The organism is Ruegeria sp. BHSB058 (assembly GCF_059613285.1).
On the sequence record NZ_JBXWSF010000012.1, the window covers coordinates 1 to 54,945 of the forward strand.

Here is a 54,945-nt window from a genome sequence, read left to right on the forward strand (position 1 = left end):
CCGAAGGCCTGCCGACCCTCAAATTCGACCCCAAGCACGATCTGGTCTTTGACTATGACCACAACCTGCCGGGCCACGCCAACGCCATGATCTTGATGGCGACCGATGCTCAAGGGGACGTGATCCTGAAGCAGATCTACTATTCGGTCGGCGGCGGCTTTGTCCTGACTGAGGAAGAGCTGGCTCAAGGCAAAGACACCAATGACGGCCCACCGGTGCCATTTCCGTTCAAATCCGCAGCTGAAATGTTGGAAATGGCTGCCTCGTCGGGCAAAACCATTGCCCAGATGAAGCGCGACAACGAAATTGCGCGCGGTTGTGCGATTTCCTTCGCCAAGGGTACAGCCCGACTTTGGGAAGTGATGAACAACTGTATAGAGCGCGGGTTGGCCACCGAAGGCATCCTGCCGGGCGGCCTGAACGTGCGGCGGCGCGCCAAGGGTATCCATGACGCCCTGATTGCCGAACGCGGTATGAACCTGAACGCGCCGCACACGATCAACGACTGGATGAGCGTCTATGCCATGGCGGTGAACGAGGAAAACGCCGCTGGCGGTCAGGTCGTCACCGCCCCCACCAATGGGGCGGCCGGCACCATGCCCGCCGTTCTGCGCTATTACCTCGATCACGTTCCCGGCGCCTCTGAATCCCATATCGAGGATTTCCTGCTGACGGCCGCCGCCATCGGCGGGCTGATCAAGTACAACGCCTCGATCTCAGGTGCCGAAGCCGGGTGCCAGGCCGAGGTCGGCAGCGCCTCTGCAATGGCCGCTGCAGGCCTGTGCGCCGTGATGGGCGGTACGCCTGAGCAGGTTGAAAATGCTGCCGAGATCGCCCTCGAACATCACCTTGGCATGACCTGCGATCCGGTCAAGGGATTGGTGCAGGTGCCTTGTATCGAGCGCAACGGGTTAGCTGCGATCAAGGCAGTTTCCGCCGCCTCGCTGGCGCTTCGCGGGGATGGCAAGCACTTTGTGCCGCTTGATTCAGCGATCGAAACCATGCGCCAGACCGGCCACGACATGCACGAGAAATACAAGGAGACCTCGCTGGGTGGTCTGGCGGTCAACGTGCCGAACTGCTGAACTGCCGCCGGGGCCAAAACCGATTGGGCGGCTTTTGGCCCTTTTGAAATCCCGAAACCTGACCTAGCGTGCACGGCATGACTCAGGATCGCCCCGTTCTTGGCATTCTCCTGATGCTTGGTTTCTGCGTTCTTGCGCCGATGGGCGACGCAATTGCCAAACTGCTGGGAGAGACGATGCCCATAGGCCAACTTTTGCTGGTCCGCTTTGCGATTCAGGCGGCGGTTTTAATACCACTAATCGTAGCCACCCGGCGCCCGTGGCGCATGCGAGCGCGCGTCTTTCGCCTGATCGTGATGCGCACGGGCCTGCACATCATCGGAATTGCCGCCATGTTCACGGCACTGCAATTCATGCCTCTGGCAGAGACTGTGGCGATTGCCTTTGTAATGCCGTTCATCATGTTGATCTTGGGAAAATTGGTTCTGAACGAGGAGGTTGGCCTGCGCCGGATCGCGGCCTGCTTCGTCGGCTTTGTCGGCACACTTCTCGTCATTCAACCCAGCTTTGCCGCAGTTGGCCTGCCCGCCCTTCTGCCGCTTGTCGTTGCTGTGGTATTTGCGCTCTTCATGCTTGTTACCCGGCAAATCGCAAAGGAAACCGACCCGGTTTCACTACAAGCAGTATCCGGCGTGCTGGCGACAGTTGCGGTCGCTCCGGTATTGATCGCGGGCACGATTGCTGAACTGCCACAATTGTCCTTTACCCTTCCTCCGACAGTTGCAACCGCATGGCTTCTTATCGCCATCGGGCTTTTGGGAACTTTGGCGCATCTGCTGATGACGTGGTCATTGCGCTATGCCCCATCCGCAACTCTTGCTCCGATGCAGTATCTGGAAATTCCTGTTGCGACGGTGATCGGATGGCTCATCTTCCACGATCTGCCAAACGGGCTGGCAGCGGTCGGAATCTGCATCACCATCGGCGCAGGTCTTTATGTCATTCTGCGCGAGCGGGCCAGCGCCCGGTCAGCTCCGACTGAAACGCCTGCATGACCTGATCCAGCGAATCACGCGGCACCATGATCAGCATGCCCGGGCCGTCGAACTCCAACACCAAATCGGACAACGCTCTGTTGGAGGTTCCGATCTTACCATCCGGTTCGAAAACCAGCCCTCCGATAGGCCATTCCAAACCCCGGCTGCGCCCCATTACCTGTCGTAAAGGAAACAATGACACGATACTGCCCGGTTCGATTTTTAGTCGGATCGATGGTGGCGCGTGAAAGATGACCTCATGTTTGCCGATCAGAATGCAACGCTTTTCTGCATTTCGAATCAACGTATTGAAAACCGCAAGCTGGTGATCGACCCTACCGCCGAGGAAGCCGATTCCTAAAACCAGAGGTGCATCGATGTTGCGTAGCGCCTTGTCAAAATCCGTGCTCTCCTGCTCCCGAACCGGAAACAATCTATCGGCAGGAAAGCGGCCAAGTTCGGACTGTGTCAGCGAATCAAAATCGCCTATGACCGCGTCAGGCATCCGGTCATTCGCAATTACCGCTTGTGCGCCACCGTCCGCAGCCGCCACCAGCACCACGTTTTGAGCCATCAGAGCAAAATCCTTTGCCCCGATTTCGCCCCCTCCTACAAGACCAACCGGCGCGCAACTTTGGATAAATGCGGCATTTTTGTGACCACTGGATTTATTTTTGATTTTTCGACACATTCCGGCCACAAAATGATACCTTGAGTTACACAGTTTTGCGCCGAAAATGGCTCTGGGCGCAACATAAGCTAGACAACTGGTATGTAGAGGACGAGCGTCGCATGGTACAGAGCAACAAAGTGTTAACCGTATCTTACGGGACATTCTCATGCACCCTTGAAGGATTTGAAGATTCCTTTGAGACCATGAAAGCAATCGCAGAGTACTTTCGGGATCTTGCGGCGGATGACCGCTATTTCGGGTCCGAACCTCCGCAACCCGACCCAGAGATGCTGACACAAATCGCGCGACGCGATAAGGCCCGTCATATTGAGGCCCATCAGGATTCCGGCGGCATCCTGCTCCGCGCGTCGGGCGTGGCCGCACCTGCGCCGTCTGCAGAGACATCCTCGCGCGAAGACGAGGCACCCTTCGGCAACGACCGGATCGTCGACCGGCAGGATGTAGCGTCCGACGAAAACACAATTGACGAGGTGCAAAGCGAAGAATTGGCACCTGTCGGAGAAGCAACCGACAATTCCGATTTCGAAGACGTGCATAGCGCCGCGCCGCTGGAAGATGTTCCCGAGCATGTTGATGTCGAGGGACCCGACGAGCAACCGCAGGACATGCCGGTTTGGGGTCAATTCCAAGGGACCCCGCTGGAGGCGTCTCCGGAAGAGGTGACCGAAGAGAAAACTGCCCTTTCCGACGAAGTTGAGGAGACGGCGGATGCGCAAGACGCCATCGAACCCTGGTCGGATGAAGTCGATGAGAGTGTATCCTTCGAGGACGAGGTCGATGAGCATATGACCGACCTTCAGGATGCAACTGTTGCTTTTGAAGAGGAAACCGAAACCGCTTCAAGTGACGTTTCCGTGTCGCAGTTTGACCAAGTTAGTGAAGTCATCCCGTCAGAAGAGGCAGACGCTCTGAACGAGTTGACGGTTGAACCGGAAGAATTCGATGACGAGACCGCCAAAACAGAGGCACCGGTATCGTTCGATCATACCGAAGAAGTGGCGGATGACGCAGATTTGCCCGCACCCGAACTGCGGGCGACGCATTCCGGGCCTGATGCCGTATCCACGGCCGATGAGCCAGAGAGCATCCCCGTTGCCGACAGCATCGTAGCCAAGCTCCAGCGCATCCGCGCCGTGGTCTCACGCCACGATGCCGAAACTGGGCATCTCGCCGAGGACGAAAACACCGAATTCAAGCCACTCGAGGCTTTGAATACGGTCGATGCGATATCCGCAGCCTTCGCCAGGGCAAAGATCGAAGAAGACGCCCACAAAGAGGCACAGGAAAACAGTGCCGGGTACAAAATTCTGGGTGTGAAAGAGACGAACGATCCGATCGACGGCTTTCTGTTCTCCAAACCACAGGTCGGACTCGATTTGGGTTTTGACGATGTGGCGCCGACGATCGATGAAGAAACCACAAATACGCCCAGTGAAGCTCCGGTCGCGCAATCGGTGGAGGACGATTTCGATGGAATCATCGAGTTATCCGAAGAAAGCGCCGAACTCGCGGTAGAATACGTCGACGACAAGGATGAAGAGCTGTCACGGCTGCTGGCTACCGCCGAGCAAAAAATGAGCCTCTCCGGCGGGCAGGAGTCCGCCAATTTGGAGTCCGCTGAGGCAGGCGTGCTGCGACTGGTCGCGGAACAGCGGATTGACCTTGCCCCAGAAGACGTCGCATCGAGCATAGCCTCCCAAGCTTTCGAGAGGGAAGAAAGTGAAGGATTCAAGGCCTTTGCAGAAGCGCAAGGCGCCCAATCCATGCCCGAACTGCTTGAAGCGGCTGCGGCCTATCTGTCATTTGTTGAGGGGCAAGAGCAGTTCTCGCGCCCGCAATTGATGAACAAGGTCCGCGCCCTTGACCTGCCGACCTTTGATCGCGAAGACAGCCTGCGTTCGTTTGGTCAGCTGTTACGAGACGGCAAGATCGAAAAGGCGGGCGGAGGACGGTTCTCTGCCTCCAGCCAGATTGGTTTCCGCCCCGGCGATGAGCGTGCTGCAGGCTGACTATTGAAACAACAGGAATGCAAAAAGGCCGATCATCTGATCGGCCTTTTTTTGTTTGTTCGGCAAAGGCCGATTGTCAGCGCTTGTCCTTGTCCGGGTCGGCTTGGCCAACGCCACGAAAGACATATTTGAAGGGCAGCGCCCACAAAACGCCCAGACCGACATAAACCAACAGTTCCAGCCAGATTGGCGGACGATCCAACAAATTCAGCACTGTCACCACAGCCACAATATAAAGCGGCAAGCCCAACAGCAGGATGATCAAAGACCAGCGGCGACGGGCCTTGTAGCTGAGGCCCGGCTTCTTGGCCCCACCCATCAGTCGGCAAACGGGTCGGTGACCAGAATGGTATCCTCCCGCTCCGGGCTGGTTGAAAGCAGCGCCACAGGGCATTCGATCAGCTCTTCCACCCGTTTGACGTATTTGATGGCATTGGCAGGCAGGTCGTTCCAGCTGCGTGCGCCCTCGGTGGATTCGCTCCAGCCCGGCATTTCCTCGTAGATCGGCGTACAGCGCGCCTGTTGATCCGCCGCCGTCGGCAGATAATCCAGCCGCGCACCATCCAGTTCGTAACCCACGCAGATCTTCAGCGTCTCAAACCCGTCCAGCACGTCCAGCTTCGTTAGCGAAATACCGTTGACGCCGCTGGTGGCGCAGGTCTGGCGCACCAGCACCGCGTCGAACCAGCCACAGCGACGCTTTCGCCCGGTGACGGTGCCAAACTCATGCCCCCGGGTGCCCAGACGGTTGCCGTCCTCGTCATCCAGCTCGGTCGGGAATGGCCCCTCGCCCACGCGGGTGGTATAAGCCTTTACAATACCCAGAACAAAATCGATCGATCCCGGCCCGATGCCCACACCCGTGGCGGCCTGCCCGGCGATCACGTTCGACGAAGTCACGAAGGGATAGGTGCCGAAATCGATGTCAAGCAGCGCACCTTGCGCACCTTCGAACAGGATGCGCTTTCCAGCCTTGCGTTGTTCGTTCATGATCTTCCACACCGGACCGGCGTATTGCAGTATTTGTGGCGCGATCTCTTTGAGCTGCGCGACCAGCGCGTCTCTGTCCACCGGTTCTATTCCCAACCCCTTGCGCAGTGGGTCGTGATGTTGCAATGCCCGGTCGACCCGCGCTTCAAGCGTGGCATCATCAGCCAGATCAGCGACCCGAACGGAACGGCGCCCCACCTTGTCTTCATAGGCAGGCCCGATGCCTCGCCCGGTGGTGCCAATCTTGGTCCCTTTGGAGGCCGCTTCTTCCCGCGCCCGGTCCAGTTCGCCATGAATTGGCAGGATAAGCGGCGTGTTTTCGGCGATCATCAGAGTCTCGGGGCTGATGTCGACGCCCTGCGCCCGGATCGACTCGATTTCCTTGACCAGATGCCAAGGGTCCAGCACCACGCCATTGCCGATCACGCTCAGTTTGCCACCGCGCACGACGCCCGAGGGCAAAGCGTTCAGTTTATAGACCTTGCCGTCAATGACCAGGGTATGACCAGCATTGTGCCCGCCCTGAAAACGCGCAATCAAGTCCGCCCGCTCGCTGAGCCAGTCAACGATTTTGCCTTTACCCTCGTCACCCCATTGGGCGCCGACAACCACCACGTTGGCCATATCCGGTCCTTTTGCGCTGAACTACCAAACCCGGCTCATATACCGGGGCGCGTGGATCAGGGAAACCGCAAATTCGACGCACCGGACAGGCCACCTCTTCACCTTTTCAAAAATACTCCGGGGGAGTCGCGGCTTGCTGCGACGGGGGGCAACGCCCCTCTTGTCACTCTACAGGCAAATGCACAGGTTCGCCGTGGGGCGTCGTCAGGTACGCCTGCTCCCAGGCGGTGTGCATCCGGGCGACCTCGCTGAACTGCGCGACGCCGCTGTCGGCCAGAAACATCTCAAGCGTTTCAAGCCAGGCGCGAAAATAGTCTTCACCGCCGTCAAGCTCCTGCGTCAACCCTCGCCTTTTCAGGGTAGCCGCAAAGCGCTCTACCCACTCGGCCCAGGCGAATCGTCCGGCCTCGTTCATGACGACAGTCAACGCAAAGACCTGCGCGTGCCAGGGTGCCTCAAAAACCGGCTCGGGCGCGGTATGCGAGGGGCAGTCGTTCATCCTGGCACCAGATAGCTTTGCCACAGGTCCAGAACCACTTCATCGTCGGGGTGTTCCGGATGCGCCCACAACTCGCGGGAAAAAAAGCGCACGGCATAAAGCGGCTCGGGCGCCTCGCCCAACCCGTGCGCGTTGCTGTCGGGTAGAACGTGATTGCCGTGAACGTTTCGGATATAACCATGCGCCCCGGCCACGTATTTGGGCAACCGGGTGTGCCCGCTGGCAACCAGCGCATTATCGGTCGGCATGCGCACCCGTACCGCCTGACCTGCCGAGAACCTTGGCAAAGGCCCGGTCGGGCGGTCGGCGGGGCCGCCCTTGGCCAGAACACCAGCCACAGCTTGCGCTTTCAATGCCTTGGCTGCCAGCGGGTGGGGCGCGTCTCTTTCTTCGCCGCGCAGATCGCCCTCGGTCAGCACCCCGGATTCGACCAGCAGATCGGCCAGCGCAGAGATCCATTTCTCATAGTAGGAAAATCGCGTGTAATCCTTGGGCGACAACCTCTCGCGCGCGTGGCGTGAAACGTCTATGTTCCACTGACCCAGCGCCCCGGCAGCCAAGGTCACAGCCAAGGCGCGAGCGTGCCAATCCTCGGCGAAAACAGGGGCGTCCTCGGCCTCCGGTCTTACTGGGCCGTCGCCGAACCTCCCGCCCATGTCATGTACGCGGGTCATGACGGCACCTTGGCCAGGCCGGTGCCGATCATACTGTCACGAGTGACCAGCGCGGCGAGTTCCTCTTCGCCCATCCCGTCAGTCCCCTTGGGCCGCATCGGCAGCACGAGATAGCGTACCTCCGCTGTCGAATCCCAAACCCTGACGGTGGTTTCCGGCGGCAGGGTTACACCGAAATCTGCCAGCACCTTGCGCGGCTCACGCACCGCACGAGCCCGATAGGCATCGGATTTGTACCATCCCGGTGGGATGCCAAGCAGCGGCCAAGGATAGCAACTGCACAGGGTGCAAACGACCATGTTGTGCCGGGCGGGCGTATTTTCGACCACCACCATGTGCTCGCCCTGTCGACCGAAATAGCCCAGGTCGGCAACGACCGGTGTTGCATCCTTAAGCAGCGCAGCCTTGAATACGGGATCGCTCCAGGCCTTTGCCACCACATGCGCGCCGTTCTTCGGCCCGATGCGATTCTGATAGGTATCTATGATCTCATCGAGTGCTGCCGGGTCGATCAGCCCCTTGCGGGTCAGAATCGTTTCCAATGCCTTGACTCGCAGTGCGGGCTCAGGCGGCAAAAGAGCATGTGGGTGGTCGTGGTCGTCATGCGGCATAATCCGAGCCTGCGCGAGGCAAGGGCCTCTGTCCAGTCCTTTTGGTGTGATATCCGACATCACGGGACGTGATGGAAACTCCTCCCTTGCCCCTCCGGGCAAACTTGCATAGATACCACGCGATACACGCCACGCCGCACAGGAAGACCATGGAAAACGTTGTCCTCATCATTCACCTTCTTTTGGCTTTGGGCCTGATCGCCGTCGTTCTGATGCAGCGGTCCGAAGGTGGCGGGCTTGGCATGGGCGGCGGCGGTGGCGGAGTCATGTCGGGCCGCGCGGCGGCAACTGCCTTGGGCAAGCTGACATGGATTCTGGCGATCTGCTTTATCGTCACGTCGATCACGCTGACGATCATCGCGGCCAAGAAATCTTCGGGCAGTTCTGTCATCGACCGGCTGGGTGTTCCTACGCAGGAAGAATCGCAGCCCAGCACACCGGAGCTTCCGGCAGGCGAAGACCTGTTGCCGCCGGCACAGGGCGACAACGCGCCGCTGATCCCGCAAGCCGACTGATCCACAAAACCTAGAAATCCGATAGAGAACGGCACAGCATCTTGCGGTTCTCTTGCGCTTTGCGCGCGAATCTCTTATATGTGAAGTCCCGTGGTGCTGCGGTTTTTTTGACCGCCGGGCAGTTGATAATACGTCACACGGGAGCAGCCGAAAAACATGGCACGATTTATTTTCATTACTGGCGGTGTTGTGTCTTCGCTCGGCAAGGGCCTGGCGTCGGCGGCACTTGGCGCTTTGCTTCAGGCACGGGGATACTCGGTGCGTTTGCGCAAGCTGGATCCTTACCTGAACGTCGATCCCGGAACCATGTCGCCATTTGAACATGGCGAGGTTTTCGTCACCGATGACGGGGCCGAGACCGATCTGGATCTTGGCCACTATGAACGTTTCACTGGTGTGGCGGCACGCAAGACGGATTCAGTGAGCTCTGGCCGCATCTATTCCAACGTGCTGGAGAAGGAACGCCGCGGAGACTATCTGGGCAAGACCATTCAAGTGATCCCGCACGTCACCAACGAGATCAAGGATTTCATCGCCATCGGCGAAGATGAGGTCGATTTCATGCTCTGCGAGATCGGCGGCACCGTAGGCGACATCGAAGGGTTGCCATTTTTCGAAGCTATCCGCCAGTTCAGCCAGGACAAACCGCGCGGTCAATGCATCTTTATGCACCTCACACTGCTACCCTATATTAAAGCGTCGGGTGAGTTGAAAACAAAGCCGACCCAGCACTCGGTCAAGGAACTGCGGTCAATCGGTCTGGCTCCCGACATTCTGGTCTGCCGCTCGGAAGGGCCGATTCCACAGAAAGAACGTGAGAAACTGGCCCTGTTCTGCAACGTCCGCCCGGACAGCGTTATTGCGGCGCAGGACCTGTCCACCATCTATGACGCACCGCTGGCCTATCACAAGGAAGGTCTGGATCAGGCGGTTCTGGATGCTTTCCAGATCAGCCCGGCCCCGAAACCCGATCTGGCCAAATGGGAAGACGTCAGCGACCGCATCCACAACGCCGAAGGCGAAGTGAAAGTCGCCATCGTCGGCAAATACACTCAACTCGAAGACGCCTATAAGTCGATTGCCGAGGCGCTAACCCATGGCGGCATGGCCAACCGGGTGAAGGTGAAGATCGAATGGGTCGATGCCGAGATTTTCGACACCGAAGACCCAGCACCCCATCTCGAAGGTTTCCACGCGATCCTCGTCCCTGGTGGCTTTGGCGAACGCGGGACCGAGGGCAAGATCAAAGCCGCACAATATGCACGCGAGCACAAAGTACCTTATCTGGGTATCTGCCTGGGCATGCAAATGGCGGTGATCGAAGCCGCTCGAAACGTCGCCGGCATTGCCGAGGCCGGGTCCGAGGAGTTCGACCACGAAGCCGGGAAAAAGCGTTTCGAACCCGTCGTCTATCACCTCAAGGAGTGGGTTCAGGGCAATCACCGGGTCGAGCGCAAGGTCGGCGACGACAAGGGCGGTACAATGCGACTGGGCGCTTATGACGCGGTTCTGGCAGAAGGCTCCAAGGTGGCCGAAGTCTATGGCGCGCGCAATATCGAGGAACGCCATCGCCACCGCTATGAGGTGGACATCAAGTATCGGGAAAAGTTGGAAAAATCGGGCCTGAATTTCTCGGGAATGAGCCCCGACGGGCGCCTGCCGGAGATCGTCGAATGGTCGGATCATCCGTGGTTCATCGGTGTTCAGTATCATCCCGAACTGAAATCCAAACCTTTCGACCCGCATCCCCTGTTCAAGGATTTTGTCCGCGCCGCCAAGGAAACATCACGGCTGGTATAAATCACCGCAAAGTGTGGGGCGGGTCGGACTTTCCTGTTCGACATACCCCGTCTCAAGGTTCACTGTCTGTGGACACGAGACAGGAGATCGGTCATGAACTCTCAGATTACCCGCGCAGAACAGTTTGCGGCCTTGCATCGCAAGGGCGACCCGGTGATTCTCTTCAACATCTGGGACGCGGGCAGCGCTGCTGCAGTACGCGACGCCGGTGCCAAGGCAATTGCAACGGGCAGTGCTCCGGTTGCCATGGCGCAAGGTTTTTCCGACGGTCAGAACGTGCCGATGGATGACGCGCTGGATAATGCCCGCCGCATTGTCAACGCCGTCGATCTGCCGGTCACGCTGGATTTCGAAGGCGGATATGCGGAAGATCCGGCAACGATCACGACCAATGTTCGTGCAGCGTTGCAATCCGGCGTGATCGGCTTCAATTTCGAAGATCAGATCATCGGAACAAAAAACCTGTACGACATTGAAACGCAAGTGGGTCGGGTTGCCGCAATGCGCCAAGGCTGTGAGGCGTCCGGCATTCCTGCCTTCATTAATGCGCGCACGGATATCTTTCTGAAGGCTCATCCGGACAACCATGATAATGCAATGCTGGATGATGCCGTTGCACGCGCCAAAGCCTATGCTGATGCCGGGGCCAGCGGGTTCTTTGCCCCCGGCCTGAAGGATGAAGCACTGATTGCCCGACTTTGTGATACCATCGACCTGCCCGTCAACATCATCGCCCTGCCCGGCACGCCAGATACGCCGACACTGGCGAAACTAGGTGTTGCACGTGTCAGCTATGGTCCGGTGCCCTATCGACAGATGATTGCCTGGCTGCAAGAGAATGCGAGCGCGGCACTGCGGCCATAGGGTTGATCCGCGTTAGGGTATTGCAAATCTGCGGTTTCCTTCGCACTTTGCCTCGTGAACCGCAGGAGGAAATCCCATGACCAAGGGATACTGGGTCGCCCATGTGGATGTGGACGACATGGAGACATACAAGACCTATATCGCCGCAAACGCCGCACCGTTTGCCGAATATGGCGCCCGTTTTCTGGTGCGCGGCGGTGAGCGGCAAGTGCGCGAAGGTCAGGCGCGCGCCAGGACCGTGGTTATCGAATTTCCGACCTACGAAGATGCTTTGGCCTGCTATGACAGCGTCGGCTACCAGGATGCCAAGGCTTTGCGTGACCCGGTGTCGACCGGCGATCTGGTGATCATCAAGGGATATGATGTCTAGTTCCTGCTTGGCGACCTTCTCAAACCGGAATAGTCTGCCCCCATGCTGAAGAAGTTGTTTCAGGCGTTTCGCCCCCCCCAACACTCGGCGCTGCCCGATCCCGACGCCGAACTGGCGCTGGGGGCTTTGCTGGTGCGCGTGGCACAAGCGGACCGCGACTATCAGGTCGAAGAAATCCGGCTGATTGATAAAATTCTTGCGCGCCTTTACCAGCACAACGCGATCGAGGCCGCCAAGGTGCGCGCGACCTGCGAGAAGCTGCATGCCGCCGCGCCGGATACAGACACATTCGGCAAGCTGATCCGTGAAACCACCGATCTGCAAGAGCGTATGGCCGCCCTGGACGCGCTTTGGGAAGTCGTGCTCGCAGATGGCGAGACTCAGGAAGGTGAGATCAAGATCGTCGAAGAAGCCCGCGCAGCAATGGGGCTCAGCTTCAATGACAGCAAGGCGGCCCGCGCGCGCGTTCAAAGCCGCTTGGACCCGCAGTAAACCCACCCTATAACCGATTCATGTTTGGCAACTTTCTTTCTCGACTGACACAACCACAACCCGACCCGCTGGGTGCCGAAGACGCCCGTCTGGCACTGACCGCCCTGCTGGTGCGCATCGCACGGTCCGACCACGACTATGCAGATACCGAAATGGCCCGGATCGACCGCATCACCGCGCGTCGCTATGGCCTGTCCCCGTTCGAGGCCGCTGCCCTGCGCGCCCAGGGAGAGGATCTGGAGGCACAAGCCCCCGACACCGTGCGCTTTACCCGCGCCATCAAGGAAGCCGTGCCCTATGACGACCGCAAGGCGGTGGTCGAAGCGATGTGGTCGGTGGTTCTGGCTGACGGAACGCGCACCGGCGAAGAAGACTCGCTGTTACGGCTGGTAACCAGCCTGCTTGGCGTTAGTGATGTTGATTCGGCATTGGCGCGGCAAAAGGCACAACGTTCATGACCGCAATGCTGGGCATGTACGACTTGCCCTCGCTGCAACCCGCAAATGACAGGTTTTGGTCGCTCATTCGCCAACACCTTGGCCGAGGCCCCGATACGCTGACACGCGACCGGGATTTCTGGGATATCTGGCTCGACCCCGAGATGGTATTTTCGCAGACTTGCGGCATGCCCTATCGAACCCGGTTGCATGGAAGGGTGCAGATCGTTGGCACACCCGATTATGGTCTGCCCGGTTGCCCCCCTGGTCACTACTGTTCGGTGTTCGTCGCCCGCAAGGATGACCCACGTAGCCTGGAACAGCTGACCACCGGAACCTTTGCCTATAACGAAGCACTGTCGCAATCCGGCTGGGCTGCAGCGGTCACCCACTTGGCGGAACTCGGTCTGGCCCCCAGAATGCTCTTGGAAAGCGGAGGTCACGCCCGCTCGGCTCAAGCTGTCGCCGAAGGAAAAGCAGATTTCGCATCACTCGATGCCTTGACCTGGGAACTGCTGAAACAGCACACCGACCTCAGGTACAGGCTCCGCGAGGTCGATCGCACGGAGCCAACCCCAACGCTGCCCTACATTACATCCGATCAAGAAGACGCTTCAGCCATTGCTCGCGCCGTGCGCTCAGCGATCTCCGATCTGCCCGACACAGACCGCCAACTGCTGCATTTGCGGCAGATGGTGAACATTCCGGCCCAGGCATATCTGGCGATTCCAACACCTCCGGGTCCAGAAGTTTTCGCCAGGTCACCCTGACCGTTTCGAGCATTATCTATGATCAAAACGGGCAATCACCCCCCCATTTGCTACATTTGCGCATTGCAATGCTCAGGAATTTCGGCCCTAGTACCGGACCAACACCACTCACAAAAACCGGACAGACAGTGACCAGTACAGCCCCCGTCATCGAAATCAGGAACCTTCACAAAAGCTTTGGACAACTCGAAGTGCTGAAAGGGGTCGACATCACCGCGCATCGCGGCGACGTCGTTTCACTGATCGGATCGTCGGGATCGGGAAAATCCACGCTTCTGCGTTGTTGCAACCTGCTCGAAGACAGCCAAGAGGGCGAGATCATCTTCAACGGCGAACCGGTGCGCTGGACCGGCAATGGCAACACTCGCCGCCCTGCCGACCCCAAACAGGTGCTGCGTATTCGCACCAATCTTTCCATGGTGTTCCAGCAATTCAATCTTTGGGCACATATGACCATCCTGCAAAACGTGATGGAGGCCCCGCTGACCGTGCTGGGGCGCGACCGGCACGAGGTCGAGGACAGTGCCCGGAAATATCTTGACAAAGTGGGCATCGGCGACAAGTGCGACAATTACCCGGCACAGCTGTCAGGGGGCCAGCAGCAGCGCGCCGCCATAGCACGTGGGTTGTGCATGGAGCCGCAGGCGCTTTTGTTCGATGAACCCACTTCGGCACTGGACCCCGAGCTGGAACAGGAAGTCATTAAGGTCATCAAGGATCTGGCCGCCGAGGGCCGCACCATGATCATCGTAACCCACGACATGAAGATGGCCGCAGACATCTCCAGCCATGTCGTCTTTCTTCATCAGGGCCTTATCGAGGAAGAGGGCTCACCCGAAGATATCTTTACTGCCCCTGAATCGGAGCGACTTCAGGGCTTCCTTTCCGCCACTCAGGCGGCATAAATTCAAATCAGTAACAAACTGGGGAGTAACCAATGAAGAACCTGATTCTGACCACCGCAGCCCTAGCTCTGGGTGCAGGCATGGCAATGGCCGACACAGTGCGAATGGGCACCGAGGGTGCCTATCCTCCGTACAACTTCATCAATGACGCCGGTGAGGTTGACGGATTTGAGCGCGAGTTGGGCGACGAGCTCTGCAAACGCGCCGAGTTGGACTGTGAATGGGTCAAGAACGACTGGGATTCGATCATCCCGAACCTTGTTTCGGGCAACTACGATACCATTATCGCCGGCATGTCGATCACCGACGAACGTGACGAAGTTATCGACTTTACCCAAAACTACATCCCACCGGCGGCATCGGCCTTTGCCGCTGCCTCCGAAGGTGCTGATCTGACGGGCGTGATCGCGGCGCAGACCGCGACGATCCAAGCCGGTTATGTCGCTGAAAGCGGCGCCACCCTGGTCGAGTTCGCAACCCCCGAAGAAACCATCGCCGCCGTCCGCAACGGCGAGGCCGATGCCGTCTTTGCCGACAAGGACTATCTGGTGCCACTGGTCGAGGAATCAGGCGGTGAGCTGATGTTCGTCGGCGACGATGTTCCGCTGGGCGGAGGCGTCGGCATGGGCCTTCGTGAATCCGACGGCGAGTTGCGCGGCAAATTTGACGCGGCGATTACTTCGATGAAGGAAGACGGCACGCTGAACACCATGATCAAGAAGTGGTTCGGCGAAGACGCCGCTGTCTACGGCACTGACGGCACGACCGTCACCAACTAATACGTCCGGCAAACGGTTCGGCGCGCCTGGCGCGCCGAACCGGCACCGGTTTCTGGCCGGGCTTGACGATCGAAAGACGCCTCATGTTTTCCTATTGCGCTGATCCCGAAACGCTCAGCACGTTCCGCTGGTTTTCCTGCTACCTCACAAACGGCGTGCACCTGTCGTTCTATATGTCGTTCGTGAAGGTTCTGGCTCTCTTGGCCGTCACCGCGCCCGTGGCGCTGAGTTTCGGCTTTGTCGGCGCTATGTCCGCGCGGTCGCATCTACTGCCGCTTAGCTGGCTGGGTAAAGGATACATAGCTGTCGTACGTGGCGTACCCGACATCGCCTTCTTCCTGTTTTTCGTAATCGCGCTGGATCAAGCGTTCGAATGGACACGCCATCAGATACTTTGCCCCGAATGGACCGATGCGATCCGACAGGGCAACGATTTTCTGGTCTGCCCCGCCGCCAAATTGCCGCTTGGAACCGCTCCGGAATGGGTTCATCAAACCTACGGATTTTTTCTGGCCGTTATCACCTTCGCCATTGTGTTCGGAGCCTTCGCGGCCAATGTCCTGTTCGGCGGTATGCGCGCCGTGCCCCACGCCCAGTTGGAAACCGCCGCGGCCTATGGGATGAGCCGCAGCCAGACCTTCTGGCGCATTCTGGTGCCACAGATGTGGGTCTATGCCCTTCCTGGCCTCAGCAACCTGTGGATGGTGTTGATCAAAGCCACGCCGCTGTTATTTCTGCTGGGGATTGAAGATATCGTCTATTGGGCGCGAGAGATCGGCGGCACAAAGACCTCAAAATTCACCCAGTACCCCCACGGCGACTGGCGAATGTGGTACTTCCTGTTCCTGCTGGTCTTCTATCTCGGTATGACCCGGGTCTCTGAGATCGGCCTCGAAAAGCTGATGCGCAAACTGTCCCACGGGCAGGCGACATCCGGCGGTGAGCTGCTGCGCAAGGAGACCACCGCATGAGTTGCCTGCAAACCATCCACGACTATGGCCTGCGGTCGATCGGTATCGGTGAACGGCTTTTGCCCAAAAGTGATTTTACGCTGTGTGAGCATTTCACTTTGATCGGCTCGGGCATGATCTGGAACATCTATTTCGGCCTTATGGCGTTGACCACCGGCTTTTTCCTCGCGACCGCTCTGGCAGTCGGAAAAAGCTCGGTCAACCGCTGGGTGCGCAAACCGTCGGAATGGTTCATATTCGTGTTCCGCGGCTCGCCGCTCTTTATCCAATTCTTCTTTGCCTATTTCTTCTTCCTGTCGCTGAAGAAAAGCTATCCGATGTTTGACGACTTCACTTCGGCTTGGTTGGGGGCGCTGATCGTTCTGTTTCTGAACACCGCAGCTTATTCGGGTGAAATCTTCTACGGCGCTTTGCGCTCGATACCAAAAGGCGATCTGGAAGCCGCCGATGCCTATGGCATGTCCGGTTGGCCGCGCTTCCGCCGCATCGTGTGGCCGACTATGCTGCGGCTGGCTTGGCCCGCCTACACCAACGAGGCGATCTTTTTGTTCCACGCCACCACACTTGTTTTTTTCTCGGCCTTCCCAGCCTGGCAGCAGCGCGGCGACGCGCTTTACTACGCCAGCTATTTTGCCGACAAAACTTTCAACCCCTTCGTGGCCTACCCGATCCTGGCTTTCTATTTCATCTTGCTGACGCTGTTGATATCGTGGGCATTCAGTCTGGTGAACAAGCGCCTGAACCGGCACCTCCCGAACGGGCAACGCGCCAAGATGCGATTCCGTCTGAACCTCGCGCGATAGGAGTGCTCTAAGGCCGTCAAATAGGGTAACGGTCTTCTGGGCGAACGGCTTCAGACATGCAGTGACGTCAAGAGGCGATCTTTTTCTCCTACGTCCTCAGGTGTCGAAATTGCGGTTGCGAGGTCTTCCAGCGACGCTATGGAATGCCCGGCCCGGAAACTGTCCACATGCGGCAGCATCGCTGCGACGCCGCGAGCTTTGGGCGCGAAACCGTCCCAGCGCAAAAGCGGGTTGAGCCAGATAAAGCGGCGCGAAGAGAGGTGGAGGCGCTCCATCTCGTGCGCCAGACGCTCCGGATCACCGCGGTCAAGGCCGTCGGTTATCAATAGAACAACCGCGCCCTGTCCCATGACCCGGCGCGACCAGTCGCGATTGAATATGTGCAGGCATTCTCCGATCCGAGTTCCCCCTTCCCAATCCTGCGCCTCTGCGCCCGCTGCCATCAAAGCCGCGTCTACGTCGCGTTGATGCAGGTGACGAGTGATATTGGTCAGCCGCGTTCCGAATGTGAAGGCGTGCACGCGCGCCCAACCCGCGCCACGCGTGTTCGAAACAGCATGCAGAAAGTGCAGGATCATGCGGCTGTATTGGCTCATCGATCCGGAAATGTCGCAGAGGGCGACGAGGTTGGGCCAACGCGGACGTGGTTTGAGGCGTGCAATATCACGCAACTCACCGCCCTGACGCATGGCTGTGCGCAGAGTGCGGGCACGGTCGATGCGATTGCCCGAATGGCTGGCCCGCCCCCGTCGTGACAAGATGGGTTTGACCGGAAGTGAAAGCCGCGCCAGCATGCGCTTGGCCAGAGCGATTTCCTCGGTGCTCATCTGTTCGAAATCCAATGTGCGAAGACGTTCCTCACTAGAAGCTGTGCGCGAGGCGTCAACTTCTATCTCGGTCGCCTCTTCCTCTTGTTGAGATTCGGGCAGGTCGCGCTGCACACCTTCCAGCAAGGCCTCGGCAGCGCGTTTCGCGCCCGCATCCGCCTTGCGTTCCTCCTGCACGCCGCGTACCGCTGGCAGCATCATCGCCATCATGTGTTCAAGGTATCGCGGATCGCGCCAAAAAAGCCGGAACACCTGCGCAAACACGGCCCGGTGTTCCGGTCGGTTTACGAAGCAGGCGTGCAGCGTCCAGAAGAAATCTTCCTTTTCCGAAAATCCCGCCGCTTCGACCGCACGAATGGCATCAACCACTCGGCCAGGTCCTATGGGCAGGCCGGCCTTGCGCAGAGCACGGGCGAAATGCGTAATGTTCTGCGCCAGCTTCGGCTTGTCGGGAATTTCCAGCGGGAGTTGTTCGGCCATCAGCGTTCAGCAATGCCTTGCGGGATATGTTTTGACCGGTCGGGCATCAGACCGGTTCCAGCGATGCCTTGGCCTGATCGAGAATGCGCTTGGCTTCGGATCCCTGCAGTTTCTGGATATCGTCCTGATATTTCAATATTGCCCCAACGGTGTCACCGATCACTTCGGGACTCAGATCAAGGACATCTAGTGCCAAAAGACATTTGGCCCAGTCAATCGTTTCCGCAACGCCGGGTTTCTTGAACAGGTCCTCGGTGCGCAACTGCTGGACGTAGGCGACGATCTGACGGCTCAGGTTTTCCGCAGCCTCCGGCGCGCGGGCATGCAAAATCTCGACTTCGCGTTCAAAACTCGGGTAGTCCACCCAGTGATATAGGCATCGGCGCTTCAGCGCGTCATGAACTTCGCGGGTGCGGTTCGATGTCAGGATAACGATAGGCGATTCAGGAGCCTTGACGGTTCCAAGTTCCGGAATCGTCACCTGGAAATCGCTCAGTGCTTCCAGCAGGAAAGCCTCGAACGGTTCGTCTGTGCGGTCCAATTCGTCGATTAGCAACACCGGAGAACCGAGTTCATCCGGACGCATGGCTTGCAGAAGGGGACGTTCGATCAGAAACTCGTCCGAAAACAACTCGGTTTGCAAGGCCGTTCGGTCGGCCCCACCCGAAGCCTCGGCAGTTCGGATTGCGACCATTTGGGCGGGGAAGTTCCACTCATAGACTGCTGACGAAGCGTCCAGCCCTTCGTAACATTGCAGTCGGATCAGGCGGCGGTTCAGCCCTGCGGCGAGCGCCTTGGCAATCTCGGTCTTGCCGACGCCAGCCTCGCCCTCCAAAAACAAGGGGCGGCCCAGCTTGAGCGCCAGGAAAACGACCGTAGCCAACGGCCGCCCACAGACATATCCTTGAGCAGCCAGCAATTCCTGCACCGCACCGATTGTTTCTGGCTTGTTCATCCACTCTCCCCCGATTGTGCCCAACAGGTCACGACAGGTCCGGCGCGTCAAGTCGCGCGTTTTTCAGGACATATGTCAACTTCGCTGATCGGCAATCGGGGCGCACTCATTTCGAACTCCTTACAAGCCGCATGCGAATGTGGTGCCTCCAGTGATGTGTCAAACACAACCAGAGCGTCACAATGGGAGCTGCCCATCCGCTTTCGACCTCGATAATGTCCACAAGCTCCGCGCCTTGGGCGCAGGGATGCACTTCGAGCCGGTGCACAAGATGCGTTCCCATCCCGGTTTCGTCCGATGTCATCTGATGCCCGGCATCGGTGCACTTGGTGACCACCATCCTATAGGGCCGAGCAGGCAGAAGGCCAAACAGCGACAGGTCGACATCGATCACCTGCCCTTCGTGCACTGGCCCCGATGGCAAATGATCGAAGCGCATCCACGGCCGGGTCACTGCCTCGAGCGTGTCGAGGTCGGTGACCAGTTCGAACAACCGATCCGGGTCGGTCGGATAGACATGTCTGAACGTCAACGTCTTTTTCATGATGACTCCCGATGCCTTAGCCTGCATGGGCTACAGCGGTCTGAGAAGCGCGCAAATTGCCTCGCCCCTCACCGCTGGGGCTTTCCCGACCGCCCCGCCTGTGCTAGCGGGTGCGCCATGACACAAAGCCTCACGATCCGCCGCCCCGACGATTGGCATCTCCACCTGCGCGATGGCGCGATGTTGCGGGCCGTACTGCCGGAAACCGCCCGCCATTTCGCCCGTGCGATCATCATGCCCAACCTTGTGCCACCGGTGGTAACTGGTAATCAGGCAGCCGCTTATCGCGACCGAATCCTGGCGGCCCTACCCGAGGGGATCTCGTTCGAGCCTCTGATGACGCTCTATCTGACCGAGGATACCAACCCAGAGGACGTGACCAGCGCTTATGCCAACGGATTGATCAAGGCCGTCAAACTGTATCCTGCCGGGGCGACAACGAACTCGGCTTCGGGCGTGCGCGACTTTGACAAGGTCCGAAATGTGCTGGAGAGGATGGCCGAGATCGGCTTGCCATTATGCGTCCATGGCGAAGTCACGGACACACAGATCGATATTTTCGACCGAGAGGCGGTGTTCATCGAAAACGTTCTTGACCCGATTCGTAGGGCAACGCCCGGACTACGCGTGGTGATGGAGCATATCACAACGTCAAATGGCGTGGACTACGTCAAGGCAAACGCAAAGGATCTGGGCGCAACAATCACGGCCCACCACTTGATCATCAACCGCAACCATATTCTCGTGGGTGGCATCAAGCCGCACTACTATTGCCTGCCGGTCGCAAAGCGCGAGGAGCACCGCATTGCCCTGCTCGCCGCCGCCACATCTGGCGATGAGAGGTTTTTTCTGGGTACCGACAGCGCGCCGCATACCGATGCAAACAAAGAAATGGCCTGCGGTTGCGCGGGATGCTTCACCGCCACCAACACGATGTCACTGGTGGCCGAGATGTTCGATCGCGAAGGCGCATTGGACAAGCTGGAGGCGTTCACCTCGTTGAATGGGCCTGCCTTCTATCGGTTGCCGGTGAACACAGGAACGATCACCCTGATCAAGGGGAAGCCGGTGGCCTATCCCACAAAGATCGAAACCGGTGAAGGGCCAGTGACGGTGTTTGATCCCGGGTTTCCTTTGCATTGGCACGTTCACTGACTGCATCTTTTCCCAAATGCTCCCGCCGGAGGCCGACAGCCTCTCTGACCAGATCCAAGGATTGAACAGTATGATCCCGTCTAGCTTTCCCGACGCCACCGAAATCGCCCGTCTGACCGCACGGATGCTTTTGGAGATCAAGGCCGTGCATTTCAATGCGCGCGAACCGTTCACGCTGGCCAGTGGCCTGCCAAGTCCGACCTACATCGATTGCCGCAAGCTGATCTCGTACCCGCGCATTCGCTCTACGCTGATGGATTTTCTGACCGTTACCGTGATGCGCAACGCGGGATTCGAGGCCTTTGACAACATCGCGGGCGGTGAAACCGCAGGCATCCCCTTTTCAGCCATGGTGGCTGAGCGTATGGCGCTGCCGATGACCTATGTTCGCAAAAAACCCAAAGGATACGGTCGCAATGCCCGGATAGAAGGTGTGATGAGCGAGGGCCAGCGAGTGTTGCTGGTCGAAGATCTGACCACCGATGGCGGATCAAAACTCAGCTTTGTCGACGCGATCCGCGCAACCGGAGCCACCTGCGGCCACACGGCGGTTATTTTCTATTACGGCATCTTCCCCGAAACGGAGAAGACACTGGGCGAACATGGCGTTAAGTTGCATCACCTTTGCACCTGGTGGGATGTGCTGGCTGAAGCCAAGGTGCAAGGCGCGTTTGATTCCGAAACTCTGGACGGAGTTGAAGCGTTTCTGAATGACCCGCGCGGCTGGCAGGAGGCCAACAAACCGACGTAACTCGGTAGAACCGTATGTGGATAATTAAAGCCGAATCGTGCCACCTCGGACAAAATATTGTGGTACTTTCTTTAATGCGCCACATGATGTACCATCCCAATAACAACCAAGCCCTGCTGTACGAAGTTATCCCACGGTCTCCCGGTGAGTTAACCACAGGGATTTCCAGATGGCGCAGTCCTCGCGCATACGTGTAGACAGGGCGGTAAGGCGACGGGGACAAGAATGAACGAGATCAGCAGTATCGGGCAGGCAACGGCACAGATTCAGAATGCCGAAACCATGCCGCATTCGATCGAAGCCGAGCAGCAGTTGCTGGGCGCGATCCTGACAAACAACGACCTGTATGACCGCATCGCTTCGATCATCGGGGCCGAGCATTTCTTTGATCCGGTGCACACACGCATCTATGAAGTGGCCGCAGCACGTATAGCCAAGAACGCGCTTGCCTCTCCGGTGACACTGAAATCCTTTATGGCCGAGGATGAGGGCCTCAAGGAACTGGGCGGACCAGCCTATCTGGTCAAGCTGGCCGGTGCCTCGATCAGCGCCTTTGCTGTGCGCGACTATGCGCAGATGATCTATGATCTGGCTATCCGGCGTGAGTTGATCCGGCTGGGGCGGGACATCTCGGATAAGGCGGCGCGGGTCGACGTGGCGAGCGAGCCGAAAGAACAGATCGTCGAAGCCGAGCAGGCGCTTTACCAGCTTTCGGAACAGGGGCAGACGGAACAGGGGTTCCAGTCCTTTCTCAAGGCCGTGACCGAAGCAGTCAACGTCACCAACGAGGCCTATCAGCGCGGTGGCGGAATGGCAGGAATTTCGACCGGCCTGGTCGATCTGGACAAGCAGTTGGGCGGGTTGCATCCGTCGGACCTGATCATTCTTGCCGGACGCCCCTCGATGGGCAAGACCTCGTTGGCAACCAATATCGCGTTCAATGTGGCAAAGGCCTATCGGCGCGGAACCAGGTCGGACGGCTCCCAAGGCGCGGTCGATGGCGGCGTCGTCGGGTTCTTTTCGCTGGAAATGAGCGCCGAGCAATTGGCGGGCCGGGTTCTGGCCGAGGCCTCCGAGATCTCGTCGCACAAGATACGTCAGGGCGATATGACCGAGGCCGAATTCCGCCGGTTCGTGGATGCCGCCAAAGAGCTGGAAGCCTGCCCACTTTTCATCGATGACACACCTGCATTGCCAATTTCCCAGTTGGCGGCGCGCGCGCGTCGCCTCAAGCGGACACACGGACTGGACTTGCTGGTCATCGACTATCTGCAATTATGCCGGGGCATGTCGGACAACCGCGTGAACGAGATTGCAGAAATCTCAATGGGCATGAAAGCGATTGCCAAAGAGTTGAACATTCCCGTCATCGCGCTGTCCCAGCTTTCGCGTCAGGTGGAAAACCGGGACGACAAACGCCCGCAACTGTCCGACCTGCGGGAATCGGGCTCGATCGAGCAGGATGCCGATGTCGTGATGTTCGTTTTCCGCGAGGAGTACTACAAAGAACGCGAAAAGCCCGGCGATCACGAGTTGGACAAGATGGAAGAGTGGAAAAACGCCATGGAGCGGCTGCACGGAAAGGCCGAGTTGATCGTTGGCAAACAGCGCCATGGCCCAATTGGCACAGTCGAGCTGTCATTCGAAGCACAATTCACCCGCTTCGGCAATCTGGTCAAACCCTGGCAGCAGGGCGGAGAAATCGAAGGATACTGAGGCAACCCACAATGTGGTAGTCGGTTGCAATGCAGTTTTCCGACGACGGAGCGCCTGTTCCAAGCTCAGGTGACGTCGCGATAATCTTGGGCGCAATATGGAACCAGAACTTCTTTGAGCGGTGCGAATAAACCGGTTTTCCTCAACGGATCATGGCCCAGATCGTTCAAGAGTTCATCATGGTAGTGGGCCATATGCAAAAGCAAGGTTGCCGAGCGTGCGGGCCCGTCGGGCATCCATGATTGCTTCCAGCGCCGCAGACCGTCGATCGCGCCCTGCATCGCTTGGGACGAAGGAAGTTCGACATTGCCGGCGGCGACCTCGGCCAGCCAACGGGCCTGCAGCGCAAATGTGGTTACACTCATGAACGACGAGGCACGACCGACGAAGGCCAAGTTTGGAACATCGGGGTGCAGGATATGCCGGTACAGATAAATGCCATCCGTCCCTTCCCCAAGTCTCGTACGAAGATCATCCGGCAATTGGTCCAGCCCTGTTCGCCACCCTGTACCGAACACCACGCAATCGACGTCAAGCGCCTCGCCATCTGCAAGAACGAGTTTATTGCCGTCAAACCGAGCTATCGCGCTGCGGTGAGCCGAAATTCTGCCACTGCGAATTTTTTTCAAAAGGCCGGGTCGCGGGACCATCGTGACTTCGCTGAACGCATCCAGTTCCACCGGGTGATCCGGCACCAGGTTTTTGCCGTTTGAAATCCGCATACCCAAACCCTGCTGTGTCCGCAGCAGAACCTCGACCACGCGCCAGAACAGCCAAGGCAGCGGGTAGCCCACGTTATGCAAGGCCCGTACCATTGGCGTCGGTCGAACATAGGGTGGGATCAGGGCCGCAACCAGCCGCGTCAGCATTCCCCATTTGAATGGCAGCAACCCCAGCAGATTTCTGGGCACCGGCCAATGTGCTGTGCGAAAAACCAGATGCACCTTGTCAGCAACGTCGGTGGCCGATCCTGCGATATCGGTTGCGCTTTTGCCATATCCAACCACGGCCACACGTTTGCCTTTGAGCACGTCGAGTGTCTTGACCTGGCTACTATGAAGAATTTCCCCACTGAACCGGTCCTGCCCTTCGATTATCGGTATGTGCGGTTGTTCGGAATAGAGGCCGGTGGCGATGACCAAAAGATCTGCCGTCCTGGTCTTTGACAGACCATTCTGGTCGGTGTCGACCTTCCACACCTCGCCAGACTGGCGTACAGACGTAACTCGCGTGCCCAGCCGCAGGCGGTCCGTGATGTCGTAATGCGCGCAATAGTCTCTCAGGTATTTCTGAAATTCCGGACCGGGCGTGAACGGAGAGGCGGACTCGGACAAGGGAAAATCCGGAAACTCATAGAGGTCCTTTTGGACCTGTACTCCGAAATCGTAGTACCCATCAGCCCACACACCGCCCAACTCCGGGTTTCGATCAAGGATCGTGCATTTAATACCCTTTTCCTGTAGGCATTTGGCCGTTGCCAGACCCGAAACTCCGGCCCCGATGATCAGCGCTTCTTTGATGTTGCCCGGGTTCATCGCTCGGCCCGCCCTATACCGAATATGCGTGATCCAAGAAGAAGGAGCGCACCCAACACCCAAAGCGCAAGAATATACGCGCCGAATATCGTCCACAGCGCCCAGACCCAAAGCCCCTGCCAGACAGACTTCAGCGGCTGAGGATCAGCCAACCTTGACCGGGCTGAGACGATGATGAACAGGTGAAAAAAACCGATGACGGCCCCCAAAAAGGTTCCCGCCCAAAAAAACGCAGACATGGTGCCCCCCATGATGTCCTACCAGCAATATAACATAAAACCTATTTCTGATGTGCAGACGAGTTGCGGACGACACGACGCTTGACCTCAGGGCCGAGAATGGTTCACAGATTGGCGCATGACCAAGGTATTCCTCAACCTGCCGCGCCGTGAGATCTTGGCGCGCCATTTCGGCCACCGCCGTAAACGCTTTGCCGGATAGATCGGGGGCACTGCTGCCCCTGTTTTCACCCAAACTCAAAGCGAGAACACCATGACAGAATTTACTGAAATCCCCGTCATTCGGCTGGGCGACCGACCCGATTCAGAGATCGCCGCCGATTTTCGTGCCGCCTATGGCGTCACCGGCTTCGGTTATGTCGAAGAGCACGGAGTCGACCCGGCTCTGGTTGAAGCAGTCTTTGAAGCATCGCGCCAATTTCACGCGCTGCCGATCGAAGCCAAGATGGCCATTGCGGTCGACCAGAGCCACCGCGGTTATATCCCGATCAATACGTCGACGGACGTCAATTCGACGCTGGCCGTCGTGACCAAGCCGAATCAATCCGCGAGTTTCATGATGATGCGCGAGGATATGGCTGCCGACCCCGATGTTTATTTATCCGGCCCGAACCGTTGGCCGGATTTGCCAGGATTCCGCGAAACCTTGAATTCTTATGCCAACACCATGTCCACCCTTGGGGGGCGACTGATGAAGATCGCACTACAAGCATCTGGTGTGACAGACACCTCAATACTTGACGCGTTTTCAACCCCGACCATCTGGTTGCGCCTGTTGCACTATCCACCGCAACCTGACGCCAGCCCTGATGACCTTTTCGGCTCGGCTCCACATACGGATTTCGGCTGTCTAACCCTTCTGGCGCAGGACAACGTGGGCGGCCTGCAAGTCATGACACCCGCAGGAAACTGGGTGGATGTGCCAACACGGCCCGGCACGTTTGTGGTCAACGTCGGTGACATGCTGCACCGGATGAGTAATGGGCGACTGCTCTCGACACCGCACCGGGTGATCAACCGCTCGGGTCGCGAACGGTACAGCTGCCCGTTTTTCTTCGACCCGCATGTCAATACCGTGATCGAACCCCTGCCGGGGACCGGTACCCCCCGGTACAAACCGCTTCTTTTTGCGGATTTTCTGCGCGGGGAACTGGAAGCGGCCTATGACGCCCACAAACCAGCACAAAGTTAGATCTTTTCCCTCTTGACCTGCGGGCGTCCGCTGTCATGAACGGAGCCCATGAGTACTGCACGTCTGACCATTGACCTGTCCGCGCTCGCCGATAATTGGCGGGCGCTTGACGCAAGAAACACCGTTGAGACCGCGGCTGTAGTCAAGGCGGATGCCTACGGCCTGGGTGTTCGGCGTGTTGCACCCGCGCTGGCCAAGGCGGGTGCTCGAAAGTTCTTTGTCGCCGTCGCGGGTGAAGGCGTGGCGGTGCGTGAGGCACTTGGACCGGGACCGCTGATTGCCGTGTTTTCGGGACATATGCTGGGCGATACTGATATCCTGCGCGACTATGATCTTGTACCGATGCTCAACTCTACCGAACAATTCCAGCGTCACATGGAAACGTTGTCGGGTCACCCCTTTGGCATCCAACTGGACAGCGGCATGAACCGGCTGGGTCTTGAGCCTGCCGATTGGGCTGAGTTGCGCGAAACGGCACTGTCCAGAAACCCCGTTCTGATCATGTCGCATCTGGCCTGTGCAGATGAGCCAGATCATCCGATGAACACGCAGCAATTACACGTTTTCAAAGAGATGACGGAAGGAATTAATGTTCCCAAGTCGCTTGCGGCGACGGGCGGATTGCTATTGGGGTCAGACTATCATTTCGATTTCTGCCGACCCGGCGTCGGTCTTTATGGTGGCCAGCCCTTTGCCGAGGCAAAACCAGTCGTCACCGTCGATCTTCCAGTCGTGCAGGTTCGGCACGTACAGCCCGGTGAGACAGTGGGCTATGCCAACGCCTGGACCGCCACGCGTCCGTCGCGGATCGCAACTGTCGCTGCCGGGTATGCTGACGGCCTGCATCGGGCCACAGGCGGGGGGATCAAGGCCTATGCCTGCGGAACGCCTTGTCCGGTCGTCGGGCGCATCTCGATGGACCTGATTACAATCGACGTCACCGACGCAGGCCACGTCCCCGAGGCGCTGCAGATATTGAATGCGCAGCAGACCGTGGATGATCTGGCAAAAATCGCCGGAACAATCGGTTACGAAATCCTCACCTCGCTTGGCGCGCGATATGCACGGAAATACGTGGAATGAACCCTCTCGCTCTTCTGGCCGGACTTGGTCGAACAGTTTTGACCGTCCTTGCTGCATTCGGGCGGGTCGGCCTGTTCGCGTTTGATGCGATATCGCATATTTTCCGCCCGCCCTATTATCCGCGCGAATTTGGTGTGGCTCTGCTGAATATCGGCTGGCTGTCGCTGCCAGTCGTCGGCCTGACCGCGATTTTCACCGGTGGCGCGCTGGCGTTGCAGATCTATGCAGGCGGTGCACGTTTCAACGCCGAGGCCGTGGTACCCCAGATCGTCGCAATCGGCATGGTGCGAGAGCTTGGACCGGTTCTGGTCGGCCTGATGATCGCGGCTCGCGTGACGTCGTCAATTGCCGCCGAAATCGCCACGATGAAAGTGACCGAGCAGATCGATGCGCTGGTCACCCTGTCGACGCATCCGATGAAGTACCTGACCGCCCCACGCGTGTTGGCCGCGCTGATTACAGTGCCAGTTCTGGTCGGCGTCGGAGACATCATTGGAATCGCTGGTGGTTATGTTGTGGCGACGCAAAATCTGGGCTTCAATGCCGCCGCCTATTTGCAGAATACCGTGGATTTTCTTGAAACCCGCGACATTGTTTCGTCATTGGTCAAGGGGGCGGCCTTTGGCGTCATCGCGGCGCTGATGGGATGCTACTACGGCATGAACTCGGGCCGTGGGGCGCAGGGCGTGGGCCGCGCCACCAAGGGGTCGGTCGAGGCCGCTGCCGTGCTGATCCTTGCCGCCAACTTCGTTCTGACAGGGGTGTTTTTCTCGATATGATCCGGATGGAGAACGTTCATAAGGCCTTTGGCGACAATCGGGTTCTACAAGGAATGAACCTTGAGATTCCAAAGGGCACCTCGATGGTGATCATCGGCGGATCGGGCACCGGAAAATCCGTGGCGCTGAAATGCATTCTAGGGCTGATTGCGCCCGACAGCGGCAAGATCTTCGTCGATGGGCGCGATGCGACCGAAGGCGACCGTGATGCGTTTCTGGCGAGGTTTGGCATGCTGTTTCAGGGCGGCGCTTTGTTCGATTCTCTGCCCGTCTGGCAGAACGTGGCCTTTCGCCTGCTGCGCGGGTCGCTGAAACGCCCGGCGGACGAGGCGCGCGAAATCGCTATCGAAAAGCTGCGCCGAGTGGGCCTGAAATCCGACGTCGCCGACCGGCTTCCGGCGGAACTGTCAGGCGGCATGCAGAAACGCGTGGGGCTGGCCCGCGCCATCGCCGCTGAGCCCGAGATCATCTTTTTTGACGAACCCACCACCGGCCTTGACCCTATCATGTCCGGCGTCATCAACGACCTGATCCGTGAGATCGTGACCGAGATGGGCGCCACCGCGATGACCATCACCCACGACATGAGTTCCGTCCGCGCGATTGCCGACAACGTGGCGATGCTGCATGACGGGCTGATCCAGTGGACCGGGCCTGTGAGCGAGATGGACACGAGCGGCGATCCCTATCTGGATCAGTTCATTTACGGGCGGGCGGAAGGGCCGATTGAGGCGGTGCGTTGATAGGACCGTTGGAAGGTTCTATCGCGCTGTTTCTATTGGCTTCACCCTTTGTGGCTGCAGCCGTAACAGTGTGGCTGGGCATGAGATTGCAACTCGAGCCGGACAGTCGGAAAGCAGGAGTATTGTCTGCTACACTGCCATCCATGACATTCCTTTGGCTTGCTCTGCTGATCTTCGTAAATGCCAGCGGTTCCGATCTGCGACGGCACATGTCGTGGCATCTTCACTTGGTGACACTAGGCGCATTTATTGCTGTCAGGTTCTAATTTTCCAAGCATTTATCCAAAGCTCGTTTCGCCTACACGCAGCTATTTCAGCGCTGCTTTGTGCTGTTGCGGGGTATGTCATGTTTGCAGTCATCTTTCTTTGATCAATCCGTATTGAGCGAGTCCAAAAGGGCCGCTAGCCCATTTCTTTTTGCCAATACTCCTACCGGGTGCAAAACACGATTCACCCTGCGACCGACTGATGCGCTCAAGTTACCTTTCCCTCTTTCAAATTTGATAGGAAACGCGCAAGTCTAGGCGAACCAACAAAAACAAGCCGCCATGCTCATCCGCCTCGCCACCCTTTCGCTCCTGCTCCTCTACCCCATCGCGTGGTTCGCTCCACTGATGCGCGCAGGGCTACTGCCGATCTTCGGCCTCAGCGAGATCAGCGTGATCACCGGGCTGCAATCGCTGTGGACATCCGACATTTTTCTGGCCCTCGTCGTTACCGTCTTCGCTCTCTTAGCCCCCTACATCAAAACCATCGGCACCGCGCTGATCCAGTGGAACCTGCTGGACCCTCGCCTACAGCCCGCGCTGAACATCCTCGGCAAGCTGGCGATGGCCGATATCTTCCTCATCGCGCTTTACATAACGCTGGCCAAGGGAATCTCCTACGCCACCATAGAAACGGCCTGGGGGCTTTACCTGTTCACTGGCTGCATCCTGGCGTCGATGGTGCTAGGCTTTCTGACCGAGCGCCGCGCAACCTGAGGGCTTGATGCGGCGCGCGTCCTCGGGCACCAAGGGCGGCATGGCAAAGACGAAAACCTTCACCTGTACCAGTTGCGGCGCGGCCCATTCGCGGTGGTCGGGCCGTTGTGACGCCTGCGGCGAGTGGAACACCATCGCACAGGAGGTACCGCTGTCCGCCGGTCCCGCGTCGAAATCGTTGGGCGGCAAGCGTGGGCGGGCCATCACGCTGAGCGATCTGGCCGCAGAGGAAACGCCGCCGCCCCGCACCATCTGTGGCGTCGATGAGCTGGACCGCGTTCTGGGCGGTGGATTGGTTCCCGCCTCGGCCATATTGGTGGGGGGCGATCCGGGAATCGGCAAATCCACCCTGCTTTTGCAGGCGGCAGCACGGTTCGCCCGAACGGGCTTGAAAACCATCTATGTTTCGGGGGAGGAAGCCAGCGCACAGGTGCGCATGCGTGCACGCCGGCTTGGCCTTGCCGATGCGCCGGTGCAACTGGCCGCTGAGACCAATCTGCGCGACATCCTGACAACGCTCGAGGCGGAAAAACCCGGCCTTGCCATCATCGATTCGATCCAGACCATGTGGGCCGACAACGTCGACAGCGCCCCCGGTTCGGTCAGCCAGGTCCGCGCGGCAGCGCATGAGTTGACCTCTTTCGCCAAGCGGCACGGCGTATCGATCATCATGGTGGGTCACGTCACCAAGGAAGGCCAGATCGCCGGCCCCCGCGTGGTCGAACACATGGTCGATACGGTTTTGTATTTTGAAGGCGAGCGCGGGCATCAGTTCCGTATCCTGCGTGCGGTCAAGAACCGGTTTGGTCCAGCGGACGAGATTGGGGTTTTCGAGATGACAGGCAGGGGGCTGGCCGAGGTCAGAAACCCATCGGCCCTGTTTTTGTCCGAACGCGGCAAACCCAGCCCCGGCTCGGCAGTATTTGCCGGGATCGAAGGCACACGCCCCGTATTGGTCGAGTTGCAGGCGCTGGTCGCCCCTTCGCCCCATTCTCAGCCTCGTCGCACGGTTGTTGGATGGGACAGCGGGCGTTTGGCGATGATTCTGGCCGTGCTTGAGGCGCGTTGCGGAATCCCCTTTGCAGGGCTCGATGTCTATCTTAACGTCGCGGGCGGGCTGAAGATTTCCGAACCCGCCGCCGATCTGGCGGTTGCCGCAGCGCTGATGAGTGCGCGCGAAGACGCTGCCCTGCCGGCCGACACCGTCGTTTTTGGCGAAATTTCTTTGTCAGGTGCACTAAGACCGGCCCCGCAAACCGAAAACAGGTTGAAAGAAGCGCAAAAACTTGGTTTCACGTCAGCAATTGCTCCGGCAGGTGGCAAAACGGCCACTGTGGCAGGACTGACACTCACCCGACCATCTGATCTGGTGGGGTTTGTTGGCGAAACCTTCGGAGCAGGCTAGTATCGCGCCCGAGGCAGAAAAGAGCAGGCTAACACCATGGAAGGTTTCACCATCATCGACGGGGTCGTTGCCCTGATCATCGTGCTGTCAGCGCTGCTGGCCTATTCCCGGGGATTGGTGCGCGAAACGCTCGCCATCGTCGGCTGGGTCGCAGCTGCTGTTCTGGCTTTCCTGTTTGCGCCAAAGGCGATGCCGCTGATCAAGGAAGTGCCCGTTTTGGGCGAATTCCTGCGGGACAGTTGCGAGTTGTCCGTCATTACCGCTTTCGCAGCGGTTTTTGCCGTAGCCCTGATCGTGGTCAGCGTATTCACACCACTCTTTTCCTCGCTGGTTCAACGTTCGGCTCTGGGCGGGCTGGATCAGGCGTTGGGGTTCTTCTTTGGCGTGGCGCGGGGCATCGTCCTGGTGGCCATCGCGTTCTTTGTCTACGACACTGTAATGACCGGTCAGAACTTCACCATTGTCGATGAAAGCCGCTCGGCCGAGGTTTTTGCGCAGTTCAGCGCCAAGATCGAAGAACAAAACCCCGAACAGGCGCTCGGATGGGTCACCCAGCAATATGAAGACCTGGTCGGGGCCTGCAGCAACCCGCAGCAGTAATTCATCCGCCATTCCTGAAAATGCCCGGGCAAGTCCCGGGTTTTTTTTGTTTTGGCCGCTCATTTCTTCACCTGCGGCAAATCGCGGACGTGATCCTTTGGTGACACAGGGCGTCTGAGGCATTATGTGAAGGCCAACTCGGAACAGGAATCGGAGCTGCCCGCCTTGCAAAGCCCGCAGATGCCCCCCGCCCACCCATTTGACGATGACAAGCTCCGCGAGGAATGCGGGATATTCGGCGTCGTCGGTGTTCAGGATGCTGCCAACTTCATAGCTCTCGGTCTGCACGCCCTGCAGCATCGCGGTCAGGAGGCGGGCGGCATTGTCACCCACGATCCTGAACAGGGCTTCAACTCGGTCCGCCGATTCGGGTATGTCCGCGACAACTTCACATCCGCCGACATCATGGAAGCCCTGCCCGGACCACTGGGGATCGGCCACGTGCGCTATTCGACGGCCGGGTCCAAGGGGCAGACCGCGATCCGCGACGTGCAGCCGTTTTTTGGTGAGTTTTCCATGGGCGGTGCTGCGATTGCCCATAATGGTAACATCACCAACGCCAACGCATTGCGCCGCGAACTGATTGAACGCGGTTCTATCTTTCAATCTTCGTCCGACAGTGAATGCATCATTCACCTGATGGCGCGTTCCCTGCAGCGCAACATTCCCGAGCGGATGGAAGACGCCCTGCGCCGGGTCGAAGGCGCATTTTCAGTGGTGGCAATGACACGGACCAAGCTGATCGGCGTGCGCGATCCGATGGGCGTTCGGCCGTTGGTGCTGGGCAAGATCGGTGACGGCTGGTGCCTAGCATCGGAAACCTGTGCACTGGACATCATCGGCGCGGAATTCATTCGCGAAATCGAACCGGGCGAGATGGTTGTGATCACTGCCGAAAAGGGTGTCCAAAGCAACTTTCCATTCCGGCGACAACCGCCAAAGTTCTGCATTTTCGAGCACGTCTATTTCTCGCGCCCTGATTCCATTCTTGGTGGCCGGTCGGTCTATGAAACCCGCGAAGCCATCGGTCGGGAATTGGCAAAGGAAAGTCCGGTCGAAGCCGATCTGGTTTGCCCGGTGCCCGACAGTGGCACGCCTGCCGCAATCGGCTTTTCGCTGGAATCGGGCATCCCCTATGCAATGGGAATCATTCGCAACCAATATATGGGTCGCACCTTTATTGAGCCGACCGAGCAGATCCGAAATATGGGCGTGCGGCTCAAGCTGAACGTCAATCGCGCGCTGATCGAGGGCAAACGGGTGATTCTGGTGGACGACTCGGTGGTTCGTGGCACGACCAGCCGCAAGATCAAGGAAATGATCCTGGATGCGGGCGCCAAGGAAGTGCATTTCCGGATCGCCAGCCCGCCAACAGCCTGGCCTTGTTTTTACGGTGTCGACACACCACAGCGTGAAAAGCTGCTGGCAGCGACCATGACCGAAGAGGAAATGACCAAGCATCTGGCGGTCGACAGCCTCAAGTTCATTTCACTGGACGGTCTTTACCGAGCCGTTGGGCAGTCGGGTGGACGCGACAAGGCATGCCCGCAGTATTGCGACGCCTGTTTCTCTGGCGAGTACCCTGTGAGCCCCGCGGACATGATCGAACAGGGGTTCAAGATGCAACCCGCAGCGGAATGATCTTGTCTGGGATAGAAACGTAAAGGAGCGCTTGCGCTCCTTTCTTTTCATGCTCACGCGAGTAGCAATTTTTTGCTAGTCCGCACGCTTGGCTCTTTCGCTTTGGTGGCCAAATCACTACCCAACCCCGGTCACTCACTGACCGGGCCGACTCCATGAGCAACAAGGTAGACAGCGCCGCAACGCAGAAAGGTGCGTTAACACGGAATGATATTTCCGTGCTGGGAGTATTCGGCCCCGCCAATAACCTGCACGCCCTGGTTCGCCTTTCGACAGGCCGCACCAAGGAAGTCAAACCCGGCAGCCGGATTGGAACCGGCACGGTCATCGCCATTAACAACTCTGGGCTGGTACTGCGGCAAAGCGGCCAGACCCGCAGGATCGACATCCCCGGAAGCTAATCCTGACTTGACGATACCCGCATGGAGGTTCAAACCGCCCACATGACCGATAAGACCAAAATCGCCCTTGTCACCGGGGCTTCGCGCGGACTGGGAGCCGCACTTGCCGAAGCGCTCAGCGAGGACTATCACATAGTCGCCGTAGCCCGCACCACAGGCGGGTTGGAAGAACTGGACGATCGAATTCAAGCCAAAGGCGGTGCGGCGACACTTGCGCCGATGGATATCGCTGATCCGAATGCGATGGCGACCTTGTGCCGGGGGATATACGACCGTTGGGGCAAGCTGGATTTGTGGCTGCACACAGCGATCCATGCAGCGCCGCTGACGCCTGCCCCCTTCGTCGATCCCAAGGACTGGACCAAATCCGTTTCAATCAACGCCACGGCCACTTCGGTTCTGATCCCTTATATTGCGCCGCTATTGGGCGAGACAGGACAGGCAGTATTCTTTGACGATCGCCGTGCAGGCGAGAAGTTTTTTGGCAGCTATGGGGCAACCAAGGCGGCGCAAATTGCCCTGGCGCGCAGCTGGGCCGCAGAAACCGTCAATACCGGACCACAAGTGACGATCTTGGAACCGGCACCGATGGCCACTGTTTTACGGGCGCGTTTTTTTCCCGGAGAAGATCGTTCGGTCTTGGCATCGCCCTCCGACGAAGCCACTCGGTTGTTGGCTCTGCTCTAAGTGTGGCTCGTTCCGGGTCACATTCCCGGCTGTTGCCGGAGTAGACTTGTGAGGACCAAGACGACCTGTCATGCGATGTGGACGCCCTGACGTCCCGCCAGATCGACGAAGAACTGCCACGCAACTCGGCCCGAACGGGCACCGCGTGTGGCTTGCCACTCAATAGCTTCGGCCCGAAGTGTTTCCGCCCCGACACTGACACCATAGGCGCTGCAATAGCGGTCGATCATGGCAAGGTATTCGTCCTGACTGCATGGATGGAAGCCCAGCCAAAGGCCGAAACGATCCGAGAGCGACACCTTTTCCTCGACTGCCTCTGACGGGTTGATGGCGCTGGAGCGTTCGTTTTCGATCATGTCGCGCGGCATTAGGTGGCGGCGGTTCGATGTAGCATAGAACACGACATTCTCCGGGCGCCCCTCGATACCACCATCCAGCACGGCCTTGAGGGATTTATAGTGCTGGTCGTCATGACTGAATGACAAGTCATCGCAAAACAGAATGAACCGGTGCGGCGCGGCGCGCAGGTGGTTGAGCAGGCGTGCGACCGAACCCATGTCTTCCCTTTGGAGTTCGACCAGTTTCAAATCTGGATGATCGTCTTGCAAAGTGCCGTGTACGGCCTTGACCAGGCTCGATTTGCCCATACCGCGCGCGCCCCATAAAAGCGCGTTGTTCGCCTTGAAACCTTTTGCGAACCGCCGCGTGTTGTCGAGCAGCGTATCGCGTGAGCGGTTTATGCCAACAAGCAGGTCGAGATCCACTCTGTTGACATGCGGTACAGGTTCCAGCCGATCGGGATCAACATGCCAGACAAATGCCGATGCCGCATTGAAGTCCGGTGCGGCGAGCGGTGCGGGTGCCATCCGTTCCAGGGCTTCGGCAATGCGGTTCAGGGCTTGGCTGTCCATATGGTCCTCCGGTCTGATCAGGCGCTTCAAACATGTTCCGGCAAGTGCGACAAGCCATCTGAACCGAAAAAGGCGCGCGGGTTGCCCCGCACGCCATTCCAGTCGAGTGAGCGAGGCTTACTTGCCGTCCTCTTCAAACTCGGCCATCAGGGGATCGTCCTCTTCCTCGTCGTCGTAATAGCCGTCCGCACGCAGCTGCGCCTCGCGCTTCTTTTCGACACGCGCGACAAGGAAAATCGAAACTTCGTACAGGCCGTAAACCACCGTGAACAGGATCAATTGGGTGATCACATCTGGTGGCGTGACCAAGGCCGCAAGGATCAGAATACCAATCATCGCGTATTTCCGGACGGCACCCAGCCCCTCGGCGCTGACAAGACCTGCTTTACCCATCAACGTCAAAAGGACCGGCAATTGAAAGCAAAGCCCGAAGGCGAGGATAAACTTCAGCGTGATGTCGAGGGATTCATTGACCTTGCCAAAAAACGTGATTTTCACGCCGTCTGATGTCTCGGGTACCACGGCGACTTCGGTCGGCACTTCACCCGTCGCCGAAGACAGCAAGTTGGCAAAGATCGAACTGACATCGGCAAAGCCGAGGAAGAACTGCATCGCCAGTGGTGTCACCACGAATTGGGCAAAGGCTGCCCCGAGCAGGAACATGAAAGGTGACGCGACAAGGAAGGGAAGGAATGCGCCTTTTTCCGATCGGTACAACCCTGGCGCCACGAACCGCCACATCTGGTAGGAGATCACCGGGAATGCCAGGGCGAAACCGAATACCATGGATATTCTAAACAGGGTGAACAGGTATTCCTGTGGCGACGTGTACTGCAACGTCGGGGAAGGATCGCCAAGTTCGCGAAGGGTCGCCTCGATCGGCTGCAACAGAAACTGCAGGATCGGCTCGGCCACCGCAAAGGCGACGATAATGCCGACCACAAAGGCCAGAACGGAACGTATCAGCCGCGTGCGCAGTTCGGTCAGGTGTTCGATCAGCGGCGCGGAGGTGTCGTCGATCTCGTCTGATTTGCTCATGTCTTGTCTGTCTCGGTGTTGAGCGCCGCCTCGGCTTCTTCGGCCTTGGCCAGTGCATCGGCGGCCTCGCGCGCCTTGCGATCGGCTGCGGCACGGGCGGTCGCGGCCTGAATCTTCTTGGCCTGCTCGGCCCGCTCGGCGGCCAGCTTTCCGGTCTCGCTGTCAGGATCGAACTTGGTCGGATCAATGCCCGAGGTAATATCCGAGGCCATGTCCTGCGCCGCCTTCTTGACCCCGTCCATCGCCGTGTTCACGGGGTTGGTCGCAGCCTTGATCCCCTTGGATATCTCACTCACGCCAGCCTCGTCGGCCGCCTCGTTCATTGCACGGCTGAACTCACGCGCCATGCCTCGAGCCTTACCAACCCACTGCCCCACATTGCGGAACAGGACAGGCAGGTCTTTGGGCCCTACTACGATCAGCGCCACGATGCCGATAACCAGAAGCTCGGTCCAGCCCAGATCAAACATGGTTGCTTATGCCTTGTCTTTGTCGGTCTCGGGCGTGACATCCTTGGCAGCGGTTGCGGCGTCCTGTTCGATCTCTTCGGTACCGTCCTTGACCCCTTTCTTGAAAGCGGTGATCCCTTTACCGACTTCACCCATCAGCGAACTGATCTTGCCACGGCCAAACAGCACCAGCACCACAACCGCGATCAGCAGAAGGCCGGGAAGGCCGATATTGTTAAGCATAGTCTTACTCCTCTTTCACCGGTTTCCAGAGCACCGGTCGTCATGATTTCGATTGGTGTTTTACGCCTGTGTCCGACGCACAGAAAGCACAGACAGCTTTGGTGACACGCCTTTTCACGAAAAAAATGACCGTTTCGTTCAGGCCCTGAAAGCTACTGACAGGTTTATGTCAGTTGCCTGATGCTAGGCCCACCCTACCGACAGTAACAAATAGGAGATCAACATGACCCATGTCGCTGAAATTGTCACCTTCACGCTGGCCAATGGGGTTAGCGAAGAGGCGTTCATAAACCTTAGCAAATCTTCAGAAGCCTTTGTCCGGGCGTCAGCCGGATTCAAGCATCGTCAATTGAGCCAGGGCGAGGATGGGCGCTGGACCGACTATGTGGTCTGGCAGGACATTCAATCGGCCCAAACTGCGGCCAGGAGATTCCCCCAGCAGGATTTCGCCGTCGCACTAATGGCCGCCATTCGTCCAGATACCATCGAGATGCGGCACGAAACGGTGCTTTGGGACATGAGCGCTTGACGATCTAGGTCATGGCGCGCCAAGGGTAAGTTCATGCGCCGCACTGATCGTCTTTTCGATATCATCCAAATCTTGCGCGACGGAAAACTGTACCGCGCCCAGGATATCGCGGACCGACTGGAAGTGTCGGTCCGCACGATCTATCGCGACATGGACACGCTGGCCGCCTCGGGTATCCCGGTCGAAGGCGAGCGCGGAGTCGGTTACATGGTGCGCGAACAGATTACCTTGCCACCGCTCAACCTGACCCCTGCAGAATTGGAAGCACTGAATCTGGGGATGGCAATCGTCGCCGAGGCCGCCGATGCCGACTTGAAAGCTGCAGCAGAATCACTGGCCGAGAAAATCGACGCGATTTTGCCAACCCAGACCATTGCCGAGGCAGATGCCTGGAAATTTGCAGTCTATCCTTTTGCCGATGCGGCAAGGGGGCTGGCGCAAATGACTCCGATCCGGGCTGCCATCAAAGCGCGGCAAAAACTGCGTCTGTCTTATCGCCGTATTGACCACACCCTGACAGATCGGGTCATTCGCCCCTTGCACATGGAGTACTGGGGACGCGTCTGGACGCTGACCGCATGGTGCGAGATGCGCTCGGCTTTCCGTGTCTTTCGCGTCGACCTGATCGAAAGCGTCACCCCGTTGCCGGAGCTCTTCTCGGACGAACCGGGGAAACGGTTGAGCGATTTTCAACCGTAAGCAGCTCGGTTACTTAAAGTATGGGTCCGGATCGACCGAGTCGAAACCTTTGCGCACCTCGAAATGCACATAGGCATCGTCTCCGCCGCGCAGAGCGGCGATTTTCTGACCACGTTTTACCTGATCACCCTTCTTGACGCTGATCCCTTCGACATTGGCGTAAACAGTCAGCAAATCCCCTTGGTGTCGGATCACGATAATTGGAACCTGATCGGCATCTGCGGTGATCGCAGCAACGGTGCCGGCCTCTGCGGCAGTCACCGCCGTGCCCGGCGTCGCAGCGATGTCGATGCCTTCGTTCTTGCCCTTGCTATAGGGTCGTATGATCTTCCCGGTCACCGGCAAAGCCAGCGCTGAGTTGCTTGCGGCACTTGGTGCCGGTGTCTGAACCGCAGGTTCGGCAGGTGTCTTTGGCGCCACGACTTCATCCGGCAATGGCTTAGTCGCACTGGGCGGTGTCGGCGTTGGCGAGCCCTGCCCCGGTTGCGTCACTGCAGTCGTCGAGGTTTCTGCTGCCCGTTTCGGCGCGGGTTGATCCTTGACCGGGATCAGAAGGAACTGCCCTTCACGCACCACAAAATCGGGGCCAAGCCCGTTCCATTCGGCCAAGGCCTCGACCGGCACCTGATAGAGCCGTGAGATGGTATAGGCTGTCTCGCCTCGCTTCACCTTGTGGCGCACGGGCTCAGGGCCTGATGCAACCGGTGCAGCGGGTGCGGGTTTGGCCGGGGCAAGCGTGGTGGTTTCGACCGTGTCACTGCCTGGCGCGGAGTCGATGGCACTGCCGGCGATGCTTTCGATATCAACACCGGCGCCCGGTGCAGCACCAACCGCTCGGGGCAGCGCGATCACTTCGCCCTCTCTCAGCGTATCACCAGGTTGAAGCCCGTTGAACCGGGCCAGTTCCTCAGCAGGCAAGCCTACCCGCGACGCGATTTCGCTGACACTGTCACCACGCTGAGCAACTGCAACCTGATAAGTCGGATAGGTGATGACCCCGCGCGCATCAGGTGCCGGCCGGTTGGCAGTGCCGACGGATTGGGCGGCCGGTGTGGTACTAAACCCGCCGACCTGGCCTCTCAGGTCATAGTCCAGCGGGCCTTCACAACCCGCCAGTACTGCCATGGCCGCTGCTGCCGCCAAATGACGCCCGGTGACCGATCGAAATACTGCACTCATCTTGCCATCCTCAATGCCGCCCCCTGTTGGCCGGGGGTCTGGCGTTTTGTCAAATCTCTTTTTCACACCCCATCCCTGCCAAGCCCCTCAAGCAGAGGTACAAATCGGACGGGCCGCAATTCGTCATATTCCATACCGGTTTCGGTGCGGGTCACCTTGATCAGCGTTTGAACCGTATCCGACTGTCCCACCGGCACCACCATGATACCGCCGATCTTGAGCTGCGCCAAGAGCGGGCCGGGCGGGTCTTCCGCCGCAGCGGTTACTATAATGCGATCGAACGGTCCCTGTTCGGGCAAACCGAATGATCCATCCGACAGGATGGCGGTAATATTGGACAGGCCCATGTCCCGAAAAAGATCAACCGCCTCTGCCACAAGGCGTTTGTGACGCTCCACCGTGTACACCCGGCGCGCCAACCTGGCGAGAATAGCCGCCTGATATCCAGAGCCGGTGCCGACTTCGAGAACCGTGTCGCGTGGGCGCACCTGAAGGGCCTGTGTCATCAGGCCTACGACCGAGGGCTGGCTGATAGTCTGCCCACAGGTAATCGGCAGCGGTGTGTCGTCGTAAGCGCGTTCCGCGAACAGCCCTTTGACAAACAACCCTCGATCCACCGATTCCATGGCATTCAGAACGCGTGCATCCGTCACGCCCTTGGAACGCAGGGCGAAAAGAAACTGCATCTTTGTTTCTGGATCAGGGCCGCTCATTCGATTGCCTTCAGCGCCTCCAGAGCGTCGTGCGCAGTCAGATCCGCTCGCATGGGTGTGATCGAAACATAACCTTCCAGATTGACCGCCGCATCGGTATCGGGGGTTGTCGGGTTGTGCTGATACCCGCCCTTGATCCACAAAAACCGCCTGCCTGACGGGGAACTGTGGGGTTCAACGCTGAAGTTTGTTCCCTTGCGAAATCCTTGCCGAACTACGCGATACCCCAAAACCTCGCTCGCCGGCACCGGCGGGAAGTTTACGTTGTAGAAAAGTCGGTAGTCGTCATCCTCGTCCGGCGAGGCATCCAGAATACGGCGAACAATATCGGCACCAAAACGTTCGGCGACTTCAAAGGTGTTTTCCAACCCCAGATTGCGGGGGCCGAAGTATTGCGACAGGGCAATTGCGGGAAGTCCCTGCAAAGCCGCCTCCATCGCACCGCCCAAAGTCCCGGAATACAGCACGTTTTCAGCCGAATTATTTCCTCTGTTCACACCCGACAGAACCAGATCTGGCGGGCTATCCTTCATCACGTCATGCAGGCCTGCCAGCACGCAATCTGCCGGAGACCCCTCTGCCGCAAAGCGTCGTTCACCCATTTTGGCAATCATCATCGGATGGGTATAGCTGATGCAATGGGCTACACCGGATTGTTCGAACGCCGGTGCGACGACCCAAACCTCGCCCGAAGCCCCGGCCAAGTCCGCAGCGATCGCTTCGAGCACCCTCAGCCCCGGCGCGTTGATGCCGTCGTCGTTTGTAAGAAGAATACGCATCCTGCCATCTCTTAACCGATTTCGCCCTTGATAGACGCGGTGCCAGATTGCGGCAAGCAATCCCAGGTCGCAATCTGCGGCATTAGCGCACCACTTGGACGGAAACTACTGGTTTCAAAACAGGCTATTGGGTTGGCCCGGCGTCAGGCGGGAAAAACAAAACAACGGTCACGCCGGATCGTTAGCCACATCACACGTCCGATTTGCGGTACAAACACGTTCGGAACCGTCGCCTTGAGGATAGACCCGCTATAATCCATCCGAAACTCGACAAGGCTTTCGTTGCCCAGAAACCGCGCACGTTCTACTACACCTCGCGCGGCCACACCGTCGCTGGGGGTCGGAACCGGCCCTTTACCCCCACGATCAAAGTCAAGCTTGACGTGCTGGGGCCTGAAAACGATCTCGACATTGGTGCCGTCCGGGATGCCGGGGGCAAGGAACTGACCGAAAGGCGTTTGCGCTAAAGCACCATTAACTTGCGCCCTCAGAACATTGATATCGCTGAAAAAAGATACAGCAGCTTTGTCAATCGGGCGGGTGTAGACGTTGTACGGGGCGCCTTGCTGAACAATCTTTCCACCGCGCATAAGCGCAATTTCATCGGCCATGCGCATCGCCTCTTCCGGTTCGTGCGTGACCAGCAGCACTGCTGCGTCCTCGTCCTTCAGAATGGCGAGTGTTTCGTCTCGAATGCCATCGCGCAACCGGTTGTCGAGGCCGGAAAACGGCTCGTCCATCAACATGATCCGAGGCCGCGGCGCCAAAGCCCGTGCAAGCGCGACGCGTTGCTGTTCTCCTCCTGACAGTTGATGGGGAAAGCCATCGATAAACCGCAGCAGATCGACCTTCGCCAGCAATTCCTCAACCCGGGCGCGTTTTCTCTCTTTTGTCCCTTTAAGGCCAAAGGCAACATTTTCAGCGACACTTAAATGCGGGAACAGCGCAAAATCCTGAAACATCAGGCCAATCTCGCGCCGCTCGGGTGGAACACGGAACACGGTGTCACAGATCAGCTTGCCATCGACGTAGATCTCGCCCGAATCCTGCATCTCGACCCCGGCGATCATGCGCAATGTCGTGGACTTGCCGCATCCCGAAGGCCCGAGGAGACAGGTCACCTGCCCCGCATTGATACGTAACGAGACGTCATCCACCACCATACGCCCGCCGAAGGCACGCTTGATATTGCGGATTTCCAGACGTGGAGGAACTGCCTTGACCGTCACCGATGGACCCCATTGCCTTTCCCGATCAATTTCATCGGGCTCGGGCGGGGATAACAACCCCGCCCTTCAGGTGCAAGAGATCAGCAGCACCCGGTTGAGGCCGGTTGCCCTTCGGTCACGAACGGGCTGTCGCCGCCGCATCCTGCAAAGATGCCGTAGTGGGTCGAGAAATCTCCGATAAAGGTGAAGTGGCGGGCAAAACGGGTGTCTTGCAACATCTTCCAAGTGTTGCCGCACACGGGAAAGACCTTACCCGTTTCAATCAGGTGATGATCGTCGAGTGCAAACTCATGCGGCGCATCCGGGATCGTTCCCTTATAGATGACGGCCTGCCCATAATCCTCGCAGGCCGGTTCCAGATCCGGCAGTTTGAACAGGCGATAAGTGGCAGAGATGAATTTCAATGGAGCCACCCGAGCCTCGAGCGCTAAATTTTCAATCGCGAGCGGGCGATGAGTGACACGGCGCGGATCGTCAAAGCCCGCATCCTTTGCCATCGACAGAAAATCGTTCCAATAAAGCGCGCCTGACAGGCACTCGCCATAAAGGACTTCGTCTTCTACCATCGACTTTGGAACACGGCGGTCTGCATAGACATCCGAGAAATACATCTCGCCCCCGTTTTTCAACAACCGGTGCGCTCCGCGCAGAACCGCTGCCTTGTCGGTCGCAAGATTGATCACGCAATTTGAAACGATGATGTCAAAAGACCCGGGAGCCAGATCGAGATCGTCCAGTTTTTCGATATATCCGTGATGAAATTCGACATTGCTGGCTGAATAACCAAAGGCCTCGGCATGATAATCCTGATGTGCCCGGGCCACCTCCAACTGTGCGGGCGTCATATCCACACCAACCACGCGCCCGGTTTCACCAACCATTGCGGACAACGCATAGACATCGCGCCCCGCCCCGCATCCCAGATCCAGGATGCGCATGCCGTCAAGGTCCAGCGGCGCAATCAGGCCGCAGCCATAGTACCGCGCCAAAACTTCGTCATGGATCTTCGACAGTATTGTCTTGAGATGTGCAGGCACAATGTCAGGCGTACAACAGGCGTTTGTCTGAAGGTCAGCGCTTCCTTTCAGGACATCGCCGTAATAGTTCTGAACCGCCTCGTGCTTCATCGTTGCCTCCCAATGGTGATTTCAGCACTCAGCTAGTTCAGTGACGGTAAAGGTTCAATCCGACCAACGGCCCGCTGACGCAACCGTGAGAATGACTCTGGTGCATCATGCCATCAGGGCGAACTCGACCTCGTCGCATATCCTGCCATTGACCTGCACTTGCAGCACGTGCAGTCCAGGCATCAGCTTGAAGGTCGTCGCATCCCGCTTGAGTTTATGCGACTTGCTCAAATGCAGAGTTCCGGAGCCAATTTCTGCCTGTTTCAACTTAAAAACCTTGGAGGAGCGTTTCCCTGAAGGCCTGAGAAAATGAATGACATAGTCGACCAGAACCGGCTGGTTTTCGGGGCCATCAATCAGCACCGAAAAATCAAGGCTTCCCCCGATCTTCGCTGCGGTCGGAGCCTTGATCGTGACATCGAGAGGTGTTTCCGGATCAAAACCCAGTTGCATCATCGCGCCGCGATGCCCCGCTTTGATCAGACCGCGCAGGGCATGGGAGGTCATCCAACGCAGTTCTTCGGGTGTTTGCCGCTCTTCGGAGCTCCATTGTTCCAATCTCGCGATCACCAGATCCGGGTGGGTGCGGGCGATGTCGTTGAGATGGTTGGCCACCGACCGAGTGACATAGCGCGTGCTGTCGAAGTGCAAGCGGTCAAGCAAGGGTAAGGTATCCCGTGGGTTCAGCGGTATACCCGCTCCCCACGGCAGTCGCGGACGCGTACCTTCGCTGGCCAGTCGGCGCACGTGATAGCTGTAATGATCACACCAATCTGACGCCCGATCCAGAACAAGGTCCGGCCAGCGATTCAGGAATGGTCGGATTGCCCACTCCATCGAAAACCGTTGTGTCACCTCTTCCAGAACATCGAGCGCCTGTTCCGGGTATTCCATCCCGATCATGGCCACCCACTCGCCCAAGGGCGCGAAAATGAAATCGCCGAAATCGTCGTCTACCAAGGCCGGATCAAGCGGCGCCGGCAAGGCGCGCAGAATTGTCGGTGCGACCGCCGGCAGTTTCCCGGGAATCGAATGCCGCAAGCAGTCTGCAATCCAGTGCATACGGTCCTTGAGTTCGAGTTCGCGCAATCGCTCCATGACCCGCGCCTCGAACGCGTAGGCGTCAAAATCCGGATCCGCTTGGGCGAAAAGGCCCGCCAGATAGCGGGTCTTTTCCAGATTGAAAAGCTGATCCTTGAGCGAAAATCCCTGCGCCATCTTCACATTGTCAGATTGGTGGCGCCACCATCCAGCAGGATATTCTGCCCCACGATAAACCCGGCATGCTGCGAACACAAAAACGCGCAGGCCGCGCCGAACTCTGACCGCGTACCATAACGGCGGGCAGGGATGGTCGCAGCGCGTTCGGCTCGGGCTTCTTCGACGCTGATCCCTTTCTGGCTCGCGACGCCGCCATCTAAAGATTCCGCACGATCTGTCGCGTGAATGCCAGGCAACAGATTGTTGATGGTTACTCCATGTGGCGCAACTTGCCGGGATGTACCGGCCACGTAACCAGTCAGGCCGGTCCGGGCCGCGTTCGACAGTCCGAGAACCGCGATGGGTGCGCGCACAGATTGCGACGTGATGTTGACCACTCTACCCCATCCGTTTTCGATCATCCCCGGCAAAAGCGCCTTCATGAAGGCAATCGGAGCCAGCATGTTGGCATCCAACGCCTTGATAAAATCGTCGCGATCCCAATCCGACCAAAGGCCAGGCGGCGGGCCACCCGCATTGGTGACAAGAATATCAACACCGCGCGCCAATTCGATGACCTGTTTCTGACCTTCTGGTCTGGTCACGTCGCAGGCAATGGTCCGCACTGGCACTCCAAACTCGGCACGGACGCGCGCAGCAGACGCCTCTAGCGCCTCGGCGCCGCGCGCGTTCATGACCAGTTCGACGCCTGCTGCGGCAAGTGCCTCGGCGCAACCCAGACCCAAGCCTTTGCTACTGGCGCAGACCAGCGCCCGTTTACCGCGAATTCCCAGATCCATGAGGTTCTCCCTATCAGCCATTTCCGCATGTCTAGCACCGGCCAGCCAGAGAAGACCAGAAACGGTTCAATGATCAGTAAAAGAACTCTTCGCGAACGATCTTCCCGTTGGCGACGTGATAGATACCAATCTCTTTCATATCAAAGCTCTCGCCAGTTTCTTTCACTTTGCCTTGCACCTCGAAGATCACGGCAAAGCGGTCTTCGCCGTGCACAAACGGGTCGCTGACCGAAGCGCCCGAAACTTCATGCGCGCCTTCCCACCATTCATGCTTGCCTCGGATCGCGTCACGCCCCTTTATTTCGCGCCCCATGCCTGAGTAATCGACCGCTTCAACAGAAACTGCGTCCGGCGTATACAATTTCTCAAGATTTTCCTTGGCGCGGTTCTCACGGCAGCCGGCCACCAATTCATTGGCAATCTCTTTCAAATCCATCGAAATACTCCGTCATTTGTTCACTATATGTTCTTATAGCCACAAGCCGGTGATTCGAACCAGCCCCTTTGTCTTGCTTCGGCAGGATTCCCCGCCTATACGCGCGGTCATGCTTGATACCTCGAACCAACCTGCCCTGCCGCCCGAGATTGCCCGTCGCCGGACATTCGCCATCATCTCGCACCCGGATGCGGGCAAGACGACGCTGACTGAAAAGTTCCTGCTTTACGGGGGTGCCATTCAGATGGCCGGTCAGGTGCGCGCCAAGGGCGAGGCACGGCGGACACGCTCGGACTTCATGCAGATGGAGAAGGATCGCGGAATCTCGGTTTCCGCGTCTGCAATGTCGTTCGACTATGGCAATTTCCGGTTCAATCTTGTTGACACGCCCGGCCACAGCGATTTTTCGGAAGATACCTACCGCACGCTGACGGCTGTGGACGCGGCCGTGATGGTGATCGACGGCGCGAAGGGGGTCGAAAGCCAGACGCAAAAGCTGTTCGAGGTTTGTCGCCTGCGCGATCTGCCCATCCTGACCTTCTGCAACAAGATGGACCGGGAAAGCCGAGACACTTTCGAAATCATCGACGAAATTCAGGAAATGCTGGCAATCGACGTCACTCCGGCCAGTTGGCCCATTGGCATGGGGCGTGACTTCATCGGCTGTTACGACATGCTGCGCGACCGGTTGGAGTTGATGGACCGCGCCGACCGCAACAAGGTGGCCGAGAGCATTGAAATTAACGGGCTTGATGACCCGAAACTGTCGGAACATGTTCCTGCACATCTGCTTGAAAAGTTGCTGGAAGAGGTTGAGATGGCGCGCGAATTGCTGCCCGCGCTGAACCCGCAGGCGGTGCTTGAAGGGCATATGACCCCGATTTGGTTCGGCTCGGCCATCAATTCTTTCGGCGTCAAGGAACTGATGGAAGGCATCGGCGCTTATGGCCCACAGCCGCAGGTTCAGTCAGCCGAACCCCGCCAGATTTCGCCGGATGAAAAGAAGGTCGCGGGCTTTGTTTTCAAGGTGCAGGCGAATATGGACCCCAAGCACCGCGACCGGGTCGCATTTGTGCGCATGGCTTCGGGCCATTTCAAGCGCGGCATGAAGCTGACCCATGTGCGCACAAAGAAGCCGATGGCGGTGTCAAATCCCGTTCTGTTCCTGGCCTCAGACCGGGAGCTCGCCGAGGAGGCCTGGGCAGGCGACATCATCGGAATCCCGAACCACGGCCAGCTGCGTATTGGAGACACGCTGACCGAGGGCGAGGCGATCCGGGTGACAGGCATCCCCTCTTTCGCGCCGGAACTGCTGCAAGGCGTGCGGGCGGGTGACCCTATGAAGGCCAAGCATTTGGAAAAGGCGCTGATGCAATTTGCCGAAGAAGGTGCCGCCAAGGTGTTCAAGCCCTCCATCGGGTCCGGGTTCATCGTTGGCGTCGTCGGTGCGCTGCAGTTCGAGGTCCTGGCCAGCCGGATTGAGTTGGAATACGGCCTGCCGGTCCGTTTCGAAGTATCGCAGTTCACCTCGGCGCGCTGGGTGTCGGGTGAAAAGGCTGCCGTCGAAAAGCTGGTCGCCGCGAACAAGCAGCACATCGCGCATGACCATGACGGCGACATTGTTTATCTTACGCGTCTGCAATGGGACATCGACCGGGTTGTGCGCGACTATCCAGGGGTCAAACTGACGGCCACCAAAGAAATGATGACCTGAGTCCGCCCCTGTCCTAACCTGCCATTGATGAGCGGCATCATAAGATTCTTTAGGAGCCGGTATGCCTCGGGATGAAATCACTTGGGGCATTGTTTCCACGATCAAAGCCGATGAGGAAGACATCCTGCGCTTTGCTGCGCACCATCTGGAGTTGGGCGCTCATCGGCTGTTCATCTATCTGGATTCACCCGAATCCGCAGTCTTTTCTCGCCTCAAAGCACATCCAAAGGTGCGCGTTACCTCTTGCGGCGACAAGCACTGGTCCAAGTTCAAACACCGCCGACCGAAGAAGCATCAGGTGCGCCAGACGGTGAACGCTACTCACGCTTATCGTCGCGCTGATGTGGATTGGCTGGCACATATCGACGTGGATGAGTTTCTTTGGGCCGAAAACAGGATCAACGATCTGTTGGACGCGCTGCCTTCGGGAACACAATGCGCGCGCGTGCGTCCGGTTGAGGCACTGGCAGGTGGCGGAGATTTGTACAAGGCCTTTATTCCGCCGGGACCGGATCGTGAGAGGCTCGTCGACGAGATCTATCCCGAATTCGGTACCTTTGTGAAAGGCGGGTTCATGAGCCATGTTGCAGGAAAGATTTTTGCCCGCACCGGTCTGGAGGACATCGAATTCAGAATTCACAACCTTCTGCAAAACGGCGAGCGTGTGGTATGCCCGGCAGAACTGGGCGGTATAGACCTCTGCCACCAACACGCCTGGTCTTGGGAAAAATGGATTGCTCGGTATCCGTACCGGCTCGCTAGCGGTGCTTACAGGCCGGAACTGTCCCCAAATGTTCCCAGATCACAAGGTGGTATGAGCATGCATGATCTTCTGTCTTCCGTCGAAAACACAAGTGGAGAGCCAGGCTTGCGCGCGTTTTTCGATGAATTGAGCGGTGCTGATCCAACCGTCCGTGAGCGGCTGAAAGCCCGCGGACTTTTGAAGTACCGCCCATTGGATTTGGAAAAAATGGTCACGAAACACTTTTCTTCCAACTGCTAAATTGTTGAATGAAAAACGCGTTCCATACGACAAAACCCAATTAACTTCGTCTTCATTTGACCCTGCCCCACGTTTTTGTTATGTCCCCGCGCATGCCGAAACGCGCATGGGGCGCATGGCCATCCGGGCCCGGCTGTATTCAGACGCGCGGGCCAGGTCAGTGTCCGCATGAACCGGACATATATGACAAAATTCAACGAACTAAACCTGAACCCGAAGGTCCTCAAAGCTGTTGAGGAAGCCGGATACGAAACTCCCACCCCGATTCAAGCCGGTGCAATTCCGGCGGCCCTCGAAGGGCGCGACGTGTTGGGGATTGCGCAGACGGGAACCGGCAAGACCGCCGGGTTCGTGTTGCCAATGATAACGCTTTTGGCGCGGGGGCGCGCACGGGCGCGAATGCCGCGCTCGCTGGTACTTTGCCCGACGCGTGAATTGGCGGCACAGGTGGCCGAAAACTTCGACACCTACGCCAAGCACCTGAAGTTGACCAAGGCGCTGCTGATCGGCGGCGTCAGCTTCAAGGAACAGGATGCGCTCATCGACCGTGGTGTCGATGTGCTGATCGCCACGCCAGGCCGACTGCTCGATCATTTCGAGCGCGGCAAACTGCTTTTGACCGGCGTCCAGATCATGGTGGTGGACGAGGCCGACCGGATGCTCGACATGGGCTTCATCCCGGACATCGAGCGTATCTTTTCGCTAACGCCTTTTACCCGCCAGACATTGTTCTTCTCTGCCACCATGGCGCCCGAGATTGAGCGGATCACCGATACCTTCCTGTCGGCCCCGACCCGAGTTGAGGTTGCCCGGCAGGCTACGGCGTCGGAGACTATCGAACAGAGCGTGGTGATGTTCAAAGGCAGTCGCCGTGACCGCGAAGCAAGTGAAAAACGCAAGGTTCTGCGCAAATTGATCGATGCCGAGGGCGACAAGTGCACCAACGCCATCATCTTCTGCAACCGCAAGACTGATGTCGACATCTGCGCGAAATCGCTCAAGAAATACGGTTATGACGCCGCTGCAATCCACGGCGACCTGGATCAATCCCAGCGTACCAAAACACTGGATGGGTTCAGGGATGGTTCGCTACGATTGCTCGTCGCATCGGATGTGGCAGCACGCGGGCTTGATATTCCGTCTGTCAGTCATGTGTTCAATTTCGACGTGCCGGGACATGCCGAAGATTACGTCCATCGTATCGGCCGCACCGGCCGCGCGGGCCGCGCGGGCAAGGCGGTAACGATTTGTGGGCCACGGGACGCGAAAGCTTTGGATGCGGTCGAAAGGTTAATCCAGAAGGAAATTCCGCGTCTGGAGAACCCGCTGAAGGACGAACCCAAGCCGGAACCCGCCAAATCCGAACCGAAAAAGGCGAAAGCTGACAAACCCACCGAGCCCAAGAAGGGAAAAGAACCCAAGGGACGTGGCCGGGATCGCGGCGAAGGCGGCGATCGGGCTGTCGTCGGGATGGGCGATCACCTGCCCAGCTTTATCGCACTGAGCTTTGAGGAACGCCGCGCAGGGTGAGATCATTTGTAACAAGGCGTTTTGTGAACGCCTTGCAATTGATTGAACCGCTTGCAAGCTGCTTTTCCCTGGCAATCAGATAACCAGCACAAGCACCAGGATCGACAGGCAAAGCAATACGATGCCTGCGATCTCTCTGAACGTGATTGATTCCCGAAAGAAAAGACTTGAGGCCAAGAGGCTGAATATCAACTCCACCTGCCCCAGCGCCTTAACATAGGCGGCATTCTGCAAGGTGAAGGCCAGAAACCAGCAAAACGACCCGCCCAGACTCGTCAAGCCTACAAAAACCGCGGTCCGGCGGGTTTGCCAGACGGCCAACAAGTCCCCCCGATTGCGCCAAAACAACCAAGCCCCCATCGACACCATCTGAAACGACGTCACGGCTGCCAAGGTCACCAGTGCGCGAAACCACGGATCAATATCGCCCAACTGCAAAGAAGCCCCACGATAGCTGACTGCGGAGAAGGCAAACAGCACCCCGGAGCCTAGCCCAAGTTGCGAGGCCCGATTGGTCAGATGACGCCACCACGCACCATCGCCGCCAGGCGTCTTGGACAGCAGCAGAACAGCTGCCAATCCAAGCGCAATCGCACCAAGCGCACCGACCGAGACACCTTCTCCTAGAATGATGAAGCCGACAATTGCCGTCTGGATCACCTCGGTCTTTTTGAAGGTGATTCCGACCGCGAAATTGCGCTGCTTGAACAGGGCCACGACACAGATCGTAGCCAGAATTTGCGCCGTCCCTCCAATCGCAACGAACATCCAGAACCGCACCGCGAGGGGTGGCAGTTCCGCCGGAGTGTTGAGAAGAACCAATATCAAAGCCAGCACCGCCAAAGGCGCCGAATAGGCGAACCGGGCAAAGGTTGCGCCTGCCACCGAGAGCCGGACTGTACTTAACGATTTTTGCAGCATGAACCGCACTGTTTGGAACAGCGCGGCTGCGATCGTGACGGGAACCCACAAACTCATGGCTTCCCTTGTGGAACGAAATCAGTGCTTTGGCCAGAGAGGATGTGGCACCGGGTCTTTTGCGTGCCAGAAATAACGCCGAAATACCTCGCCGTACGACCGATAGACATAGCTGTCGTTGCACGCGAGATAACGTTCTTTTCCCTCGTGATACAGGGCAGGTAACCGATACCAGGCCGCGTTCGGGTTCATGTGATGTACGACGTGCAGGTTGTTGTTCAGGAACAGAAATGACAGCGGCCCACGATCTTCGATGACGACTGTACGGCCACGAACCTTTTCATAGGCCCTGTGTTCCAGAAATGTCCGTATCTTCAGCAAGCCAAGCCCGATATAGGCCGATATCAGATAGGCCCACACCGGCATGGGCGACAGGAGCGCGATCCAAAGCACTGCAACGGCTCCGGGAAGATGTAGCCCCCAGGCAATCCAGATCGCCCGGTTGCCTCCTATGGCCCCACGCCATTCCTCCGCAAAAAATGCGGCCTGGCCGATGGCCGGCCCCAGAACCATTCTGCCCAAAAGAGTGTTGTTTGCCGAATAAAGAGTCCGCTTCCAAGTCGGCAGCGTGTTCCAGACTTTTGGGTCAAGATAGTTGGATTCCGGATCGTCGTAGGGATCGGTCAGGTTTGAATCACGGTGATGCGCCAAGTGCAAGTCACGAAACCGGTTGTAGGGAATACAAAGCGTCAGTGGCAAAGCCATCAATGCCTCGTTCAACCACTTAGAACGGAAAGGATGTCCGTGAAGGACTTCATGGGTCAGCGACGAATGCAGCGCCGCGACCAACCCCATAACCGGAATCGCAATCCCAAGACTGATATTCGCCAGCCAAAAGACTGCAGCCAACCATGCCGCATAGCAGGCAACGATCAACAAGAACGTTCCCCATTCTGGTGCGTCGTTCGAGGATCGCAAATCAGACATTGCGCCCCCACCCGATGCCAGCCCAGACACGCTCGTACAGGATATACATAGTCAGGCCGATTGCGGTATTCACCACTGCCAAAGTGCCGCCGACCGCTGCGGATCCCGTTGCGGCCAATCCGACCAATGTCATGGTCGCCAAGCCCATCACATTCCAGATCACGGCCTTTACGACCGATCTCTTTCGCGTCTCCATTTCATACCCCAATTTTTTCTTCACAGAATTGTTACTTACAGATGGGCATGATGAGAATTCGGAATATGATTAACAAAATTCAGCAACTATGATATTTCTCAACACATGTATGACAAAATGGACAAACGGGACCGCGCCTCGCAATTTCGGCTGAGGCTGGCCAAGGCCATGGAAGAAAGACAGGTCACGCAAAGCGGATTGGCCCGACGCATCGGCGTAGATCGATCAACAGTCTCTCAGCTTTTGACGGATGACGGCGCACGCCTGCCGAATGCGCATGTCATCGGCAGTTGCGCAGAAACACTGGGCGTTTCAGCAGACTGGCTGCTCAGCTTGTCGGACCGTCCTGAAAGCGCTGCCGAGTTGCTGGCCAGCTCACTATCAATGACCGAAGCGCCACGCGCGCTGGTCGACGAACGGATATTCGAATGGCATCAACAGGCGGCCGGTTACAAAATTCGGTATGTCCCCGCCACATTGCCCGACATGCTGAAAACGCGTGCCGTGCTGGAATGGGAATATGCCCCGCATTTGGGGCGAACGGCCGATCAGGCAATCGGAGCTTCTGCTGACCGTCTTACCTGGATGCGCAGCGCGCAGTCGGACTATGAAATCGCGATGCCGCTGTTTGAAATTGACAGTTTTGCCCGCGCCACCGGGTACTATCGCGGATTGCCGGCGGATGTCAGACTGGAACAGATTGACCACCTTTTGGATTTGTGCGAGCAGCTTTACCCGCGACTGCGCATCTATCTCTTTGACGCCAAACGCCTATATTCGGCACCAGTCACGATTTTCGGGCCGTTATTATGCGTTTTTTATGCAGGAAGTCACTATATGGCGTTTCGTGACCGAGATCGGATCGAGCTTTTTACCCGGCATTTCGACACATTAGTGCGTGAGGCAGATCTCACCGCCCGTGACCTTCCGGCACATTTACTGCGGTTGCGACAGGCCGCCTCGGCCTCCCAATAACGCCTCAGATCTCCTGCTGGGTGCAAAATGCTCTGGTCTCGCTTATACTTGCTTGGCGCGAACCTGATGGAAATCCCACCGGTCGATAAAAAGCGGAGGATTCGACGAATGGACGCAATACAAACTGCCGAATACGCACGGGCGCTGTACGCGGCGCATGGCGACAAGGCCGAAGCCGAAGCGGCACAAAAGATGCGCGCCTGTGAGCAAGCAGGAAAAACGGGCGAGGCCAAGGATTGGGAGGCCGTCCGACAGGCCATCCGGCAGATCCGGGGACCAAATCAGAGCTGACCACCCAAGTTGTCAAGCAAGGACCGTCCCGCTCCGCGGGCCGGTCGAGCATGTCGCCCTACAATTTGGGATCGGGGTTAACGGTGTGCCCGTCAACCGCGATCACCTGCCCAGACACCAGACGAGCCGCGTCCGAAGCCAGGAATACAGCCATATTGGCGACATCAAGCCCTTCGACGAAACGGCCCATTGAGGTACCCGAGGCGTAGCCACGATAAACCTGATCACGTGTCATTCCCTTGGCCATCGCCTCGCGCTCCAGAACGCCTTCCATGCGCGGCCCCTCAACAGCGCCCGGGCAGATCACGTTACATCTTGCCCCATATGGCCCCAGTTCCATTGCAAGTGTCTTGCCAAGCCCTATGACGCCCCATTTTGCCGCCGCATACGGCGCGCGATTGGGGTAACCGTATTGACCGGCTGTCGAAGAGGTGATCAGAATGACACCGTTGCCTTGCCGCTTCAGGATGGGAGCCGCATATTTGGCGCAAAGGAACGCGCCCTCTAGATTGACGGCCATGCAGTCCCGCCACTCCTCCAGCCGCACATCTTCAATCAAGGCCGTTGGTCCGGCGATGCCCGCATTGGCGCAGAGCACGTCCAGCCCACCCCATTTTGTGTCGATTGCTCGAAACAAGGCGGCTACTTCCGCCTCGTCCGAAACATCGACCCGTGTACGCCGCCAGGTTTCGGGACATTTCGCAAGCGCCGATTCATCCACGTCCGCCACCCAAACTTCTGCGCCCGAGCCAGCAAAGGCGTCCGCCATCGCGCGCCCAACTCCCGATGCGCCGGCAGTGATCAGGACACGTTGGTTCATACAGGTTTTCGGATTGCGGCCCCCGCCCCTTCCGGAAAGGGCAGCCCGGCTTGCGCCTGCGCGATGCGCGCCATTGCCGCCTCGATCTCGGCCGAAGGCGCACAGGGCCTCCGGGTTTCGAGACTAACATGCAGCAGGAAGGTTTCACCCGTGGCCAGCAACATGTCGCCCTCATACATGCTGTGGAACAGGTGCAGCTTCTTGCCCGCTCCCAGCAGCATTTGCGTGCGCACCTTGATTTTTGAACCGGCATGGGCCTCGCCCAGATAACGGACGTGGCTCTCAGCTGTGAAATAGCTACCACCTGAAGAGATGTAGTCGGCATCGCACCCGATAATCTCCATGAACCGGTCCGAGGCCGCGCTGAACGCTTCCAGGTATCGTGCTTCGTTCATGTGCCCGTTGTAGTCGGTCCAGTCCAGCGGCACCGCGCGCGCCAATGTCAGGATCGGCTGGCTGATATCTGCCTGATCCAGTGTCGGCAATGCGCCCGGTTTTAGTGCCGCGTCATGTTGGTTCAGCACCGCGCCCGCGCCCCAGTTCTGCGCCTTGAGTGCACGCATCATGCCGACAAGGTTGTTGTCGCGGATACGC

General features: G+C 58.2%; 62 protein-coding genes (1 of these 62 only partly in view). 34 read left to right on the forward strand and 28 right to left on the reverse strand.

Annotated features, from left to right (window positions below; genetic code table 11):
* Together AC2FNB_RS04880 and AC2FNB_RS04885 are read left to right on the forward strand one after the other, a co-directional pair.
* Positions 1-1,085 (forward strand): L-serine ammonia-lyase (locus AC2FNB_RS04880; protein WP_496744843.1); only part of this gene is annotated, 1,085 nt, incomplete at its 5' end.
* Positions 1,086-1,162: 77 nt separating this feature from the next.
* Positions 1,163-2,080 (forward strand): DMT family transporter, encoded by a 918-nt coding sequence (locus tag AC2FNB_RS04885; protein WP_480748186.1) that lies wholly within the window; start codon positions 1,163-1,165, stop codon positions 2,078-2,080.
* Here AC2FNB_RS04885 and AC2FNB_RS04890 read toward each other — a convergent pair.
* Positions 2,025-2,897 (reverse strand): thiamine diphosphokinase, encoded by an 873-nt coding sequence (locus tag AC2FNB_RS04890; protein WP_480748185.1) that lies wholly within the window; start codon positions 2,895-2,897, stop codon positions 2,025-2,027. The genes AC2FNB_RS04885 and AC2FNB_RS04890 overlap by 56 nt on opposite strands.
* A 41-nt stretch (positions 2,898-2,938) precedes the next feature.
* On the opposite strand from AC2FNB_RS04890, the gene AC2FNB_RS04895 reads away from it, so the two are divergent.
* The gene (locus AC2FNB_RS04895; protein ID WP_496744845.1) at positions 2,939-4,765 is read left to right on the forward strand and encodes a hypothetical protein; all 1,827 of its coding nucleotides are present in this window, start codon (positions 2,939-2,941) and stop codon (positions 4,763-4,765) included.
* A gap of 76 nt (positions 4,766-4,841) precedes the next feature.
* Here AC2FNB_RS04895 and AC2FNB_RS04900 read toward each other — a convergent pair whose 3' ends face one another.
* From AC2FNB_RS04900 to nthA, 5 genes are all read right to left on the reverse strand, one after another.
* Positions 4,842-5,084, reverse strand: a complete 243-nt coding sequence (locus AC2FNB_RS04900) for a DUF2842 domain-containing protein (protein WP_480748183.1) — start codon at positions 5,082-5,084, stop codon at positions 4,842-4,844.
* On the reverse strand, positions 5,084-6,379 hold the full coding sequence (locus tag AC2FNB_RS04905) for an adenylosuccinate synthase (RefSeq protein ID WP_496744847.1): 1,296 nt from the start codon (positions 6,377-6,379) through the stop codon (positions 5,084-5,086). Before AC2FNB_RS04905 ends, AC2FNB_RS04900 begins: the two co-directional genes overlap by 1 nt.
* A gap of 163 nt (positions 6,380-6,542) precedes the next feature.
* Positions 6,543-6,878 carry a nitrile hydratase accessory protein gene (locus tag AC2FNB_RS04910; protein WP_496744848.1) on the reverse strand — a complete coding sequence of 112 codons (336 nt, stop codon included), beginning with the start codon at positions 6,876-6,878 and terminating at the stop codon, positions 6,543-6,545.
* Positions 6,875-7,552: a nitrile hydratase subunit beta gene (gene nthB / locus AC2FNB_RS04915; protein ID WP_480748180.1), complete on the reverse strand. Its 678-nt coding sequence runs from the start codon at positions 7,550-7,552 to the stop codon at positions 6,875-6,877. The genes AC2FNB_RS04910 and nthB overlap by 4 nt, the downstream gene beginning before the upstream one ends.
* Entirely contained in the window at positions 7,549-8,163 is a 615-nt protein-coding gene (gene nthA, locus AC2FNB_RS04920; RefSeq protein WP_496744850.1) for a nitrile hydratase subunit alpha, read from the reverse strand. Before nthA ends, nthB begins: the two co-directional genes overlap by 4 nt.
* Before the next feature lie 149 nt (positions 8,164-8,312).
* On the opposite strand from nthA, the gene secG reads away from it, so the two are divergent.
* The 11 genes from secG (at position 8,313) to AC2FNB_RS04975 (ending at position 16,869) form a co-directional block, all read left to right on the forward strand.
* A complete protein-coding gene (gene secG / locus AC2FNB_RS04925) occupies positions 8,313-8,678 on the forward strand; it encodes a preprotein translocase subunit SecG (protein ID WP_480748178.1) in 366 nt (121 codons plus the stop codon).
* A gap of 156 nt (positions 8,679-8,834) precedes the next feature.
* Positions 8,835-10,478 carry a CTP synthase gene (pyrG, locus tag AC2FNB_RS04930; protein ID WP_480748177.1) on the forward strand — a complete coding sequence of 548 codons (1,644 nt, stop codon included), beginning with the start codon at positions 8,835-8,837 and terminating at the stop codon, positions 10,476-10,478.
* Positions 10,479-10,571: 93 nt separating this feature from the next.
* Positions 10,572-11,342: an isocitrate lyase/PEP mutase family protein gene (locus AC2FNB_RS04935; RefSeq protein ID WP_496744852.1), complete on the forward strand. Its 771-nt coding sequence runs from the start codon at positions 10,572-10,574 to the stop codon at positions 11,340-11,342.
* Positions 11,343-11,418: 76 nt separating this feature from the next.
* On the forward strand, positions 11,419-11,712 hold the full coding sequence (locus tag AC2FNB_RS04940; RefSeq protein WP_480748175.1) for a DUF1330 domain-containing protein: 294 nt from the start codon (positions 11,419-11,421) through the stop codon (positions 11,710-11,712).
* A 42-nt stretch (positions 11,713-11,754) separates the two neighbouring features.
* A complete protein-coding gene (locus AC2FNB_RS04945) occupies positions 11,755-12,204 on the forward strand; it encodes a tellurite resistance TerB family protein (RefSeq protein ID WP_480748174.1) in 450 nt (149 codons plus the stop codon).
* Positions 12,205-12,224: 20 nt separating this feature from the next.
* The gene (locus tag AC2FNB_RS04950) at positions 12,225-12,662 is read left to right on the forward strand and encodes a tellurite resistance TerB family protein (RefSeq protein WP_480748173.1); all 438 of its coding nucleotides are present in this window, start codon (positions 12,225-12,227) and stop codon (positions 12,660-12,662) included.
* Entirely contained in the window at positions 12,659-13,411 is a 753-nt protein-coding gene (locus AC2FNB_RS04955) for a phosphate/phosphite/phosphonate ABC transporter substrate-binding protein (protein WP_496744855.1), read from the forward strand. The genes AC2FNB_RS04950 and AC2FNB_RS04955 overlap by 4 nt, the downstream gene beginning before the upstream one ends.
* A 128-nt stretch (positions 13,412-13,539) precedes the next feature.
* On the forward strand, positions 13,540-14,316 hold the full coding sequence (locus tag AC2FNB_RS04960) for an ABC transporter ATP-binding protein (RefSeq protein WP_480748171.1): 777 nt from the start codon (positions 13,540-13,542) through the stop codon (positions 14,314-14,316).
* A 32-nt stretch (positions 14,317-14,348) separates the two neighbouring features.
* Positions 14,349-15,095, forward strand: coding sequence for a transporter substrate-binding domain-containing protein (locus AC2FNB_RS04965; RefSeq protein ID WP_480748170.1), 747 nt, complete (start codon positions 14,349-14,351; stop codon positions 15,093-15,095).
* An 83-nt stretch (positions 15,096-15,178) separates the two neighbouring features.
* Positions 15,179-16,066: an ABC transporter permease gene (locus tag AC2FNB_RS04970; RefSeq protein ID WP_480748169.1), complete on the forward strand. Its 888-nt coding sequence runs from the start codon at positions 15,179-15,181 to the stop codon at positions 16,064-16,066.
* Positions 16,063-16,869 (forward strand): ABC transporter permease, encoded by an 807-nt coding sequence (locus tag AC2FNB_RS04975; protein WP_496744858.1) that lies wholly within the window; start codon positions 16,063-16,065, stop codon positions 16,867-16,869. The genes AC2FNB_RS04970 and AC2FNB_RS04975 overlap by 4 nt, the downstream gene beginning before the upstream one ends.
* A 50-nt stretch (positions 16,870-16,919) precedes the next feature.
* Here AC2FNB_RS04975 and AC2FNB_RS04980 read toward each other — a convergent pair whose 3' ends face one another.
* From AC2FNB_RS04980 to AC2FNB_RS04990, 3 genes are all read right to left on the reverse strand, one after another.
* Complete coding sequence (locus AC2FNB_RS04980; protein ID WP_496744860.1) at positions 16,920-18,176, reverse strand: vWA domain-containing protein; 1,257 nt, start codon at positions 18,174-18,176, stop codon at positions 16,920-16,922.
* 46 nt (positions 18,177-18,222) lie between these two features.
* Entirely contained in the window at positions 18,223-19,131 is a 909-nt protein-coding gene (locus AC2FNB_RS04985) for an AAA family ATPase (protein ID WP_480748166.1), read from the reverse strand.
* Positions 19,132-19,237: 106 nt separating this feature from the next.
* Positions 19,238-19,675: a hypothetical protein gene (locus tag AC2FNB_RS04990; RefSeq protein WP_480748165.1), complete on the reverse strand. Its 438-nt coding sequence runs from the start codon at positions 19,673-19,675 to the stop codon at positions 19,238-19,240.
* Positions 19,676-19,792: 117 nt separating this feature from the next.
* Between AC2FNB_RS04990 and pyrC the strand changes: the two genes are divergently transcribed.
* The 3 genes from pyrC to AC2FNB_RS05005 all read left to right on the forward strand — a co-directional run bounded on the left by pyrC (position 19,793) and on the right by AC2FNB_RS05005 (position 23,297).
* A complete protein-coding gene (gene pyrC, locus AC2FNB_RS04995; RefSeq protein ID WP_480748164.1) occupies positions 19,793-20,830 on the forward strand; it encodes a dihydroorotase in 1,038 nt (345 codons plus the stop codon).
* A gap of 70 nt (positions 20,831-20,900) precedes the next feature.
* Positions 20,901-21,581, forward strand: coding sequence for an orotate phosphoribosyltransferase (locus tag AC2FNB_RS05000; protein WP_480748163.1), 681 nt, complete (start codon positions 20,901-20,903; stop codon positions 21,579-21,581).
* A 225-nt stretch (positions 21,582-21,806) separates the two neighbouring features.
* The gene (locus AC2FNB_RS05005; protein ID WP_480748162.1) at positions 21,807-23,297 is read left to right on the forward strand and encodes a replicative DNA helicase; all 1,491 of its coding nucleotides are present in this window, start codon (positions 21,807-21,809) and stop codon (positions 23,295-23,297) included.
* A 65-nt stretch (positions 23,298-23,362) separates the two neighbouring features.
* On the opposite strand, the gene AC2FNB_RS05010 is transcribed toward AC2FNB_RS05005, so the two are convergent.
* Complete coding sequence (locus AC2FNB_RS05010; RefSeq protein WP_496744864.1) at positions 23,363-24,832, reverse strand: flavin-containing monooxygenase; 1,470 nt, start codon at positions 24,830-24,832, stop codon at positions 23,363-23,365.
* Positions 24,829-25,071: a hypothetical protein gene (locus AC2FNB_RS05015; protein WP_480748160.1), complete on the reverse strand. Its 243-nt coding sequence runs from the start codon at positions 25,069-25,071 to the stop codon at positions 24,829-24,831. The genes AC2FNB_RS05010 and AC2FNB_RS05015 overlap by 4 nt, the downstream gene beginning before the upstream one ends.
* Positions 25,072-25,324: 253 nt before the next feature.
* Here AC2FNB_RS05015 and AC2FNB_RS05020 point away from each other — a divergent pair, with 253 nt between their 5' ends.
* The 10 genes from AC2FNB_RS05020 to AC2FNB_RS05065 all read left to right on the forward strand — a co-directional run bounded on the left by AC2FNB_RS05020 (position 25,325) and on the right by AC2FNB_RS05065 (position 34,585).
* On the forward strand, positions 25,325-26,263 hold the full coding sequence (locus tag AC2FNB_RS05020; RefSeq protein ID WP_480748159.1) for an isopenicillin N synthase family dioxygenase: 939 nt from the start codon (positions 25,325-25,327) through the stop codon (positions 26,261-26,263).
* A gap of 48 nt (positions 26,264-26,311) precedes the next feature.
* Positions 26,312-27,346 carry an alanine racemase gene (gene alr / locus AC2FNB_RS05025; protein WP_496744865.1) on the forward strand — a complete coding sequence of 345 codons (1,035 nt, stop codon included), beginning with the start codon at positions 26,312-26,314 and terminating at the stop codon, positions 27,344-27,346.
* A complete protein-coding gene (locus tag AC2FNB_RS05030) occupies positions 27,343-28,125 on the forward strand; it encodes an MlaE family ABC transporter permease (RefSeq protein ID WP_480748157.1) in 783 nt (260 codons plus the stop codon). Before alr ends, AC2FNB_RS05030 begins: the two co-directional genes overlap by 4 nt.
* A complete protein-coding gene (locus AC2FNB_RS05035) occupies positions 28,122-28,868 on the forward strand; it encodes an ABC transporter ATP-binding protein (protein ID WP_480748156.1) in 747 nt (248 codons plus the stop codon). The genes AC2FNB_RS05030 and AC2FNB_RS05035 overlap by 4 nt, the downstream gene beginning before the upstream one ends.
* A 548-nt stretch (positions 28,869-29,416) precedes the next feature.
* A complete protein-coding gene (locus tag AC2FNB_RS05040) occupies positions 29,417-29,851 on the forward strand; it encodes a paraquat-inducible protein A (RefSeq protein ID WP_480748154.1) in 435 nt (144 codons plus the stop codon).
* Positions 29,852-29,891: 40 nt separating this feature from the next.
* Complete coding sequence (radA, locus tag AC2FNB_RS05045) at positions 29,892-31,256, forward strand: DNA repair protein RadA (RefSeq protein ID WP_480748434.1); 1,365 nt, start codon at positions 29,892-29,894, stop codon at positions 31,254-31,256.
* 36 nt (positions 31,257-31,292) lie between these two features.
* Entirely contained in the window at positions 31,293-31,856 is a 564-nt protein-coding gene (locus AC2FNB_RS05050; protein ID WP_480748153.1) for a CvpA family protein, read from the forward strand.
* A gap of 180 nt (positions 31,857-32,036) precedes the next feature.
* Positions 32,037-33,497: an amidophosphoribosyltransferase gene (gene purF, locus AC2FNB_RS05055; protein ID WP_480748433.1), complete on the forward strand. Its 1,461-nt coding sequence runs from the start codon at positions 32,037-32,039 to the stop codon at positions 33,495-33,497.
* A gap of 155 nt (positions 33,498-33,652) precedes the next feature.
* Positions 33,653-33,898, forward strand: coding sequence for a hypothetical protein (locus tag AC2FNB_RS05060; protein WP_496744868.1), 246 nt, complete (start codon positions 33,653-33,655; stop codon positions 33,896-33,898).
* 42 nt (positions 33,899-33,940) lie between these two features.
* Positions 33,941-34,585, forward strand: coding sequence for an SDR family NAD(P)-dependent oxidoreductase (locus AC2FNB_RS05065; protein ID WP_496744870.1), 645 nt, complete (start codon positions 33,941-33,943; stop codon positions 34,583-34,585).
* Between the two features lie 68 nt (positions 34,586-34,653).
* On the opposite strand, the gene AC2FNB_RS05070 is transcribed toward AC2FNB_RS05065, so the two are convergent.
* The 4 genes from AC2FNB_RS05070 to AC2FNB_RS05085 form a co-directional block, all read right to left on the reverse strand.
* Entirely contained in the window at positions 34,654-35,496 is an 843-nt protein-coding gene (locus AC2FNB_RS05070; RefSeq protein WP_480748150.1) for an ATP-binding protein, read from the reverse strand.
* A 117-nt stretch (positions 35,497-35,613) separates the two neighbouring features.
* Positions 35,614-36,534, reverse strand: a complete 921-nt coding sequence (tatC, locus tag AC2FNB_RS05075) for a twin-arginine translocase subunit TatC (protein WP_480748149.1) — start codon at positions 36,532-36,534, stop codon at positions 35,614-35,616.
* The gene (tatB, locus tag AC2FNB_RS05080; protein WP_480748148.1) at positions 36,531-37,004 is read right to left on the reverse strand and encodes a Sec-independent protein translocase protein TatB; all 474 of its coding nucleotides are present in this window, start codon (positions 37,002-37,004) and stop codon (positions 36,531-36,533) included. Before tatB ends, tatC begins: the two co-directional genes overlap by 4 nt.
* Before the next feature lie 6 nt (positions 37,005-37,010).
* The gene (locus AC2FNB_RS05085; protein ID WP_480748147.1) at positions 37,011-37,226 is read right to left on the reverse strand and encodes a twin-arginine translocase TatA/TatE family subunit; all 216 of its coding nucleotides are present in this window, start codon (positions 37,224-37,226) and stop codon (positions 37,011-37,013) included.
* 223 nt (positions 37,227-37,449) lie between these two features.
* Here AC2FNB_RS05085 and AC2FNB_RS05090 point away from each other — a divergent pair, with 223 nt between their 5' ends.
* Both AC2FNB_RS05090 and AC2FNB_RS05095 read left to right on the forward strand, forming a co-directional pair.
* Entirely contained in the window at positions 37,450-37,755 is a 306-nt protein-coding gene (locus AC2FNB_RS05090; RefSeq protein ID WP_480748146.1) for a hypothetical protein, read from the forward strand.
* Positions 37,756-37,788: 33 nt separating this feature from the next.
* Complete coding sequence (locus tag AC2FNB_RS05095) at positions 37,789-38,454, forward strand: helix-turn-helix transcriptional regulator (RefSeq protein WP_496744874.1); 666 nt, start codon at positions 37,789-37,791, stop codon at positions 38,452-38,454.
* A 9-nt stretch (positions 38,455-38,463) separates the two neighbouring features.
* On the opposite strand, the gene AC2FNB_RS05100 is transcribed toward AC2FNB_RS05095, so the two are convergent.
* From AC2FNB_RS05100 to AC2FNB_RS05135, 8 genes are all read right to left on the reverse strand, one after another.
* Positions 38,464-39,633: a peptidoglycan DD-metalloendopeptidase family protein gene (locus tag AC2FNB_RS05100; protein ID WP_496744875.1), complete on the reverse strand. Its 1,170-nt coding sequence runs from the start codon at positions 39,631-39,633 to the stop codon at positions 38,464-38,466.
* A 62-nt stretch (positions 39,634-39,695) separates the two neighbouring features.
* The gene (locus AC2FNB_RS05105) at positions 39,696-40,346 is read right to left on the reverse strand and encodes a protein-L-isoaspartate(D-aspartate) O-methyltransferase (protein ID WP_480748143.1); all 651 of its coding nucleotides are present in this window, start codon (positions 40,344-40,346) and stop codon (positions 39,696-39,698) included.
* Positions 40,343-41,125 carry a 5'/3'-nucleotidase SurE gene (surE, locus tag AC2FNB_RS05110; protein WP_480748142.1) on the reverse strand — a complete coding sequence of 261 codons (783 nt, stop codon included), beginning with the start codon at positions 41,123-41,125 and terminating at the stop codon, positions 40,343-40,345. Before surE ends, AC2FNB_RS05105 begins: the two co-directional genes overlap by 4 nt.
* Positions 41,126-41,268: 143 nt before the next feature.
* Positions 41,269-42,288: an ABC transporter ATP-binding protein gene (locus tag AC2FNB_RS05115; protein WP_480748432.1), complete on the reverse strand. Its 1,020-nt coding sequence runs from the start codon at positions 42,286-42,288 to the stop codon at positions 41,269-41,271.
* 146 nt (positions 42,289-42,434) lie between these two features.
* A complete protein-coding gene (locus AC2FNB_RS05120) occupies positions 42,435-43,481 on the reverse strand; it encodes a methyltransferase domain-containing protein (protein ID WP_496744878.1) in 1,047 nt (348 codons plus the stop codon).
* 105 nt (positions 43,482-43,586) lie between these two features.
* Positions 43,587-44,699, reverse strand: a complete 1,113-nt coding sequence (locus tag AC2FNB_RS05125; protein WP_496744880.1) for a YhaZ family DNA alkylation repair protein — start codon at positions 44,697-44,699, stop codon at positions 43,587-43,589.
* Between the two features lie 2 nt (positions 44,700-44,701).
* Entirely contained in the window at positions 44,702-45,481 is a 780-nt protein-coding gene (locus tag AC2FNB_RS05130; RefSeq protein ID WP_496744882.1) for an SDR family oxidoreductase, read from the reverse strand.
* 73 nt (positions 45,482-45,554) lie between these two features.
* Positions 45,555-45,917 (reverse strand): nuclear transport factor 2 family protein, encoded by a 363-nt coding sequence (locus tag AC2FNB_RS05135; protein ID WP_480748138.1) that lies wholly within the window; start codon positions 45,915-45,917, stop codon positions 45,555-45,557.
* Between the two features lie 109 nt (positions 45,918-46,026).
* On the opposite strand from AC2FNB_RS05135, the gene AC2FNB_RS05140 reads away from it, so the two are divergent.
* The 3 genes from AC2FNB_RS05140 (at position 46,027) to AC2FNB_RS05150 (ending at position 50,164) form a co-directional block, all read left to right on the forward strand.
* Complete coding sequence (locus AC2FNB_RS05140; protein WP_496744884.1) at positions 46,027-47,631, forward strand: peptide chain release factor 3; 1,605 nt, start codon at positions 46,027-46,029, stop codon at positions 47,629-47,631.
* A 61-nt stretch (positions 47,632-47,692) separates the two neighbouring features.
* Positions 47,693-48,634 (forward strand): glycosyltransferase family 2 protein, encoded by a 942-nt coding sequence (locus AC2FNB_RS05145; RefSeq protein ID WP_496744886.1) that lies wholly within the window; start codon positions 47,693-47,695, stop codon positions 48,632-48,634.
* Positions 48,635-48,817: 183 nt separating this feature from the next.
* Positions 48,818-50,164 (forward strand): DEAD/DEAH box helicase, encoded by a 1,347-nt coding sequence (locus AC2FNB_RS05150; RefSeq protein ID WP_480748135.1) that lies wholly within the window; start codon positions 48,818-48,820, stop codon positions 50,162-50,164.
* A gap of 75 nt (positions 50,165-50,239) precedes the next feature.
* Here AC2FNB_RS05150 and AC2FNB_RS05155 read toward each other — a convergent pair whose 3' ends face one another.
* The 3 genes from AC2FNB_RS05155 to AC2FNB_RS05165 are packed head-to-tail and all read right to left on the reverse strand — an operon-like array spanning position 50,240 to position 52,265.
* Positions 50,240-51,142 carry an EamA family transporter gene (locus AC2FNB_RS05155; protein WP_480748134.1) on the reverse strand — a complete coding sequence of 301 codons (903 nt, stop codon included), beginning with the start codon at positions 51,140-51,142 and terminating at the stop codon, positions 50,240-50,242.
* A gap of 21 nt (positions 51,143-51,163) precedes the next feature.
* Positions 51,164-52,069, reverse strand: a complete 906-nt coding sequence (locus tag AC2FNB_RS05160; RefSeq protein WP_496744888.1) for a fatty acid desaturase — start codon at positions 52,067-52,069, stop codon at positions 51,164-51,166.
* The gene (locus AC2FNB_RS05165) at positions 52,062-52,265 is read right to left on the reverse strand and encodes a DUF2061 domain-containing protein (RefSeq protein ID WP_480748132.1); all 204 of its coding nucleotides are present in this window, start codon (positions 52,263-52,265) and stop codon (positions 52,062-52,064) included. Before AC2FNB_RS05165 ends, AC2FNB_RS05160 begins: the two co-directional genes overlap by 8 nt.
* A gap of 105 nt (positions 52,266-52,370) precedes the next feature.
* On the opposite strand from AC2FNB_RS05165, the gene AC2FNB_RS05170 reads away from it, so the two are divergent.
* Positions 52,371-53,240, forward strand: coding sequence for a helix-turn-helix domain-containing protein (locus AC2FNB_RS05170; RefSeq protein WP_480748131.1), 870 nt, complete (start codon positions 52,371-52,373; stop codon positions 53,238-53,240).
* 108 nt (positions 53,241-53,348) lie between these two features.
* A complete protein-coding gene (locus tag AC2FNB_RS05175) occupies positions 53,349-53,531 on the forward strand; it encodes a hypothetical protein (RefSeq protein WP_480748130.1) in 183 nt (60 codons plus the stop codon).
* 58 nt (positions 53,532-53,589) lie between these two features.
* Here the strand turns inward: AC2FNB_RS05175 and AC2FNB_RS05180 are convergent, their stop codons facing one another.
* Together AC2FNB_RS05180 and AC2FNB_RS05185 are read right to left on the reverse strand one after the other, a co-directional pair.
* Complete coding sequence (locus AC2FNB_RS05180) at positions 53,590-54,351, reverse strand: SDR family oxidoreductase (RefSeq protein WP_480748129.1); 762 nt, start codon at positions 54,349-54,351, stop codon at positions 53,590-53,592.
* A protein-coding gene (locus AC2FNB_RS05185) for a carnitine 3-dehydrogenase (RefSeq protein ID WP_496744891.1) crosses the window boundary here: on the reverse strand, positions 54,348-54,945 show its end. The gene runs 866 nt beyond the window's last position; 598 of the gene's 1,464 nt are visible here — the last part of the coding sequence; its start codon lies off the right edge, out of view — the gene reads right to left on this strand; the stop codon is at positions 54,348-54,350. The genes AC2FNB_RS05180 and AC2FNB_RS05185 overlap by 4 nt, the downstream gene beginning before the upstream one ends.

Coding starts and splice junctions, on each gene's coding strand:
- AC2FNB_RS04885 (WP_480748186.1), top strand. CDS start 1,163: ATGACTCAGGATCGCCCCGTTCTTGGCATTCTCCTGATGCTTGGTTTC.
- AC2FNB_RS04890 (WP_480748185.1), bottom strand. CDS start 2,897: ATGTCCCGTAAGATACGGTTAACACTTTGTTGCTCTGTACCATGCGAC.
- AC2FNB_RS04895 (WP_496744845.1), top strand. CDS start 2,939: ATGAAAGCAATCGCAGAGTACTTTCGGGATCTTGCGGCGGATGACCGC.
- AC2FNB_RS04900 (WP_480748183.1), bottom strand. CDS start 5,084: ATGGGTGGGGCCAAGAAGCCGGGCCTCAGCTACAAGGCCCGTCGCCGC.
- AC2FNB_RS04905 (WP_496744847.1), bottom strand. CDS start 6,379: ATGGCCAACGTGGTGGTTGTCGGCGCCCAATGGGGTGACGAGGGTAAA.
- AC2FNB_RS04910 (WP_496744848.1), bottom strand. CDS start 6,878: ATGAACGACTGCCCCTCGCATACCGCGCCCGAGCCGGTTTTTGAGGCA.
- nthB (WP_480748180.1), bottom strand. CDS start 7,552: ATGACCCGCGTACATGACATGGGCGGGAGGTTCGGCGACGGCCCAGTA.
- nthA (WP_496744850.1), bottom strand. CDS start 8,163: ATGCCGCATGACGACCACGACCACCCACATGCTCTTTTGCCGCCTGAG.
- secG (WP_480748178.1), top strand. CDS start 8,313: ATGGAAAACGTTGTCCTCATCATTCACCTTCTTTTGGCTTTGGGCCTG.
- pyrG (WP_480748177.1), top strand. CDS start 8,835: ATGGCACGATTTATTTTCATTACTGGCGGTGTTGTGTCTTCGCTCGGC.
- AC2FNB_RS04935 (WP_496744852.1), top strand. CDS start 10,572: ATGAACTCTCAGATTACCCGCGCAGAACAGTTTGCGGCCTTGCATCGC.
- AC2FNB_RS04940 (WP_480748175.1), top strand. CDS start 11,419: ATGACCAAGGGATACTGGGTCGCCCATGTGGATGTGGACGACATGGAG.
- AC2FNB_RS04945 (WP_480748174.1), top strand. CDS start 11,755: ATGCTGAAGAAGTTGTTTCAGGCGTTTCGCCCCCCCCAACACTCGGCG.
- AC2FNB_RS04950 (WP_480748173.1), top strand. CDS start 12,225: ATGTTTGGCAACTTTCTTTCTCGACTGACACAACCACAACCCGACCCG.
- AC2FNB_RS04955 (WP_496744855.1), top strand. CDS start 12,659: ATGACCGCAATGCTGGGCATGTACGACTTGCCCTCGCTGCAACCCGCA.
- AC2FNB_RS04965 (WP_480748170.1), top strand. CDS start 14,349: ATGAAGAACCTGATTCTGACCACCGCAGCCCTAGCTCTGGGTGCAGGC.
- AC2FNB_RS04970 (WP_480748169.1), top strand. CDS start 15,179: ATGTTTTCCTATTGCGCTGATCCCGAAACGCTCAGCACGTTCCGCTGG.
- AC2FNB_RS04975 (WP_496744858.1), top strand. CDS start 16,063: ATGAGTTGCCTGCAAACCATCCACGACTATGGCCTGCGGTCGATCGGT.
- AC2FNB_RS04980 (WP_496744860.1), bottom strand. CDS start 18,176: ATGGCCGAACAACTCCCGCTGGAAATTCCCGACAAGCCGAAGCTGGCG.
- AC2FNB_RS04985 (WP_480748166.1), bottom strand. CDS start 19,131: ATGAACAAGCCAGAAACAATCGGTGCGGTGCAGGAATTGCTGGCTGCT.
- AC2FNB_RS04990 (WP_480748165.1), bottom strand. CDS start 19,675: ATGAAAAAGACGTTGACGTTCAGACATGTCTATCCGACCGACCCGGAT.
- pyrC (WP_480748164.1), top strand. CDS start 19,793: ATGACACAAAGCCTCACGATCCGCCGCCCCGACGATTGGCATCTCCAC.
- AC2FNB_RS05000 (WP_480748163.1), top strand. CDS start 20,901: ATGATCCCGTCTAGCTTTCCCGACGCCACCGAAATCGCCCGTCTGACC.
- AC2FNB_RS05005 (WP_480748162.1), top strand. CDS start 21,807: ATGAACGAGATCAGCAGTATCGGGCAGGCAACGGCACAGATTCAGAAT.
- AC2FNB_RS05010 (WP_496744864.1), bottom strand. CDS start 24,832: ATGAACCCGGGCAACATCAAAGAAGCGCTGATCATCGGGGCCGGAGTT.
- AC2FNB_RS05015 (WP_480748160.1), bottom strand. CDS start 25,071: ATGTCTGCGTTTTTTTGGGCGGGAACCTTTTTGGGGGCCGTCATCGGT.
- AC2FNB_RS05020 (WP_480748159.1), top strand. CDS start 25,325: ATGACAGAATTTACTGAAATCCCCGTCATTCGGCTGGGCGACCGACCC.
- alr (WP_496744865.1), top strand. CDS start 26,312: ATGAGTACTGCACGTCTGACCATTGACCTGTCCGCGCTCGCCGATAAT.
- AC2FNB_RS05030 (WP_480748157.1), top strand. CDS start 27,343: ATGAACCCTCTCGCTCTTCTGGCCGGACTTGGTCGAACAGTTTTGACC.
- AC2FNB_RS05035 (WP_480748156.1), top strand. CDS start 28,122: ATGATCCGGATGGAGAACGTTCATAAGGCCTTTGGCGACAATCGGGTT.
- AC2FNB_RS05040 (WP_480748154.1), top strand. CDS start 29,417: ATGCTCATCCGCCTCGCCACCCTTTCGCTCCTGCTCCTCTACCCCATC.
- radA (WP_480748434.1), top strand. CDS start 29,892: ATGGCAAAGACGAAAACCTTCACCTGTACCAGTTGCGGCGCGGCCCAT.
- AC2FNB_RS05050 (WP_480748153.1), top strand. CDS start 31,293: ATGGAAGGTTTCACCATCATCGACGGGGTCGTTGCCCTGATCATCGTG.
- purF (WP_480748433.1), top strand. CDS start 32,037: ATGCCCCCCGCCCACCCATTTGACGATGACAAGCTCCGCGAGGAATGC.
- AC2FNB_RS05060 (WP_496744868.1), top strand. CDS start 33,653: ATGAGCAACAAGGTAGACAGCGCCGCAACGCAGAAAGGTGCGTTAACA.
- AC2FNB_RS05065 (WP_496744870.1), top strand. CDS start 33,941: ATGACCGATAAGACCAAAATCGCCCTTGTCACCGGGGCTTCGCGCGGA.
- AC2FNB_RS05070 (WP_480748150.1), bottom strand. CDS start 35,496: ATGGACAGCCAAGCCCTGAACCGCATTGCCGAAGCCCTGGAACGGATG.
- tatC (WP_480748149.1), bottom strand. CDS start 36,534: ATGAGCAAATCAGACGAGATCGACGACACCTCCGCGCCGCTGATCGAA.
- tatB (WP_480748148.1), bottom strand. CDS start 37,004: ATGTTTGATCTGGGCTGGACCGAGCTTCTGGTTATCGGCATCGTGGCG.
- AC2FNB_RS05085 (WP_480748147.1), bottom strand. CDS start 37,226: ATGCTTAACAATATCGGCCTTCCCGGCCTTCTGCTGATCGCGGTTGTG.
- AC2FNB_RS05090 (WP_480748146.1), top strand. CDS start 37,450: ATGACCCATGTCGCTGAAATTGTCACCTTCACGCTGGCCAATGGGGTT.
- AC2FNB_RS05095 (WP_496744874.1), top strand. CDS start 37,789: ATGCGCCGCACTGATCGTCTTTTCGATATCATCCAAATCTTGCGCGAC.
- AC2FNB_RS05100 (WP_496744875.1), bottom strand. CDS start 39,633: ATGAGTGCAGTATTTCGATCGGTCACCGGGCGTCATTTGGCGGCAGCA.
- AC2FNB_RS05105 (WP_480748143.1), bottom strand. CDS start 40,346: ATGAGCGGCCCTGATCCAGAAACAAAGATGCAGTTTCTTTTCGCCCTG.
- surE (WP_480748142.1), bottom strand. CDS start 41,125: ATGCGTATTCTTCTTACAAACGACGACGGCATCAACGCGCCGGGGCTG.
- AC2FNB_RS05115 (WP_480748432.1), bottom strand. CDS start 42,288: ATGGTGGTGGATGACGTCTCGTTACGTATCAATGCGGGGCAGGTGACC.
- AC2FNB_RS05120 (WP_496744878.1), bottom strand. CDS start 43,481: ATGAAGCACGAGGCGGTTCAGAACTATTACGGCGATGTCCTGAAAGGA.
- AC2FNB_RS05125 (WP_496744880.1), bottom strand. CDS start 44,699: ATGGCGCAGGGATTTTCGCTCAAGGATCAGCTTTTCAATCTGGAAAAG.
- AC2FNB_RS05130 (WP_496744882.1), bottom strand. CDS start 45,481: ATGGATCTGGGAATTCGCGGTAAACGGGCGCTGGTCTGCGCCAGTAGC.
- AC2FNB_RS05135 (WP_480748138.1), bottom strand. CDS start 45,917: ATGGATTTGAAAGAGATTGCCAATGAATTGGTGGCCGGCTGCCGTGAG.
- AC2FNB_RS05140 (WP_496744884.1), top strand. CDS start 46,027: ATGCTTGATACCTCGAACCAACCTGCCCTGCCGCCCGAGATTGCCCGT.
- AC2FNB_RS05145 (WP_496744886.1), top strand. CDS start 47,693: ATGCCTCGGGATGAAATCACTTGGGGCATTGTTTCCACGATCAAAGCC.
- AC2FNB_RS05150 (WP_480748135.1), top strand. CDS start 48,818: ATGACAAAATTCAACGAACTAAACCTGAACCCGAAGGTCCTCAAAGCT.
- AC2FNB_RS05155 (WP_480748134.1), bottom strand. CDS start 51,142: ATGAGTTTGTGGGTTCCCGTCACGATCGCAGCCGCGCTGTTCCAAACA.
- AC2FNB_RS05160 (WP_496744888.1), bottom strand. CDS start 52,069: ATGTCTGATTTGCGATCCTCGAACGACGCACCAGAATGGGGAACGTTC.
- AC2FNB_RS05165 (WP_480748132.1), bottom strand. CDS start 52,265: ATGGAGACGCGAAAGAGATCGGTCGTAAAGGCCGTGATCTGGAATGTG.
- AC2FNB_RS05170 (WP_480748131.1), top strand. CDS start 52,371: ATGTATGACAAAATGGACAAACGGGACCGCGCCTCGCAATTTCGGCTG.
- AC2FNB_RS05175 (WP_480748130.1), top strand. CDS start 53,349: ATGGACGCAATACAAACTGCCGAATACGCACGGGCGCTGTACGCGGCG.
- AC2FNB_RS05180 (WP_480748129.1), bottom strand. CDS start 54,351: ATGAACCAACGTGTCCTGATCACTGCCGGCGCATCGGGAGTTGGGCGC.